This is a genomic window from Rhodoferax sp. LS1P39, assembly GCF_056521425.1.
Genome location: NZ_JBWMAV010000018.1, coordinates 1 through 56379, shown reverse-complemented (window position 1 = coordinate 56379; position 56379 = coordinate 1). Strand labels below are relative to the sequence as shown.

Annotated in this window: 54 protein-coding genes and 1 other RNA gene (1 of these 55 only partly in view); 21 read left to right on the top strand and 34 right to left on the bottom strand. The window is 64.2% G+C overall.

Annotated elements, in window-relative coordinates; translation table 11 throughout:
* The 4 genes from AC097O_RS21955 to AC097O_RS21940 all read right to left on the bottom strand — a co-directional run.
* Window positions 1–230, bottom strand: the 5' portion of a protein-coding gene (locus tag AC097O_RS21955; RefSeq protein ID WP_479595097.1) for an ABC transporter ATP-binding protein. The gene continues 841 nt to the left of window position 1, outside the view; 230 of the gene's 1071 nt are visible here — the first part of the coding sequence; its start codon is at window positions 228–230; the stop codon falls past the left edge of the window.
* 5 nt (window positions 231–235) lie between these two features.
* On the bottom strand, window positions 236–1090 hold the full coding sequence (locus AC097O_RS21950) for an ABC transporter permease subunit (protein WP_315183135.1): 855 nt from the start codon (window positions 1088–1090) through the stop codon (window positions 236–238).
* Window positions 1080–1961, bottom strand: coding sequence for an ABC transporter permease subunit (locus AC097O_RS21945; RefSeq protein WP_315183137.1), 882 nt, complete (start codon window positions 1959–1961; stop codon window positions 1080–1082). Before AC097O_RS21945 ends, AC097O_RS21950 begins: the two co-directional genes overlap by 11 nt.
* A gap of 131 nt (window positions 1962–2092) precedes the next feature.
* Window positions 2093–3343, bottom strand: coding sequence for an ABC transporter substrate-binding protein (locus tag AC097O_RS21940; RefSeq protein WP_479595096.1), 1251 nt, complete (start codon window positions 3341–3343; stop codon window positions 2093–2095).
* A 253-nt stretch (window positions 3344–3596) separates the two neighbouring features.
* Here AC097O_RS21940 and AC097O_RS21935 point away from each other — a divergent pair, with 253 nt between their 5' ends.
* From AC097O_RS21935 to ruvC, 6 genes are all read left to right on the top strand, one after another.
* Window positions 3597–4223, top strand: a complete 627-nt coding sequence (locus tag AC097O_RS21935; protein ID WP_479595095.1) for a lysophospholipid acyltransferase family protein — start codon at window positions 3597–3599, stop codon at window positions 4221–4223.
* Window positions 4220–5209 (top strand): phosphatidate cytidylyltransferase, encoded by a 990-nt coding sequence (locus tag AC097O_RS21930; protein WP_479595094.1) that lies wholly within the window; start codon window positions 4220–4222, stop codon window positions 5207–5209. Before AC097O_RS21935 ends, AC097O_RS21930 begins: the two co-directional genes overlap by 4 nt.
* A gap of 60 nt (window positions 5210–5269) precedes the next feature.
* Window positions 5270–5560, top strand: a complete 291-nt coding sequence (locus tag AC097O_RS21925) for an antitoxin (protein WP_479589204.1) — start codon at window positions 5270–5272, stop codon at window positions 5558–5560.
* On the top strand, window positions 5557–5964 hold the full coding sequence (locus tag AC097O_RS21920; protein ID WP_479589205.1) for a type II toxin-antitoxin system VapC family toxin: 408 nt from the start codon (window positions 5557–5559) through the stop codon (window positions 5962–5964). The genes AC097O_RS21925 and AC097O_RS21920 overlap by 4 nt, the downstream gene beginning before the upstream one ends.
* Before the next feature lie 91 nt (window positions 5965–6055).
* Window positions 6056–6916 (top strand): BRO-N domain-containing protein, encoded by an 861-nt coding sequence (locus AC097O_RS21915; RefSeq protein ID WP_479595093.1) that lies wholly within the window; start codon window positions 6056–6058, stop codon window positions 6914–6916.
* A gap of 72 nt (window positions 6917–6988) precedes the next feature.
* Window positions 6989–7537 carry a crossover junction endodeoxyribonuclease RuvC gene (gene ruvC / locus AC097O_RS21910; protein ID WP_479595092.1) on the top strand — a complete coding sequence of 183 codons (549 nt, stop codon included), beginning with the start codon at window positions 6989–6991 and terminating at the stop codon, window positions 7535–7537.
* Between the two features lie 6 nt (window positions 7538–7543).
* On the opposite strand, the gene AC097O_RS21905 is transcribed toward ruvC, so the two are convergent.
* The 28 genes from AC097O_RS21905 to rnpB form a co-directional block, all read right to left on the bottom strand.
* A complete protein-coding gene (locus tag AC097O_RS21905) occupies window positions 7544–7720 on the bottom strand; it encodes a hypothetical protein (RefSeq protein WP_315226674.1) in 177 nt (58 codons plus the stop codon).
* Window positions 7721–7724: 4 nt separating this feature from the next.
* Window positions 7725–8648, bottom strand: coding sequence for a UDP-3-O-acyl-N-acetylglucosamine deacetylase (gene lpxC, locus AC097O_RS21900; protein ID WP_479595091.1), 924 nt, complete (start codon window positions 8646–8648; stop codon window positions 7725–7727).
* A 114-nt stretch (window positions 8649–8762) separates the two neighbouring features.
* Window positions 8763–9974 carry a cell division protein FtsZ gene (gene ftsZ, locus AC097O_RS21895; RefSeq protein ID WP_315183156.1) on the bottom strand — a complete coding sequence of 404 codons (1212 nt, stop codon included), beginning with the start codon at window positions 9972–9974 and terminating at the stop codon, window positions 8763–8765.
* Between the two features lie 164 nt (window positions 9975–10138).
* Entirely contained in the window at window positions 10139–11368 is a 1230-nt protein-coding gene (gene ftsA, locus AC097O_RS21890; protein WP_315183158.1) for a cell division protein FtsA, read from the bottom strand.
* A gap of 15 nt (window positions 11369–11383) precedes the next feature.
* A complete protein-coding gene (locus AC097O_RS21885) occupies window positions 11384–12187 on the bottom strand; it encodes a cell division protein FtsQ/DivIB (protein ID WP_479595090.1) in 804 nt (267 codons plus the stop codon).
* A 2-nt stretch (window positions 12188–12189) separates the two neighbouring features.
* Window positions 12190–13158: a D-alanine--D-alanine ligase gene (locus tag AC097O_RS21880; RefSeq protein ID WP_479595089.1), complete on the bottom strand. Its 969-nt coding sequence runs from the start codon at window positions 13156–13158 to the stop codon at window positions 12190–12192.
* A 5-nt stretch (window positions 13159–13163) separates the two neighbouring features.
* On the bottom strand, window positions 13164–14588 hold the full coding sequence (gene murC / locus AC097O_RS21875) for a UDP-N-acetylmuramate--L-alanine ligase (protein WP_479595088.1): 1425 nt from the start codon (window positions 14586–14588) through the stop codon (window positions 13164–13166).
* Window positions 14585–15664, bottom strand: a complete 1080-nt coding sequence (gene murG, locus AC097O_RS21870) for an undecaprenyldiphospho-muramoylpentapeptide beta-N-acetylglucosaminyltransferase (RefSeq protein WP_479595087.1) — start codon at window positions 15662–15664, stop codon at window positions 14585–14587. The genes murC and murG overlap by 4 nt, the downstream gene beginning before the upstream one ends.
* On the bottom strand, window positions 15661–16917 hold the full coding sequence (gene ftsW, locus AC097O_RS21865; RefSeq protein ID WP_479595086.1) for a putative lipid II flippase FtsW: 1257 nt from the start codon (window positions 16915–16917) through the stop codon (window positions 15661–15663). The genes murG and ftsW overlap by 4 nt, the downstream gene beginning before the upstream one ends.
* Complete coding sequence (murD, locus tag AC097O_RS21860) at window positions 16914–18506, bottom strand: UDP-N-acetylmuramoyl-L-alanine--D-glutamate ligase (protein WP_479595085.1); 1593 nt, start codon at window positions 18504–18506, stop codon at window positions 16914–16916. Before murD ends, ftsW begins: the two co-directional genes overlap by 4 nt.
* A gap of 4 nt (window positions 18507–18510) precedes the next feature.
* A complete protein-coding gene (mraY, locus tag AC097O_RS21855) occupies window positions 18511–19689 on the bottom strand; it encodes a phospho-N-acetylmuramoyl-pentapeptide-transferase (RefSeq protein WP_315183171.1) in 1179 nt (392 codons plus the stop codon).
* Window positions 19679–21058, bottom strand: a complete 1380-nt coding sequence (locus tag AC097O_RS21850) for a UDP-N-acetylmuramoyl-tripeptide--D-alanyl-D-alanine ligase (protein ID WP_479595084.1) — start codon at window positions 21056–21058, stop codon at window positions 19679–19681. The genes mraY and AC097O_RS21850 overlap by 11 nt, the downstream gene beginning before the upstream one ends.
* The gene (locus AC097O_RS21845; protein WP_479595083.1) at window positions 21055–22542 is read right to left on the bottom strand and encodes a UDP-N-acetylmuramoyl-L-alanyl-D-glutamate--2,6-diaminopimelate ligase; all 1488 of its coding nucleotides are present in this window, start codon (window positions 22540–22542) and stop codon (window positions 21055–21057) included. Before AC097O_RS21845 ends, AC097O_RS21850 begins: the two co-directional genes overlap by 4 nt.
* On the bottom strand, window positions 22542–24272 hold the full coding sequence (locus AC097O_RS21840; RefSeq protein WP_479595082.1) for a peptidoglycan D,D-transpeptidase FtsI family protein: 1731 nt from the start codon (window positions 24270–24272) through the stop codon (window positions 22542–22544). The genes AC097O_RS21845 and AC097O_RS21840 overlap by 1 nt, the downstream gene beginning before the upstream one ends.
* Window positions 24269–24553, bottom strand: a complete 285-nt coding sequence (gene ftsL, locus AC097O_RS21835; protein WP_315183179.1) for a cell division protein FtsL — start codon at window positions 24551–24553, stop codon at window positions 24269–24271. The genes AC097O_RS21840 and ftsL overlap by 4 nt, the downstream gene beginning before the upstream one ends.
* Window positions 24550–25503 carry a 16S rRNA (cytosine(1402)-N(4))-methyltransferase RsmH gene (gene rsmH / locus AC097O_RS21830; protein ID WP_479595081.1) on the bottom strand — a complete coding sequence of 318 codons (954 nt, stop codon included), beginning with the start codon at window positions 25501–25503 and terminating at the stop codon, window positions 24550–24552. The genes ftsL and rsmH overlap by 4 nt, the downstream gene beginning before the upstream one ends.
* 9 nt (window positions 25504–25512) lie before the next feature.
* Window positions 25513–25941, bottom strand: a complete 429-nt coding sequence (mraZ, locus tag AC097O_RS21825) for a division/cell wall cluster transcriptional repressor MraZ (RefSeq protein ID WP_315208990.1) — start codon at window positions 25939–25941, stop codon at window positions 25513–25515.
* A 298-nt stretch (window positions 25942–26239) separates the two neighbouring features.
* Entirely contained in the window at window positions 26240–27574 is a 1335-nt protein-coding gene (gene hslU, locus AC097O_RS21820) for an ATP-dependent protease ATPase subunit HslU (protein WP_479595080.1), read from the bottom strand.
* Between the two features lie 3 nt (window positions 27575–27577).
* Window positions 27578–28126, bottom strand: a complete 549-nt coding sequence (hslV, locus tag AC097O_RS21815; RefSeq protein ID WP_479595079.1) for an ATP-dependent protease subunit HslV — start codon at window positions 28124–28126, stop codon at window positions 27578–27580.
* A 64-nt stretch (window positions 28127–28190) separates the two neighbouring features.
* On the bottom strand, window positions 28191–30005 hold the full coding sequence (locus AC097O_RS21810; protein WP_479595078.1) for a hypothetical protein: 1815 nt from the start codon (window positions 30003–30005) through the stop codon (window positions 28191–28193).
* A gap of 22 nt (window positions 30006–30027) precedes the next feature.
* Complete coding sequence (dksA, locus tag AC097O_RS21805) at window positions 30028–30660, bottom strand: RNA polymerase-binding protein DksA (RefSeq protein ID WP_315183214.1); 633 nt, start codon at window positions 30658–30660, stop codon at window positions 30028–30030.
* A 199-nt stretch (window positions 30661–30859) separates the two neighbouring features.
* The gene (locus AC097O_RS21800) at window positions 30860–31915 is read right to left on the bottom strand and encodes a CobW family GTP-binding protein (RefSeq protein ID WP_479595077.1); all 1056 of its coding nucleotides are present in this window, start codon (window positions 31913–31915) and stop codon (window positions 30860–30862) included.
* A 109-nt stretch (window positions 31916–32024) separates the two neighbouring features.
* Complete coding sequence (locus AC097O_RS21795) at window positions 32025–33221, bottom strand: class I SAM-dependent rRNA methyltransferase (protein WP_479595076.1); 1197 nt, start codon at window positions 33219–33221, stop codon at window positions 32025–32027.
* A 17-nt stretch (window positions 33222–33238) separates the two neighbouring features.
* A complete protein-coding gene (locus AC097O_RS21790) occupies window positions 33239–34168 on the bottom strand; it encodes a tyrosine-type recombinase/integrase (protein ID WP_479595075.1) in 930 nt (309 codons plus the stop codon).
* A complete protein-coding gene (locus AC097O_RS21785; RefSeq protein ID WP_479595074.1) occupies window positions 34169–34858 on the bottom strand; it encodes a DUF484 family protein in 690 nt (229 codons plus the stop codon). It lies immediately after the preceding gene.
* Between the two features lie 7 nt (window positions 34859–34865).
* The gene (dapF, locus tag AC097O_RS21780) at window positions 34866–35735 is read right to left on the bottom strand and encodes a diaminopimelate epimerase (protein ID WP_479595073.1); all 870 of its coding nucleotides are present in this window, start codon (window positions 35733–35735) and stop codon (window positions 34866–34868) included.
* Between the two features lie 32 nt (window positions 35736–35767).
* The gene (locus AC097O_RS21775) at window positions 35768–36898 is read right to left on the bottom strand and encodes an ATP-binding protein (protein WP_479595072.1); all 1131 of its coding nucleotides are present in this window, start codon (window positions 36896–36898) and stop codon (window positions 35768–35770) included.
* A gap of 84 nt (window positions 36899–36982) precedes the next feature.
* Window positions 36983–37417, bottom strand: an RNA gene (gene rnpB, locus AC097O_RS21770) — RNase P RNA component class A.
* Window positions 37418–37501: 84 nt separating this feature from the next.
* Between rnpB and AC097O_RS21765 the strand changes: the two genes are divergently transcribed.
* Genes AC097O_RS21765 through cysK form a run of 4 tightly spaced genes read left to right on the top strand, consistent with a single transcriptional unit; the run spans window position 37502 to window position 41172 of the window.
* Window positions 37502–37903 carry a GntR family transcriptional regulator gene (locus tag AC097O_RS21765; protein WP_479595071.1) on the top strand — a complete coding sequence of 134 codons (402 nt, stop codon included), beginning with the start codon at window positions 37502–37504 and terminating at the stop codon, window positions 37901–37903.
* Window positions 37900–38781 carry an ABC transporter ATP-binding protein gene (locus AC097O_RS21760; protein ID WP_479595070.1) on the top strand — a complete coding sequence of 294 codons (882 nt, stop codon included), beginning with the start codon at window positions 37900–37902 and terminating at the stop codon, window positions 38779–38781. Before AC097O_RS21765 ends, AC097O_RS21760 begins: the two co-directional genes overlap by 4 nt.
* A complete protein-coding gene (locus tag AC097O_RS21755; protein ID WP_479595069.1) occupies window positions 38778–40229 on the top strand; it encodes a hypothetical protein in 1452 nt (483 codons plus the stop codon). The genes AC097O_RS21760 and AC097O_RS21755 overlap by 4 nt, the downstream gene beginning before the upstream one ends.
* A gap of 25 nt (window positions 40230–40254) precedes the next feature.
* Entirely contained in the window at window positions 40255–41172 is a 918-nt protein-coding gene (gene cysK, locus AC097O_RS21750) for a cysteine synthase A (protein ID WP_479595068.1), read from the top strand.
* On the opposite strand, the gene AC097O_RS21745 is transcribed toward cysK, so the two are convergent.
* Window positions 41169–42233 (bottom strand): chorismate transformation FkbO/Hyg5 family protein, encoded by a 1065-nt coding sequence (locus AC097O_RS21745; RefSeq protein WP_479595067.1) that lies wholly within the window; start codon window positions 42231–42233, stop codon window positions 41169–41171. The two genes, cysK and AC097O_RS21745, sit on opposite strands and share 4 nt — an antisense overlap.
* 54 nt (window positions 42234–42287) lie before the next feature.
* Window positions 42288–43625: a S41 family peptidase gene (locus AC097O_RS21740; RefSeq protein ID WP_479595066.1), complete on the bottom strand. Its 1338-nt coding sequence runs from the start codon at window positions 43623–43625 to the stop codon at window positions 42288–42290.
* Window positions 43626–43963: 338 nt separating this feature from the next.
* On the opposite strand from AC097O_RS21740, the gene AC097O_RS21735 reads away from it, so the two are divergent.
* The 11 genes from AC097O_RS21735 (at window position 43964) to hutI (ending at window position 56007) form a co-directional block, all read left to right on the top strand.
* Complete coding sequence (locus AC097O_RS21735) at window positions 43964–45592, top strand: NAD(P)/FAD-dependent oxidoreductase (protein ID WP_479595065.1); 1629 nt, start codon at window positions 43964–43966, stop codon at window positions 45590–45592.
* A gap of 40 nt (window positions 45593–45632) precedes the next feature.
* Entirely contained in the window at window positions 45633–46592 is a 960-nt protein-coding gene (locus AC097O_RS21730) for a DNA cytosine methyltransferase (protein WP_479595064.1), read from the top strand.
* A gap of 2 nt (window positions 46593–46594) precedes the next feature.
* Window positions 46595–47185 (top strand): HNH endonuclease, encoded by a 591-nt coding sequence (locus AC097O_RS21725; RefSeq protein ID WP_479595063.1) that lies wholly within the window; start codon window positions 46595–46597, stop codon window positions 47183–47185.
* A gap of 185 nt (window positions 47186–47370) precedes the next feature.
* Window positions 47371–48327 carry an ABC transporter substrate-binding protein gene (locus AC097O_RS21720; RefSeq protein ID WP_479595062.1) on the top strand — a complete coding sequence of 319 codons (957 nt, stop codon included), beginning with the start codon at window positions 47371–47373 and terminating at the stop codon, window positions 48325–48327.
* The gene (locus tag AC097O_RS21715; RefSeq protein ID WP_479595061.1) at window positions 48308–49111 is read left to right on the top strand and encodes an ABC transporter permease; all 804 of its coding nucleotides are present in this window, start codon (window positions 48308–48310) and stop codon (window positions 49109–49111) included. The genes AC097O_RS21720 and AC097O_RS21715 overlap by 20 nt, the downstream gene beginning before the upstream one ends.
* On the top strand, window positions 49108–49893 hold the full coding sequence (locus tag AC097O_RS21710) for an ABC transporter ATP-binding protein (RefSeq protein ID WP_479595060.1): 786 nt from the start codon (window positions 49108–49110) through the stop codon (window positions 49891–49893). The genes AC097O_RS21715 and AC097O_RS21710 overlap by 4 nt, the downstream gene beginning before the upstream one ends.
* 30 nt (window positions 49894–49923) lie before the next feature.
* Window positions 49924–50691, top strand: a complete 768-nt coding sequence (gene hutC, locus AC097O_RS21705) for a histidine utilization repressor (RefSeq protein WP_479595059.1) — start codon at window positions 49924–49926, stop codon at window positions 50689–50691.
* Window positions 50692–50801: 110 nt separating this feature from the next.
* Window positions 50802–52502 carry a urocanate hydratase gene (hutU, locus tag AC097O_RS21700; RefSeq protein ID WP_479595058.1) on the top strand — a complete coding sequence of 567 codons (1701 nt, stop codon included), beginning with the start codon at window positions 50802–50804 and terminating at the stop codon, window positions 52500–52502.
* Between the two features lie 195 nt (window positions 52503–52697).
* Window positions 52698–54176, top strand: a complete 1479-nt coding sequence (gene hutH / locus AC097O_RS21695) for a histidine ammonia-lyase (RefSeq protein WP_479595126.1) — start codon at window positions 52698–52700, stop codon at window positions 54174–54176.
* Entirely contained in the window at window positions 54173–54733 is a 561-nt protein-coding gene (locus AC097O_RS21690; protein WP_479595057.1) for a HutD/Ves family protein, read from the top strand. The genes hutH and AC097O_RS21690 overlap by 4 nt, the downstream gene beginning before the upstream one ends.
* 47 nt (window positions 54734–54780) lie before the next feature.
* The gene (gene hutI / locus AC097O_RS21685) at window positions 54781–56007 is read left to right on the top strand and encodes an imidazolonepropionase (RefSeq protein ID WP_479595056.1); all 1227 of its coding nucleotides are present in this window, start codon (window positions 54781–54783) and stop codon (window positions 56005–56007) included.
* The last annotated feature ends 372 nt before the right edge of the window (window positions 56008–56379 follow it).

Below are 56379 nucleotides of genomic sequence, written 5' to 3'. Positions count from 1 at the left end.
GGGGCCACGCCGACCACGTTGCGGTCGCCGATGCGGATCGCGCCCTCGGTGGGCTCTTCGAGCCCGGCAATGATGTTGAGCAGCGTGGATTTGCCGCAGCCGGACGGGCCGACCAGGATCAAAAATTCGCCCGGGGCCACGTCGATGTCGATGCGCTTGAGCACCTCGACCATTTTGTCGCCGCTGCCAAAGGTTTTGCGGATGCCTTGAATGTGGAGTGCGGATGCCATAGTGTTTATCCCTTGACGGCGCCAGCCGTCAGACCTTTAACGAAGAATTTGCCTGCCAGCACGTAGATGAGGATGGTGGGCAGGCCCGCGATCACGGCAGCGGCCATGTCGACGTTGTAGTTTTTCACGCTGCTGGTGGTGTTGACCATGTTGTTCAGGCCCACGGTGATGGGCTTGCTGTCGGCGCCGCTGAAGGCCACGCCGAACAAAAAGTCGTTCCAGATGTTGGTGAACTGCCAGATCAGCGTAACCATCACGATGGGCGTGGACAGCGGCACGATGATGCGGATGAAGATGCGCCAGAAGCCCGCGCCGTCGATGCGCGCGGCATTCACCAGCTCTTTGGGAATGGCGGCATAGTAGTTGCGGAAGAACAGCGTGGTGCCCGCCAGACCGGCCAGGCAGTGCACAAAGATCAGGCCGTACACCGAGCTGGAAATGCCCAGCCAGCCCAGGATCTGGCTCATGGGCAGCAGCACCACCTGGAACGGCATGAACACGCCAAACAGCATGAAGCCAAACAGCACTTCGCTGCCCTTGAACTTCCACAGGCTGAGCACGTAGCCGTTGATCGCGCCCCACAGCGTGGAGATGATCACCGCCGGAAACACGATCAACACCGAGTTCCAGAAGAAGGGCTGCAGGCCCCGGCAGTCGGTGCCGGTGCAAGCGCTGGACCAGGCCAGCGTCCAGGCTTCGAAGTTCAGGCTGCCGGGCAGACTCAGCAAGTTGCCGCTGCGGATTTCTTCCGCGTCCTTGAACGAGGTGGCCAGCATCACATACATGGGTGCCAGGAAAAACAGCGCCGCCAGCAGCAGCACGCCATAGATCAGCACACGGGACAGGTTCTTACCGATCATGGGGTTTGCTCCGCAGTTCACTGTACAAATAGGGCACCACGATGGCCGCCACGGTCGCCAGCATCATGGTGGCACTGGCGGCACCCAGGCCGATCTGGCCGCGGGTAAAGCTCATCACGTACATGAAGGTGGCGGGCACGTCGGTGGCGTAGCCGGGGCCGCCGCCGGTCAGGGCCATCACCAGGTCAAAGCTCTTGATGGACAGGTGCGACAAGACCATGATGGTGGAGAACACCACCGGCCGCAGGATCGGCAAAATGATGCGCCAGTAGATGCGCGGCAGGCTGGCACCGTCGATCTGCGCGGCCTTGATGATGCTGTCGTCGATGCCGCGCAGGCCCGCCAGAAACAGCGCCATGGCAAACCCGGCGGACTGCCAGATGCCCGCAATCACCACGCAGTAAATGGCGGTGTCGCTTTGCACCAGCCAGTCGAAACTGAAGCTGGCCCAGCCCATGTCGTGCATCAGCTTTTCCAGCCCCAGGCTGGGGTTGAGCATCCACTTCCAGGCCGTGCCGGTGACGATGAACGACAGCGCCATGGGGTACAGGTAGATGGTGCGCAGCAGGCCTTCGGCGCGGACCTTCTGGTCCAGCACGATGGCCAGGGCCATGCCGATCAGCATCGCGCCGCCCACGTACAGCACGCTGAAGATGCCGAGGTTTTTCAGGGCCAGCCACCAGCGGTCCATCTCCCAGAGCTTGGCGTATTGTTCCAAGCCCACAAATTCGTCGTAGTTGGGCAGCATGCGCGACGCGGTCATGGACAGCACGCCGTTCCAGATCATCAGCCCGTAGATAAAAGCAAAACCCAGCACAAAGCCGGGCGCGATGACCAGCTTGGGCAGGGACTGCTCAAAGTTCAGTTTCATAAAAATCTTTCAAACACCCCCAGGCTTCGCTTCGCTACGCCACCCCCCTTGCAGGGGGCGATACCAGAGGCCCGGCAAAGCCGGTTCCTCGGTATCCCTGGAGGGCGCAGCGTTGCGCTGCGCAATGTGGCTTACTTGGTTTTTGCTGCGGAAGCGATGTTCTTCATCGCGTCAGCAACGCTGATCTTGTCGTCGTTCCAGAACTGGCTCACAGCGTCCTTGATCGCGCCTTCAGCCGCAGGGCTGACAGCCATGCCGTGGGCGATGGAGGGCACCAGGCTGCTGGTCTTGGCGGTGGCCACGAAGTCCTTGGCGGAGAGCTTGGCGCAGTCGTCAAACTTGTCCAGGTTCATGTTCAGGCGCACGGGGATGGAGCCCTTGTTCAGGTTGAAGATTTCCTGGAACTCGGTGCCCATGATGGCGGCAGCCAGGTCGCCCTGGGCTTTTTGCGCATCGGCGGCCTTGAGCTTGAACATGGCGAACGAGTCGATGTTGTAGGTGTAAGCCGCTGCGGTGCCGGGGGCGGCAGCGCACAGGAAGTCTTTGCCCGGAACCTTGCCAGCGGCCAAAAACTCGCCCTTGGCCCAGTCACCCATGAACTGGAAGCCCGCCTTGCCCTGCATCACCATGGCGGTGGTCAGGTTCCAGTCGCGGCCTGCAGAGGCTGCGTCGGTGTATCCCTTGATCTTGCGGAAGGTTTCCAGCGACTTGGTCATGGTGGGGCTGGTCAGCGCCTTCTGGTCCAGCTTGACCAGTGCGTCGCTGTAGAACTTGGCACCGCCCACGCCCAGCACCACCGATTCAAAGGTGGTGAAGTCTTGCCAGTTCTGGCCACCGTGCGCCACGGCGATCAGGCCAGCGGCCTTGATCTTGTCGGCAGCGGCAAAGAATTCGTCGTAGGTCTTGGGCATGCCAGCCACACCGGCTTTTTTCAGCACTTCGGGATTCGCCCACACCCAGTTCACACGGTGCACGTTGACCGGTGCGGCCACGTAGTTGCCCTTGTACTTCATGCCATCGGCCACGGCCTTGGGCAGCAGGCTGTCCCACTTCTCGGCCTGGGCGGTGGCGTTCAGGTTGGCCAGCACGCCTTCGGCAGCCCATTCCTGGATGGCCGGGCCCTTGATCTGGGCGGCGGCGGGGGGGTTGCCCGACACCACACGGCTCTTCAGCACGGTGGCTGCGTTGTCGCCACCGCCACCGGCTACTGCGAAGTCTTTCCAGACGTGGCCCTTGGCCTGCATGATCTTCTTGAGTTCGGCCACCGACTTGGCCTCGCCGCCCGAGGTCCAGTAGTGCAGCACTTCGACTTCACCGGCGTGGAGTGCGCCAGCAGATACCACAACAGCCATGGCCAAAGCCACTTTGGAAAGTTTCATCATCAATCTGTCTCCTGGGTTTGCCGCCTCGCCGGAGGGGAGGTCTGGGCAAAGGGTGGATTCAACGCGGCACCATGCCCCGTTGAGAGCATTAATTTTTGATTAATTAACGAATTATGAATACTAGGGCTTTCCCTTGTTTGGCCACAAAATACTACATATTTCGTAGCTGCTTGTGCTTATGGATAGGGCGGTAGGGGCAGTTTTTATGCTGAATCTGGCCGGTGCGCCGCCCTGCCCGCTTATGATCCCCGCCATGCTTGCCAAGATCACCAGCTTTCTTTTGCTCGGCATCGTGCGGCTGCTGACCGGGGCGCAAGCCCGCTGGCACGGCTGCCCACCCAAGGCCGAACAGCGCATTTATTTCGCCAACCACCAGAGCCACGTGGACCTGATCCTGATGTGGGCCGCCCTGCCCACCGAGCTGCGCAGCATCACCCGCCCCATTGCCGCCAAAGACTACTGGGCCAACTCGCGCTTCAAGAAGTGGCTGACCAGCGCGGTGTTCAATGCCATCTATGTAGACCGGGCCCGCACCAAAGATGCAGCAGGCGTGGAGCAAGACCCGCTGGAGCCGCTGATTGAGGCGCTGCAAAGCGGCGACTCCATCATCCTGTTCCCCGAGGGCACACGCGGCCACTTGCCCGAGCCCCAGCCGTTCAAGGCCGGGCTATTCAACCTGGCGGTGCAGTTCCCCCACGTGGTACTGGTGCCCACCTGGATCCACAACGTGCAGCGCGTCATGCCCAAGGGCGAGGTGATCCCGGTGCCGGTGCTGTGCTCGGTGACCTTTGGCACGCCGATGCAGGTGGAGCCAGGCGAAGAGCGCCGCGCGTTCCTGGACCGCGCGCGCCTGAACGTGATGGCGCTTAGAGACATATGAACGCATTTCTTCGCGCCTTGAGCGGCAGCCAACAGGTGGCCGCGCTGTTTTTGCTGGTGTTTGGGGTGCTATCGCTGGCCAGCGCCGCGCTGTTGCTGGTGTCGCTGCGCGAGCGCGACGACGGGGCCTTCAAGGCGGCGTTTGGCTCGGATCTCACCGACCTGCGCCGCCTGCTGCGCCATAGCTGGTTCATGGCGGTCACTTTCTGGCTGGGTTGGGTGCTGGGCGGCTGGTTTGCCATCACCTTGTTTGGCCTGGTGTCGTTTTTGGCGCTGCGCGAGTTCATCACCCTGTCGCCCACCCACCGGGGCGACCACCGCAGCCTGATCCTGGCGTTTTTTGTGGTGCTGCCGGTGCAGTTCTGGATGGCGGGCGGGCGGCATTTCGACCTGTTTACCGTGTTCATCCCGGTGTACGTGTTTCTGGCCCTGCCGCTGGTGGGCGCGCTGGCCGACGACCCGCACCGTTTCCTGGAGCGCAACGCCAAGATGCAGTGGGGCATCATGGTCTGCGTTTACGGCACCAGCCACATCCCGGCCCTGGTGCGGCTGGAGATTCCCGGCTACGCCGACAAAAGCGCGTTTCTGGTGTTCTTTCTGGTGCTGGTGGTGCAGAGCTGCATGCTGGTGCAGCACCTGGCCGCCCGCAAGCAGCAACGCCCGCCGCGCGCGCCGCACATCAGCCAAAGCTTCAACTGGAGCAGCTGGGGCCTGGGCATGGCCGCCGGGGGCCTGATGGGCGTACTGTTGGCAGGCATCACCCCGTTCAAACCCGGCCAGGCCCTGGCCATGGCGCTGATTGCCTGCGCCGCAGGCACCGCGGGCCACCTGGTGATGAAAGCCCTGAAACGCGACCGCGGCATCACCAACTGGGGCACCCAGGGCCAGTCCATCACCGGCGCCAGCGGCCTGCTCGACCGGGTAGACGCGCTGTGTTTCGCCGCGCCGATCTTCTTCCACTCGGTGCGCTGGTTTTTCCGGCTGTAAGGGACATTGGCCTCAAAAATAGATACACTTTCGTATATATTTTTTGCACAGGAGGCCGCCATGCAAGCCACCGCCAAAGTGTTTTCTACCGGCAACAGCCAGGCCATCCGCCTGCCCAAGGCCTTCCGCGTCGATGTGGCGGAAATGTGGATCGCCAAGAACGAGGTGACGGGAGAGATCACGCTCAAACCCAAGAACGACGACCAGCGCCAACGCGAACTGGCCGAATTGCTTCAGATGATTCACGACAACCCGTTCACTGAGGACTTCATTCCCGAGCGCTCCGCCGCCGTGCGCCCTGACCCGTTTGAAGACTGGGCCGAACCACCGGACGAAGGGGGTGCGCAGTGATCCTGTACCTGCTGGACACCAACATCCTCAGCTACTTCCTCAAAGGCATCCAACCCCGGCTGACGCAGCGCGTGGCGCAGACACTGCAGACGCAAGATGGCGCCATCTCCGCCATCACCCGGGCTGAAATGCGCTACGGCCAGGCGCTGATGGCCACTGACGACAAACGCCGCCGGGGGATCGATCTGCTACTGGGCCAGCTTCCCACCCTGGCCTGGACGGCTGCGGCTGCCGACCGGTATGGCGACATCCAGTCGCAATTCAGAAAACGAGGCACGCCCATCGGCGAACTGGACACCCAGATCGCCGCCCACGCGCTGGCCGAAAACCTGGTGCTGGTCACCCACAACACCCGGCACTTTGAGCGGGTTCCGGGGTTGACAATGGAAGACTGGATGTTGTGAAGCGCAGTTTTCAGCATCTTTTAGGCCCCCAGCGCTTATTCCATAAGTGCAACCAGCTCTTATTTTTGCAGTGAATCGTCAGAAAGTCGCCATGGCAAAGAAAGCAAGCCCCGCCGATCCACCAAACCACATCGCCGTTTTTCAGGAAACCAGCATCCGCCGGGTCTGGCACGACGGGGCGTGGTGGTTTGCCATCGTCGATGTGGTGGCGGTACTCACGGACTCCGTGCAGCCAGAAGGCTACGTGAAAGACTTGCGCCGCCGCGACCCAGAGCTGGCCAAAGGGTGGGGGCAAATTGCCACCCCCCTTCGGGTTGAAACAGCGGGTGGCGCGCAAAGGGTGAACTGCGCCAACACCGAAGGCCTGTTCCGCATCATCCAGTCCATCCCCTCCCCCAAAGCCGAGCCGTTCAAGCGCTGGCTGGCGCAGGTGGGCTACGAGCGGGTGCAAGAGATCGACAACCCCGAACTCGCCAGCGCCCGCGCCCGCGCGCTGTACGAGGCCAAAGGCTATCCGCCCGCTTGGATCGAAAAACGCTTGCGCTCCATCGCCGTACGCGGCGAACTCACCGAAGAATGGAAGGAGCGCGGTGTGCAGGAAGGCAAGGAATACTCCATCCTCACTGCTGAAATTGCCCGCGCCACCTTTGGTGTCACCCCCGCAGACCACAGTCGCATCAAAGGGCTGGACGCGGTCAAAACGGGCAACAACCTGCGCGACCACATGACCGACCTGGAGCTGATCTTCACCATGCTCGGCGAGGCCAGCACCACCGAAATCGCCCGCCGCAGCGATGCCCTGGGTTTTGACGAAAACCGTACCTCGGCCCGACAAGGCGGGGCCATTGCAGGCAACGCCCGCAAAGAGCTGGAGGCCAAAACCGGCATGCCGGTGGTGAGCAAAGACAACTATCTGGCGGCACCACCTGCACCCAAGCGGGTCAAAAAATGAGCTTTTCGATTTTTAGTCTTTTAGACCTCCAGCGCTTATTCCATAAGCACAACCAGCTCTCAAATAAGTAGCATGCGACTTCTCGGCATTGACCCCGGCTTGCAAACCACCGGCTTCGGCATCATCGACGTGGACGGCTCCAACCTCAGCTATGTGGCCAGCGGCACCATCAAGACCACGCACCTGGACCTGGGGCAGTTGCCTGCGCGCATCAAGATTCTGTTTGACGGGATTTGCGAGGTCTGCACCCGCTACGAGCCGGATGCCGCTTCGGTGGAAATCATCTTTGTGAACGTGAACCCGCAGTCCACCCTGCTGCTGGGCCAGGCGCGCGGGGCCAGCCTGGCGGCGCTGGGACACAGCAATTTGCAGGTGCACGAGTACACCGCGCTGCAAATGAAAAAAGCCGTGGTCGGCCATGGCCGGGCCGACAAGACCCAGGTGCAGGAAATGGTGAAACGGTTGTTGAAGTTGCCCGTGCTGCCCGGCAAAGATGCTGCCGACGCCCTGGGCATGGCCATCACCCACGCCCACGTGGGGCACGCCATGGCCCGGTTGGCGCAGGCGACACCGTTGACCCGAAAGACCAGCGGCATGTACCGCGATGGCCGGATCAATTAACAGAGCTCAGGCCAGGCGTTCCAGAATCAGCACCGTGAAGAAACCAAACGCCGCCAGCAGCGTCCACTTCAAAATCACCCAGCCCCAGCGCAGGTAGCGGCGGTCGCGCGTGCCCACGTAGAACACGAAGGACACGCCAGCGCCCAGCAGCAGGAACAGGATGGCCCAGCGGAACAGCAGCATGGGGCTACCAGGCGCGGGCGAGTTGGGCGAAGCCAGCGGGCGCGTCGGACGCGTTGTCAAACGTCACCAGTTCCCAGGCCTCGGTGTTCAACATGAGTGCGCGGATCAGCTTATTGTTCAGCGCGTGGCCGGACTTCATGGCGCTGTAGCTGGCCAGCAAGGGCTTGCCCAGCATGTACATGTCGCCCATCGCGTCCAGCACCTTGTGCTTGACGAATTCATCGTCGTAGCGCAGGCCACCCGCGTTGAGCACCTTGTAGTCGTCCATCAGGATGGCGTTGTCCATGCCGCCGCCCAGGCCCAGGCCGTTGGCGCGCAGCATCTCGGCATCGCGGGTAAAGCCGAAGGTGCGGGCGCGGGCGATGTCGCGGGTGTAGGAATCGCTGCCCAGGTCGAATTCGACGTGCTGGCCGGTGGAGTCCACCGCCGGGTGGTCAAAGATGATGTCAAAGCTCAGCTTGTAGCCGTGGTACGGCTCCAGTCGCGCCCACTTTTCTGCCGTGCCCGTGCCTTCGCGCACTTCCACCGGCTGCGTCACGCGGATGAAGCGGCGCGGGGCTTTTTGCAGCTCGATGCCTGCCGTTTGCAGCAAGTACACAAAAGCCGCCGCCGAGCCATCCAAGATAGGCACTTCTTCGGCGGTGATTTCCACAATCAGGTTGTCGATGCCCAGCCCTGCACAGGCCGACATCAGGTGCTCCACGGTCGACACCTTGGCCGAGCCGCTGGACACGGTGGTGGCCATGCGCGTATCGGTCACCGAGGTGGCCGTCATGGCGATATCCACCGGTGTGGGCAGATCGGTACGGCGAAACACGATGCCGGTGTCCGGCGGTGCCGGGCGCAACGTCAATTCGACCCGCTGGCCGCTGTGCACGCCCACACCGACGGCTTTGGTGAGGGACTTGAGGGTTCGTTGCTGGAGCATGGTGCGATTTTAATTGGCAGGCCTATCGCCCACGATCAGCAATGTTGATGGCGGAGATCGAGAAAAGGCATCCCCCGATCCCGCCACAAGTGCGAGATCGGCGGGTGCAGACCCTCAATCGGCTTGCTTACGCAAAAAGGCCGGGATCTCGTAGTCGTCCATGCCACCCGACGACAGCGCGTCCACCCGGGCGCTGGCCTGGGTGCGGTTGGGCGTGCGCCATACCGCTGGGCCGCGCAGCGACTCGTAGTCGGGCTGGCCATTGCCCACACCCATGCCGTTGGCGCTGCCTTGCATTGGCAGGGTGAAGCCCACGTTGTCGGTGCCGGTGCGTTGCACCACCACTTGCAGCGGGGCCGCCACACGGCGTTTGCTCAGGCCGGTGGCCACCACGGTGACGCGGATCTTGTCGCCCAGTCCGTCGTCGTAGGCGGTGCCGTAGATGACATGCGCGTCGGGCGATGCGTAGGCGCGGATGGTGTTCATGGCCAGCTTGGATTCGTTCAGCTTGAGCGAGCCCTTGGCCGCGGTGATCAGCACCAGCACGCCCTTGGCACCCGACAGGTCGATACCTTCCAGCAGCGGGCAAGCGACAGCCTGCTCGGCGGCGATGCGGGCGCGGTCGGGGCCGTCGGCCACGGCGGTACCCATCATGGCTTTGCCGGGCTCGCCCATCACGGTGCGCACGTCTTCAAAGTCGACGTTCACATGGCCAGGCACGTTGATGATTTCGGCAATCCCGCCCACAGCGTTTTTCAGCACGTCGTTGGCGTGGGCGAAGGCTTCGTCCTGCGTCACGTCGTCGCCCAGCACTTCGAGCAGCTTCTCGTTCAGCACCACGATCAGCGAATCCACATTGGCTTCCAGCTCGGCCAGGCCGTTGTCGGCATTGGACATGCGCTTGGGGCCTTCGAAGTCGAACGGCTTGGTGATCACGCCCACGGTCAGAATGCCCATTTCCTTGGCCACACGGGCAATCACCGGTGCCGCGCCGGTGCCGGTACCACCGCCCATGCCGGCGGTGATGAACAGCATGTGCGCACCGGCGATAGCCGCGCGGATGTCGTCCACCGCCAGCTCGGCGGCTTCGCGGCCCTTGTCGGGCTTGCTGCCGGCGCCCAGGCCGCTCAGGCCCAGCTGGATGGTCTTGTGCGCCACGCTGCGGCCCAGGGCCTGCGCGTCCGTGTTGGCGCTGATGAACTCCACGCCCTGGACGTTGCAGCCAATCATGTGCTCCACGGCATTGCCGCCGCCGCCGCCGACACCGATCACTTTGATCTGGGTGCCCAGGTTAAATTCTTCGACTTCAATCATTTCGATAGGCATGTGGTTCTCCTTCATGGTGTCAATGGGGTGCTGTTGGTTCAAACTAAAAAATCAAAACGGGGTATGCGGGGACCAGGGCGGATGGCAAGTCCGCCATCGCCAAAGTGCCATGGGTGCCGGGCTGCCACGCGGAAAGGAGTGGGGGGTCTGGGTGCTGTGCATGGTCAGAAGTTCCCCACAAACCAGTCTTTGACGCGGCCCACCGCGGTCTTCATGGAGCCGTTTTTCTGCGCCACCTTGAAGCCGCGGGCGCGGCCGATGCGGGCCTCTTCCAGCAGGCCCATGACAGTGGCGGCGCGGGGCTGCGAGACCATGTCGGACAGCGCGCCGCGGTACTTGGGTACGCCCCGGCGCACGGGTTTCAAAAAGATGTCTTCGCCCAGCTCGACCATGCCGGGCATGACCACGCTGCCACCGGTGAGCACGATGCCGCTGGACAGCACTTCTTCAAAGCCCGACTCGCGGATCACCTGGGCCACCAGCGAATAAATCTCTTCCACGCGGGGCTCGATGACACCAGCCAGCGCCTGGCGGCTCAGCATGCGCGGGCCCCGGTCGCCCAGGCCAGGCACTTCCACCTGGGCATCCGGGTCAGCCAGCAACTGCTTGGCATAGCCGCTTTCAACCTTGATGTCTTCCGCGTCCTTGGTGGGCGTGCGCAGGGCCATGGCGATGTCGCTGGTGATCAGGTCACCCGCAATCGGGATCACGGCGGTGTGGCGGATCGCACCGTTGGTGAAGATGGCTACGTCGGTGGTGCCTGCGCCAATGTCCACCAGGGCCACGCCCAGTTCGCGCTCGTCTTCGGTCAACACCGACAGGCTGCTGGCCAGCGGGTTCAGCATCAGCTGGTCCACGTCCAGGCCGCAGCGGCGGATGCATTTGATGATGTTCTCGGCGGCACTTTGCGCCCCAGTGACGATGTGCACCTTGGCTTCCAGGCGGATGCCGCTCATGCCGATGGGCTCTTTCACGTCCTGCCCGTCGATGATGAACTCTTGCGGCTCCACCAGCAGCAGCCGCTGGTCGGTAGAGATGTGGATGGCCTTGGCGGTTTCCACCACGCGGGCCACGTCGGCCGCAGTGACTTCACGGTCTTTCACCGCCACCATGCCGCTGGAATTGATGCCCCGGATATGGCTGCCGGTGATGCCGGTGTAGACATGCGAGATCTTGCAGTCGGCCATCAGCTCGGCTTCTTTCAGCGCCAGCTGGATGCTCTGCACCGTGGCATCGATGTTCACCACCACGCCGCGTTTCAGGCCGTTGCTGGGAGCCGAGCCAAACCCGGCCAGCTTCAGCTCGCCACCGGCCAGCACCTCGGCCACCACCACCATCACCTTGGCGGTGCCGATATCCACCCCGACGACTAAATCTTTGTACTCTTTTGCCATAGTGCGTCCTGTAATTCAATGTCCTGATATTTTTGGCTTGGGCACCGGTGGAGGTGCGGCCAAGGTGGTCACGCCGCGCAAGCGCAGGGCGTAACCTTCTGTGTAGCGCAGGTCGGCCTGCTCCACGGCATCTACCGTGCGGCCATAGACCTGGGTGACCTGGCCTACGGTGCCGATGAAGCGCTGTAGGCGTTGGGTAATTTCTTCCGCCGTACCCCGGCCCAGCTCGACCTCGCCACCGGCATCGGTCTGCATGCGCCAGCCACCGCGCTTGGTCAGCGTCAGCTGGTCCAGCGTCATGTCCAGCGGGGCCAGCACGGGGGCCAGCGTCTGGTACATGCCCAGGATCTGGCCAGCTTGCTCTGCCGGGCCATTCAGGCGGGGCATGTCGTCGTGGTCCACCTCGCCCACATTGGCCTCGAACACTTCGCCAAAGGTATTGAGCAAGCGAGGTTCGCTGTCGTCGCCCCAGTAGGCCGCCGCCTGCTGCTCTTGCAGCACCACCCGCAGACGGTTGGGAAACTCGCGCCGCACTACCGCCTTGCGCACCCAGGGCACGGCCTCGAAGGCGGCCTTGGTGGCGTTGAGGTCGACGGTGAAAAACGTGCCCTTGATCTTGCCGCCCAGGTTGGCGCGCAGCGTGACATCGTTGTTGTGCACCACGTCGCCCACCACCGTTATCCCACGGATGGCAAACACCGGCTGGCGCGCCGCCCACTGCACCAGCGCCACCAGCCCGAGGACGAGCGCGCCCAGGAACAGCACCGTGGCGGTGGCGTTCATGAGTTTCACGTCCATGGGGGCGGCGACTTTTTGCATGGTCAGGCCGTCGGTCTGGCGTTGTCTAGCGCTGCGGTTTGCAGCAAGCCTACGCACAGGGCTTCGTAGCTGATGCCTGCAGCGCGGGCCGACATGGGCACCAGCGAATGGCTGGTCATGCCAGGGGAGGTATTGATCTCCAGCAAATAGGGCTTGCGACTGGTCGCATCGATCATCACATCGATGCGACCCCAGCCTCGGCAACCGAGAACCCGATAGGCTTTGAGCACCAACTCCTGTATGGCCTCTTCCTCACCAGCGGGCAGGCCGCATGGCACCAGATACTTCGTATCGTCGGTGAAGTACTTGTTCTGGTAGTCGTAATTGCCCTCCGGGGCAACGATGCGGATCACCGGCAAGGCGCGCGCATCGGCACCAGTACCCAACACGGGGCAGGTTACTTCGTCGCCGTCAATGAACTGTTCGCACAACACGTCCGAATCCAGTTGCGCGGCAGCGGTCACCGCCTCCAGCATGCCGGAGTAGCCCTCGACCTTGGTCACACCGATGGATGAGCCCTCTCGCACCGGCTTGACGATGACGGGCAAACCCAGATCGTCAGGAACACAGATGATCTTGCGCCGTTCCCTATCGCCCGGGCCAAGCAGTTGGTAGCGCGGCGTCGCCAGCCCCTCGGCAATCCAGACCCGTTTGGTCATGACCTTGTCCATGGCAATGCTGGAGGCCATCACACCCGAGCCGGTGTACGGAATGCCCAACAACTCCAGCGCGCCTTGCACCGTACCGTCCTCGCCAAAGCGGCCATGCAGGGCGATGAAGCAGCGGTCGAAACCCTCGCGCTTCAGGTCGCCCAGGTCGCGTTCGGATGGGTCGAATGCATGCGCATCCACGCCCTGGCTGCGAAGCGCGGCCAGCACGCCGGTGCCCGACATTTTGGATACCTCGCGCTCGGCGGACGCACCGCCCATCAGCACGGCCACTTTTCCTAAATTTAAGTCTTTTTGGCTCATAGCGCTTATTCCATGGGCGAGAGAAGCTCTCGTATTGATAGCAAATCAACCACCTTGCCGGGCACAGAACCGATGGAGCCAGCACCCATGCACAGCACCACATCGCCGTTCTGGGCAATGTCGGCAATCGCCTGCGGCATGGTGGCGATGTCGTCGATGAAGACCGGCTCCACCCGGCCTGCCACGCGCAGGGCACGGGACAGCGCCCGGCCATCCGCCGCCACGATGGGGGCCTCGCCCGCGGCGTAAATCTCGCTCAGCAGCACCACATCGGCCTCGCCAATCACCCGCACAAAATCTTCAAAGCAGTCGCGGGTGCGGCTGTAGCGGTGCGGCTGGAAGGCCAGCACCAGACGGCGGCCTGGAAAGGCCCCACGCGCGGCCGACAAGGTAGCCGCCATCTCCACCGGGTGGTGGCCGTAGTCGTCCACCAGGGTGAACGTGCCACCGTCTTTGGTGGGCTGTTCACCGTAGGGTTGGAAACGGCGGCCTACGCCCTCGAACGTGGCCAGCGCACGCTGCACGGCGGCATCGGGCAGGTCCAGCTCAGCGGCAATGGCGATGGCCGACAGCGCGTTCAGCACGTTGTGGCGGCCCGGCAGGTTCAGCACCACGTCCAGGTCGGGCAGCACCACGCCGTTGCGGCGCTGCACGGTGAAATGCATCTGGCCGCCCACGGCGCGCACGTCCACGGCCCGCACCTGGGCGCCTTCTTCAAAGCCGTAGCTGGTGACGGGGTTGGTCACCTCATCGACGATAGCGCGCACGCCGGGGTCGTCGGTGCACAAAATGGCCGTGCCGTAGAAGGGCATGCGGTGCAGAAAATCGACAAAGGCCTTCTTCAGATTATTGAAGTCGTGGCCATAGGTTTCCATGTGGTCGGCATCGATATTGGTGACCACCGCCATCACCGGCAGCAAGTGCAAAAACGACGCATCCGACTCATCGGCCTCGACCACGATGTAGTCGCCGGTGCCCAGACGGGCATTGGCCCCGGCGCTGTTCAGGCGGCCACCGATCACAAAGGTCGGGTCCAGCCCGGCCTCGACCAGCACACTGGCCACCAGGCTGGTGGTGGTGGTTTTGCCGTGGGTGCCGGCAATCGCAATGCCCTGCTTCAGGCGCATCAGCTCGGCCAGCATCAAGGCGCGCGGCACGATGGGCACGTGCTGGGCGCGGGCGGCAATCACCTCGGGGTTGTCGGCCTTGACGGCGGTGGAGGTGACGATGGCATCGGCCCCCGCCACGTTCTCCGGCGTATGGCCAATGAAGGTGGTAATGCCCAAGCCCCCCAGGCGGCGCAGCGTGGCGCTGTCGCTCTGGTCCGAGCCCGAGACCACATAACCCAGCTTGTGCAGCACCTCGGCAATGGCCGACATGCCGGAGCCGCCGATACCAACGAAGTGCAAATGGCGTACGGCGTGTTTCATGGGCGTACCAGTCTTTCTAGTTCATCGGCCACGCGCGCCGCCGCATGGGGCTTGGCCAGCGCGCGGGCCTGGGTGGCCATCGCAAGCAGTTGCTCACGGTTCAGGTTTGTCAAAAGGTCCGCCAGGTGCTGCGGTGTCAGCTCGGCCTGCGGCAGGTGGATGCCTGCGTGCTTGTCGGCCATCCAGCGGGCGTTGTCGCGCTGGTGGGAGGTGGTGCTGACCACCAAAGGCACCAGCACGGCGGCGACACCGGCGGCGCACAGCTCGCTCACGGTGACGGCCCCGGCGCGGCACACGATCAGGTCGCAGGCCGCGAGCTCGGTAGCCATGTCGTCGATAAACGGCAGCACCTGGGCGGCGATGCCCTGCTCGGCATAGGCAGCCTGCACGGCGGCCTGCTGGGCCACACCGGTCTGGTGCACCACCTGGGGCCGCTGGTCGGCGGGCAGCCGGGCCAGTGCCAGTGGCAAGCAGTCGTTGATCGCTTTGGCACCCAGGCTGCCGCCCACCACCAGCACCCGCAGCGGCCCTTGGCGGCCCGCAAAGCGCGCGGCGGGTGCGGCGATGGATTCGATCTCGGCACGCACCGGGTTGCCGGTGACCACCGCGCGGCGGATGCCTTGGGTGGCCGGGCCATCGAAGCCGAAGGCCACGCGGTCGGCTACCGGCAGCAAGGCCTTGTTGCTCATCAGCAGCGCGGCATCGGCGTTCACCAGCATCAGCGGCTTGCCCAGCAACGAGGCCATGAGCCCGCCGGGAAAGCAGACGTAGCCGCCCATGCCCAGCACGGCATGGGCGTGGCGCTGGCGCAGGATCTGCAGGCAGCTCCAGAACGCCGCCAGCATGCGCACGCCGCCGGTCAGCGTGTGCAGCAGCCCCTTGCCGCGCAGGCCGCTGAAGGCAATGCGGTCCATGGCAATGCCCGAGGGCGGCACCAGCTTGTTTTCCATGCCGTGCAGCGTGCCCAGCCAGCTGACGGTCCAGCCACGCTGCTGCATCTCGCGCGCTACGGCCAGACCAGGGATGACGTGCCCGCCCGTACCTGCCGCCATGACGACCAAATGGCGCGCGCTCATACCCGCGCTCCATGCATGAGTTGCCTGTTTTCGTAATCGACTCGCAACACCACCGCCAATGCCACCAGGTTCCACAAAATCGCCGACCCGCCAAAACTCATCAGCGGCAGTGTCAGCCCCTTGGTGGGCAATGCGCCCAGGTTCACACCCATATTGATGAAAGCCTGAAAGCCCATCCACAGGCCCACGCCCTGGGCAACCAGACCGGCAAACAGGCGGTCGAGTGCGATGGATTGGCGGCCAATGTGCATGATGCGGCGGATCAGCCAGAAGAACAGGCAGATCAAGGTGACCACGCCCACCAGGCCAAACTCTTCGCCAATCACGGCCAGCAGGAAGTCGGTATGCGCCTCGGGCAGCCAGCTGAGTTTTTCGATGCTGCCGCCCAGGCCCACGCCAAAGATCTCGCCCCGGCCAATGGCGATCAGCGAGTGGGTGAGCTGGTAGCCCTTGCCCAGGGCGTTGGTGTCGCTCCAGGGGTCGAGGTAGGCGAAGATGCGCGCCCGGCGGTAGTCGTTGAAGGCAATCATCAGGCTGAACGCGCCCAGCAGGATGGTCGAGATCAGGAAGAACATCCGGGCATTCACCCCACCCAGAAACAAAATGCCCATGGCGATCACGGCAATCACCATGAACGCACCCATGTCGGGCTCGGCCAGCAGCAGGATGCCGATGACCCCCATCGCCAATCCCATGGGCCAGACAGCGCGCAAGAAGTTCTCTTTCACGTCCATCTTGCGCACCATGTAGTCGGCGGCGTAGACCACGGTGGCGAACTTGGCCATCTCGGACGGCTGGAAGTTCATCACCCCCAAGGGCAGCCAGCGCCGCGCGCCGTACACCACCTTGCCCACGCCCGGAACCAGCACCAGCACCAGCAGCAGCAGCGAGAACAAAAACAACCACGGCGCCCAGCGCTCCCAGGTACGGATCGGCACCTGGAAGGTAATCAACGCCGCCACAAAGGCCACGCACAGAAACATGGCGTGCCGGATCAGGAAGAAGTTGTGGTCGTACTTGGCGAAGCGGGGGTTGTCGGGCATGGCAATCGACGCCGAATACACCATCACCAGGCCCCAGGCGAGCAGCGCCACCGTGACCCACAGCAGCGGCTGGTCAAAACCATGCACCCGCTGCGGCTGGCTGGGCGTGCGCGAGAAGCCAGCGGACCCCAGCTTGACCGGCAAGGCATCGGCTGCGGCCTTGGGCAGGCCCTTGAACCAATCGCTGAAACGCAGGGACATAGCGCTCATGCTTCGCTCCCCCCGGCATCGGCCAAGGCCATGACGGCCTCGATGAACACCTGGGCGCGGTGCTCGTAGTTGTTGAACATGTCGAAGCTGGCGCAGGCGGGCGACATCAGCACAGCGTCGCCGGGGTGGGCGCGCTGGCTGGCCAACTGCACCGCCTGGGCCATGCTGTCGGCATCGACCAGGGCCACACCTGCATCGGCCAATGCAGCGCGGATCTGCGGCGCGTCGCGGCCGATCAGCACCACCGCGCGGGCGTAGCGCGCCACCGGCGCAGCCAGCGGGGTGAAGTCCTGGCCCTTGCCCTCACCACCCAGAATGACGACGATGCGGCGCTCGGCACCCAGGCCGTTCAGTGCGGCCACAGTGGCACCCACATTGGTGCCTTTGCTGTCGTCAAAGTATTCGATCTCGCGCACGGTATCGACCGACTCGACCCGGTGCGGCTCGCCCCGGTATTCGCGCAGGCCGTAGAGCATGGGAGCCAGCGCGCAGCCTGCCGCCGTGGCCAGCGCCAGCGCGGCCAGGGCGTTGACGGCGTTGTGGCGGCCCCGGATGCGCAACGCATCGGCGGGCATCAGGCGCTGGATGTACAGGTCGTCTGCGGCCTCGCTGCGCTTGCGCTTGGTCTCGTCCGCTTCGAGGGCGCGCACCAGCCAGGCCATGCCGTTGACCACTTCGAGGCCGAAGTCGCCAGGGCGCTGGGGCATGTCGCCGCCAAAGGTGGTGTGGCGCCGCAACTGGGGCTTTTGCAAGCGCACCCGGATCGGCTCGGGCAGCATGGCCATCACGCCAGGGTCTTCGCGGTTCAGCAGCATCAGGCCGTGCTGGCCGAAGATGCGGGCCTTGGCCGCGCCATAGGCCTGCATGCTGCCGTGCCAGTCCAGGTGGTCCTGGCTGAGGTTGAGCACGGCGGCGGCGGTAGGCTCAAAGCCCTGGGCTGCGTCAAGCTGGAAGCTGGACAGCTCCAGCACCCAGACTTCGGGCAAGCTGTCTGCCGCCATGTGGGCCGCCAGCGTGTCCAGCAGTGTGGGGCCGATATTGCCCGCCACGGCCACGGTTTTACCGGCGCGTTCCACCAATTGGCCGGTGAGCGAGGTGACCGTGGTCTTGCCATTGGTGCCGGTGATGGCCAGCACGGCGGGCTGGTAACCCAGCGGTGCCGCGGGCGCGGCGATGGCCACGGGGGCTTCGTCGTCTTCGGATGGCGCGGCGGTGTCCTCTTCGGATTCTGGCTCCGACACCGCAGGGGCTTGACCCAGATCGGCCAGCGCACGGGCAAACAGGGTGAGCTCGCCACCTACAGGCAAACCTGCACGCTGCGCCTCGGCCAGCACCGGGGCCAGCACCTCGGGCGACAGGCCGGGCGAACGGTACACGGCGCGCACGCCCTGCGCCAGTGCCGCGTTGAACGGACCGGCGATGAACCGGGCGGCGGGCACTTCGGCCAGCAGCGTGGCCAGTTGGGGCGGGGCCTCGCGCGTGTCGGCCACGGTGACCTGCGCGCCGTGCTGGGCGCACCAGCGCGCCATGGCCAGGCCAGACGCACCGAGGCCCAGGATCAACACAGGGAGGTCTTGCAAGTGCCGCATAGTCTTAACGCAGCTTCAGCGTGGACAGGCCCACCAGGCACAGCAGCATGGTGATGATCCAGAAACGCACGACGACCTGGGTTTCCTTCCAGCCGCTTTTCTCGAAGTGGTGGTGCAGCGGGGCCATCTTCAGGATGCGCCGCCCGGTGCCGGTTTTCTTCTTGGTGTACTTGAACCAGCTGACCTGCAGCATCACCGACAAGGCCTCGACCACGAAGATGCCGCCCATGATGGACAGCACCACTTCCTGGCGCACGATCACCGCCACGGTGCCCAAAGCGCCGCCCAGCGCCAGCGCGCCTACATCGCCCATGAACACCTGCGCCGGATGCGTGTTGAACCACAAAAACGCCAGCCCGGCACCGGCCATGGCCGCGCAGAACACCAGCAGCTCGCCCGCGCCGGGGATGTGCTGCAAGAACAGGTATTTGGAGTAGACCGAGCTGCCCGTCACATAGGCAAACACGCCCAGCGCCGAGCCCACCAGCACCACCGGCATGATGGCCAGGCCGTCGAGGCCGTCGGTCAGGTTCACCGCATTGCTGGAGCCCACGATGACCAGGTAGGTGAGGATCACAAAGCCCAGCACACCCAGCGGGTAGCTGACTTCCTTGAAGAACGGCAGTTGCAGCCCGGCCTTGGGCGGTAGGCTCAGGTCAAAGCCCGACTGCACCCAGCTGAAAAACAGCTCCAGCACCCGCATATTGGAGTTTTCGGAAATGCTGAACACCAGGTACAACGCGGCCACCAGGCCGATCAGCGACTGCCACATGTACTTCTCGCGCGAGCGCATGCCCTCGGGGTCTTTGTTGACCACCTTGCGCCAGTCGTCCACCCAGCCAATGGCCCCAAAGCCCAGGGTGACCAGCAGCACGATCCACACAAACCGGTTGCTCAAGTCCACCCACAGCACGGTCGAGATGGCGATGCACAGCAAGATCAGCACGCCGCCCATGGTTGGCGTGCCCTGCTTGGCGAGGTGGCTTTCCATGCCGTAGCCACGGATGGGTTGGCCAATCTTGAGTGCCGCCAAGCGGCGGATCACCGCCGGGCCTGCGGCCACGCCGATCAGCAACGCCGTCATGGCGGCCATCACCGCACGGAACGTGAGGTACTGGAACACGCGGAAAAACCCGAACTCGGGTGACAGGGTTTGCAACCACTGGGCAAGGCTAGGCAGCACGGGGGGAATCCTCGGAATGTTGTTGTTTTTGTATGAAAGCCACGACCCGCTCCATCTGCATGAAGCGCGAGCCCTTGACCAGCACGCTGGCCACCTGGGGCAACTGGGCCTGCACGGCGGCCAGGAGCGCGTCGATGCTGTCAAAGTGCTGGCCCCCAAACGGGGTCAGGTGCTGGGTGAGCGGGCCCAAAGTCAAAATCTGCTCGATGCCGCAGCGCTGTGCCTGGGCACCGGCTTCGGCATGGAATTGCGGGCCCTGGTCGCCCACCTCGCCCATGTCGCCCAGCACCAGCAGGCGCGGGCCGGGCAAAGCAGCGAGTACGGCGATGGCGGCCTGCACCGAATCGGGGTTGGCGTTGTAGCTGTCGTCCACCACCGTCAGGCTGCCGCCACCGATCTGCACGGCCAGCGCCTTGGAGCGGCCCTTGACCGGCTCGAACGCTGCCAACCCCTGGGCGATGGCGGCCAGCGGCACACCGGCGGCCAGGGCGCATGCGGTGGCGGCCAAAGAGTTCGCCACGTTGTGCAGGCCCGCAATGTGCAAGGCGTAGTCCAACGGCCCGGCAGGGGTACGGGCATGGACCTGCCATGCGCCATCGGCCCACAAAGGGGCATTGGCCGTCACGTCCGCCCCTTCCAGGGCGAATTGCAGGCAGTTGCGTGGCGCGCTGAGAGCCTGCCACAAGGGGGTGAACTCGTCGCCCGCCGGGAATACGGCCACTCCGTCGGTGGGCAAGGCCGCCAGCACGCTGCCGTTTTCCTGGGCCACCGCTTCCACGGTTTGCATGAATTCCAGGTGCTCGCGCTGGGCGTTGTTGACCAGCGCCACGGTGGGCCGGGCCATGGCGGCCAGCTCGGCGATTTCGCCGGGGTGGTTCATGCCCAGCTCCACCACGGCCAGCCGGTGATGCGCACGCAGGCGCAACAGCGTCAGCGGTACGCCGATGGCGTTGTTGTAGTTGCCCTGGGTAGCCAAAAAGGCATCAGGCTGGGCCGCGCGCAGGATGCTGGCCACCATTTGGGTGACTGTGGTTTTGCCGTTGCTGCCGGTCACGGCAATCAGCGGCAGATGGAACTGGGCGCGCCAGCCGGTGGCCAGGGTGCCGAGTGCCGCCAGGGTGTCTGCTACTTCGATACAGGGCAGGCCAGACAGCGCGTAGCCGGGGTGGCACAGGGCGGCTACCGCGCCACTGGCTTGCGCCTGGGCCAGCAGGGTGTTGGCATCGAAAGTGTCGCCCTTGAGGGCCACAAACAGGTCGCCGGGCTGCAGGCTGCGGGTGTCGCTGTGCACGCGGGTGATGGCTACCGAGGCATCGCCCACCAGCCGCGCACCGGGCAGCAGGGCCAGGGCTTGTTGCAGCGTCATCATGCGGCAGCTCCTTGGCTACGCAAGGCCAGGGCGGATTCGGCATGGGCTTTGTCCGAGAAAGCGTGCTTCACGCCCGCCACCTCTTGCGTCGTCTCGTGGCCCTTGCCCGCCAGCAGCAGCACGTCTGCGGGCGCGGCCTGGGCGATGGCTTCGGCGATGGCCAGCGCGCGGTCGGCCTGCACATGCACGCAGGCGTTGTGGCTCAGGCCCAGCAGGATCTGGCTGATGATGTGCTCGGGCTTTTCGCTGCGTGGGTTGTCGCTGGTGACCAGCACCAGGTCGGCGTTCTTTTCGGCCACAGCGGCCATCAGCGGGCGCTTGGAGGCATCGCGGTCGCCACCGCAGCCAAACACGCACCAGAGCTTGCCGCCACGGGCTTGCGCCAGCGGCTGCAGGGCCAGCAAGGCCTTGTCCAGCGCGTCGGGGGTGTGGGCGTAGTCAATGGCCACTAGCGGCTGGCCGGGCGGGTTGATGCAGTCCATACGGCCCGGCACCGGCAGCAGACCGTGGCAGGCCTGCACAGCCTCGGCCAACGGTACGCCCACGGCGCGCATGGCACCGATGACACCCAGCAGGTTGGCCACGTTGTATTGGCCGATGACGGCGGTGTGCAGGCTGTGGCGCGCACCGCCCTCCACCACCTCAAAGCACAGGCCACCGGCTTCGTAACGGATGTTTTCGGCCTGCAGACGCGCAGCGTGGGTGCAGGACAGCGTCCACACATCCAGGCCGGTCAAGGAGGCGGCCAATTCGGCACCCTGCGGGTCGTCCACATTGACCACCGCCGCTTGCAGACCGGGCCAGCGGAACAGCTCGGCCTTGGCCTGCCAGTAGGCTTCGGTGCTGCCGTGGTAGTCCAGGTGGTCCTGGGTGAAATTGGTGAACACGGCCACGCGGATGCGGGTGCCGTCCAGGCGGCGCTCAACGATGCCGATGCTGGAGGCCTCGATGGCGCACGCGCCCAGGCCCAGGTCCACAAAGCCCCGGAACGCCTGCTGCAGGCGCACCGGGTCGGGGGTGGTCAGGCCGGTGCTCAGCACATCGGGCGGAATTCCAATGCCCAAAGTGCCCACTACCGCACAAGGATTAAGCGTGAGCAGCTCTGTTTTTGATAGCGCCTGGGCCAGCCACCAGGCGGTGGAGGTTTTGCCGTTGGTGCCGGTAATGGCCAACACATCCAGGCTTTCGCTGGGCTGCTGGCAGTAGGCGGCAGCGATGGGGCCGGTGGCGGCTTTCAGGCCGCTGTAGCTGGCAACGGCATCGCTGTCGAAGCCGAATGCCTCGGAGCCGACCTGCTCGACCAGGCAGGCAGCAGCCCCCTGGGCCAAGGCGGCCCGCACAAACTGGCGGCCATCGGCGGCGGCACCCGGCCAGGCGATAAAGCCGTCACCGGGCTGGATGGCGCGGCTGTCTACCTGCAGGCTGCCGTGCACCCGGCTCTGCAACCAGGCCACTGCTTCGGAGGGGGTATGGAGTTGCAACATCAAAACGACTCTTCCACGGACTGGGCGACCACCTGGGGCAGCACATCCAGATCGGGCTGCACGCCCATCATGCGCAGGGTTTGCTGCACCACTTCACTGAATACGGGTGCCGCCACCTGGCCACCGAAATACTGGCCCGCGCTGGGCTCGTCGACCATCACCGCCACGATGATGCGCGGCTTGCCGATGGGGGCCATACCGGTGAACCAGGAGCGGTATTTGTTGCTGGCGTAGCCCTTGCCCACCTGCTTGTGCGCCGTGCCCGACTTGCCGCCCACCGAATAGCCCACGGTCTGCGCCTTGGGGCCTGTGCCGCCGGGGCCTGCAGCCATTTGCAGCATCTTGCGGATGGCGGCCGCGTTCTGGGCCGAGAACACCTTTACGCCCACGGCCGGTTCATCGCTTTTAAGGATGGTGGCCGGAATGATTTCTCCGTCGTGCGCAAAGGCGGTGTAGGAGTGCGCCATCTGGAACAGCGATGCCGACAGCCCGTAGCCGTACGACATAGTGGCCTGCTCAATGGGCCGCCAGGTTTTCCAGGGCCGCAAGCGCCCAGACACCGCGCCCGGGAAGTTGATTTGCGGCTTCTGGCCAAAACCCACCGCCGTGAACGTGTCCCACATTTCGTGCGCGGACATGCGCTGGGCGATCTTGGTGGCACCCACGTTGCTGGACTTCTGGATCACGCCCTCGACCGTCAACAACCCGTAGTTGTGCGTGTCGGTGATGGTGGAGCCGGTGATGGTGAGGCGGCCCGGGCCGGTGTCGATCAGGGTTTCAGGCTTGATGCGGCCGGCTTCCAGCGCCATTGCCACGGTGAGCGGCTTCATGGTGGAGCCGGGCTCGAACGTGTCGGTCAGGGCGCGGTTGCGCAATTGTTCACCGGTGAGGTTCTTGCGCTTGTTGGGCACGTAGCTGGGGTAGTTGGCCAATGCCAGAATTTCGCCGGTCACGGCATCCAGCACCACCACGCTGCCAGCCTTGGCCTTGTTGGCCACCACGGCATCGCGCAGCTTCTGGTAGGCAAAGAACTGCACCTTGCTGTCGATGCTGAGCTGGATTTCGCGGCCATCCACGGGCGGCACCTGGTCGCCGATATCTTCCACCACCCGGCCAATGCGGTCCTTGATGACGCGGCGCGAACCCGCCTTGCCACCCAGTTCTTTGTTGAAGGCCAGCTCGATGCCGTCCTGGCCGTTGTCTTCGACATTGGTGAAGCCCACCACGTGGGCAATCGCCTCGCCTTCGGGGTATTGGCGCTTGTATTCCTTGCGCTGGTACACGCCCTTGATGTTCAGGGCCGCGATTTGCCGGGCAATGGGTTCATCCACCTGGCGCTGCACCCACACAAAGGTTTTGTCTTCGTTCAGCTTCTTGGTCAGGTCGGCCAGCGGCATATCCAGCAGCTTGGCCATCTGCTTGAGCTTGGCGGGGTCGTGGTCCACGTCTTCCGGAATGGCCCAGATGCTGGGCGCAATCACGCTGGAGGCCAGGATCAGGCCGTTGCGGTCCAGAATCCGGCCCCGGTTGGCGGGCAGCTCCAGCGTACGGGCAAAACGCACCTCGCCCTGGCGCTGGAAGAAGTCGTTGCCAATCACCTGGATATAAGCCGCGCGGGCAGCCAGCCCCACAAAGCCGAGCGCAATCGCCGCCACCACCAGCTTGCTGCGCCACACCGGCGTTTTGCTGGCCAGCAAAGGGCTGGAGGTATAACGAACACTGCGGCTCATGGTGCCTTGGCCCCACTGGCTTCGACCGTCACGTACTGGGTGATGGCCGGGGTGCTGGTGCGCATTTGCAGTTGTTCCTTGGCCAGCTTCTCCACCCGCAGCGGCGTGGCCTGGGCGCGCTTTTCAACCTGCAGGCGCTCGTTTTCAATCTCCAGCTTGTGCGACAAGGCGATCGCCCGGTCTACCGCCACAAACAGGCTGCGCGAGTCGTACTGCACCCGCACCAGGTACAGCGCACTGGCCACCACGGCCAGCATCAAAACAAGGTTCAACCGGGTCATGGCGCTGCCGTCCTGCGCGCCACGCGCATCACCGCGCTGCGTGCGCGCTTGTTGCCTGCCACTTCGGCGGCGCTGGGTTTGACCCGGCCCAAAGCCTCCAGCTTCATCAGCGTGGTGCCGCCCAGCATCCAGCTGGGAGCCCGGCGGTCCACCACCTCACGCGCATGCTTGGCGATGAACTGCTTGACGATGCGATCTTCCAGCGAATGAAAGCTGATCACCACCAGCCGCCCACCCGGCTGCAGCACCCGCAGACTGGCATCTAGCGCGTGTTGCAGTTCTTCCAGCTCGGCATTGATGAAAATCCGAAAAGCCTGAAATGTCCGCGTAGCAGGGTTTTGGCCCGCCTCGCGGGTTTTGACCGTGCTAGCCACGAGTTCGGCCAGTTCAGTGGTGGTTGATAAAGGGCCGCGTTCTTGTCGGCGAGCAACAATCGCCTTTGCAATGGGCCCAGCAAACCGTTCTTCGCCGTAGTCACGTACCACCTCTGCGATCTGTTGAACCTCGGCTGTTGCCAGCCACTCGGCCACACTCTCGCCGCGCGTGGGGTCCATGCGCATATCAAGTGGGCCGTCGAACCGAAAACTGAAACCGCGCACCGGATTGTCGATTTGCGGCGAGCTGATACCCAGGTCCATCAACACCCCGGCCACACTGGCATCGGGCAAGGTGTCCAGGTGGCGGAAGCCCTGGTGGCGGATGGAAAACCGTGGGTCGGCAATGGTGGCAGCCTCGGCAATCGCTTCCGGGTCGTGGTCGAAGGCGATCAGGCGATCTTGGGGGCCCAGCTTGGACAGCAACAGGCGCGAATGTCCGCCGCGACCGAAAGTAGCATCGACGTAAGTAGCCACAGCGCCATCGGCGCTGTGGTTTGAGGAGTCCGGCTTGTCGAGAAGAGCATCAACTGCTTCATCCAACAAGACGGTGGTATGTTTCCACAACGTATCCACCGTAGGGCCTTAGAAAGAAAAATCCTTGAACACTTCGGGCATCTCGCCCTGCATGGCTTTGGCTTCTTGTGCGTCGTAAGTGGCTTTGTCCCACAGCTCAAAATGCCGCCCCATGCCCAGCAACACGGTTTCGCGCTGGATACCCGCACCTTCGCGCAACTCAGGCGACACCAGCACCCGACCGGTGCTATCCAGCTCTACATCCATGGCATTGCCGAGAAAGATGCGCTTCCACCACTGAGCAGACATCGGCAACTCGGCAATCCGCTCACGGAACTTCTCCCACTCGGGGCGCGGAAACAGCATCAGGCAGCCATGGGGGTGTTTGGTGATGGTCAGTTGGCCGCCAGCCGTCGCGCTCAGCACGTCACGGTGCCGGGTCGGCACCGAGAGCCGACCCTTCGCATCCAGACTGAGAGACGAAGCCCCTTGAAACACAACAACTGCCCACCCTTGCTATTGAGTGACAACCAAATGGGCGATGCGAAGGCACTTTTCACCACTTAATTGCACTTTTTTGCACTGTATCAGGAAAAAAAGACTGCGCCCACCGGCAGCGCAGTATTTTTTCAATCAAATCAATGACTTAGCCTCAGTGTTGCATGTTGATTGACGCAAAAAACGTTAAAAATTAAGCACTTAGCGAGGTTTGTGAATGTGCCAAATGAGACCGCCGCATCAGGTGTAACAAAGATGATGGACACCCCGTGCATACGCGCAAGTGCGCAGCCTTGGGCTACAAGATATAGCGCGACAGGTCTTCGTTCTTGCTCAGTTCCTTGAGGCGGGAGTCCACGTAGGCCGCGTCGACCACCACCGTTTGCCCGTCCAGCCGGGCAGCATCGAAGCTGATGTCGTCCAGCAGCCGCTCCATCACGGTAGACAAACGCCGTGCACCGATGTTTTCGGTGCGCTCGTTCACGTCAAACGCGATGTGCGCCAGCCGGGTGATGCCCTCGGGCAAAAACTCCAGCGTCACGTTTTCGGTGGCCAGCAGCGCCTGGTACTGCTTGACCAGCGAGGCGTGGGTTTGCACCAGAATCGCCTCAAAGTCTTGTACCGACAGCGACTGCAGCTCTACCCGGATCGGAAACCGGCCTTGCAGCTCCGGAATCAGGTCACTGGGCTTGCTCAAATGGAACGCGCCCGAAGCGATGAACAAAATGTGGTCGGTCTTGACCGTGCCGTACTTGGTGGACACCGTAGTGCCCTCCACCAGCGGCAGCAGGTCGCGCTGCACGCCCTGGCGCGACACCTCGGCCCCGCTGCCTTCGCTGCGCGAGGTGACCTTGTCGATTTCGTCGATGAAGACGATGCCGTTTTGCTCGGCATTGAAGATGGCCTGGGTCTTGATTTCTTCCTCATTCACCAGCTTGGCGGCTTCTTCTTCGACCAGCAGCTTCAGGGCTTCGCCAATCCGCAGCTTGCGGGTTTTGCGCTTGGTCTGGCCCATCTGGCTGAACATGCCGCGCAGTTGCTCGGTCATCTCCTCCATGCCGGGCGGTCCCATGATTTCCATTTGCGCCTTGGTATCGGCCAGGTCGAGCTCGATTTCCTTGTCGTCCAACTGGTGTTCGCGCAGCTTTTTGCGGAAGCTCTGGCGGGCGGCACTCTCCGGCGTATCCGAGGTGTGAACCTGCCCTTCCAGGCTGCGCGCGGTGGGGATCAGGATGTCCAGAATGCGGTCTTCGGCGGCATCCTCGGCCCGGGTACGCACTTTGCGCATCTCGGCTTCGCGGGTTTGCTTGACGGCAATGTCGGCCAGGTCGCGGATGATGGCATCCACGTCTTTACCCACATAGCCCACTTCGGTGAACTTGGTAGCCTCGACCTTGATGAAAGGCGCATCGGCCAGACGCGCCAGGCGGCGGGCAATCTCGGTCTTGCCTACGCCGGTGGGGCCGATCATCAAAATATTCTTGGGCGTGATCTCATAGCGCAGCGGCTCTGCCACCTGCTGCCTGCGCCAGCGGTTGCGCAGGGCAATGGCCACGGCCCGCTTGGCCTGGTGCTGGCCGACGATGTGCTTGTCCAGCTCGACAACAATTTCTTGGGGGGTCATGGAGGACATGGTTCAGTCCAGGGTTTCGATGATGTGGTTCATATTGGTGTAGATGCACAGCTCGCCCGCGATCTCCAACGACTTTTTGACGATCTGGGATGCCGACAACTCGGTGTTGTCCAGCAGCGCCTTGGCCGCCGAATGCGCGTAGGCACCGCCCGACCCGATGGCAACAATGCCGTGCTCGGGCTCCAGCACGTCGCCGTTGCCGGTGATGATCAAGGACGCGGTGCTGTCGGCCACCGCCAGCATGGCTTCCAGGCGGCGCAGCACGCGGTCGGTGCGCCAGTCTTTGGTGAGCTCGATGGCGGCCCGCACCAGGTGGCCCTGGTGCTTTTCCAGCTTGCCCTCAAAGCGCTCGAACAGGGTGAAGGCATCGGCGGTCGCGCCCGCAAAACCGGCCAAGACGCGGTCGTGGTGCAGCTTGCGAACCTTACGGGCCGTGCCTTTGATGATGATGTTGCCCAGCGTGACCTGGCCATCACCGCCAATGGCGACTTGCACGCCGTTGGGGGTTTGGCGGCGCACGCTGATGATGGTAGTGCCGTGAAATTGTTCCATGGGGTCTAGGTAAGGGTGTGGGCGATGAATACAAGCGCATCCAGTGCGCTACCGCGACGGCAGATCAGTTTCGGCGCGGCAGCACCGTCGCGTTTTCGTTGATGCCAATCACGTTGAAGAAGATGGCTGCCAGGCGGTGCAGCCCGGTAAATTGCACCTGGCGGCCTGCCGCATGCTGGTCCGCCGTCCAGTTCAGCACCGAGCCGGCCGCCGAAAAGTCGATGCGCACCAGGGTGTCGCAGGCCACCACCACCACCGCGCTACCGCCCGACTGCGCATCCACCACCGCCAAGGCCTGCGATGCATCGCCCAGCACCATACCCGACAAGGCGCCCCGGGACACCGGTGCGGTCGACAAGCCCGGCGGCAGGGTACGTACGCCGTTATCGGAATCCTTGAAATCGGAGGGCCCGAAGCTTGACGCACCCAGCGCCTCCACCGGCACCACCATGTCCTGGGCGTCCAGCACGGCAAAACTGCAGTGCGCGGCCTGCCATGCCGGCGGCGACACTTCGTAGGTGATGCAGTATTCCAGCGCCACCATGTCAAAGGCATCCTGGCTTTGCAGAATGCGCAGCAGCGCCAGCCGCACGCGCCACCACTGCGGGTGGGCCGTGGCATCGCCCGACACGGTGTGGCTCTTCAACACGTCCTGCAAATGCTCTACATCGGCAAACGTCAATTGCACCGCCTGGTCGGCCCAGGTCTCGAAAATATCGACCAGACCTGGCACGGCGCTGCTGTCAATTACGCCCAGACTGGCCCAGCCGATTTGTACCGAAGCAGGAGCCCGCAATCGCAGGGCAGCTTGCAAGCTGGCAACAGATGCGGCGCTCAGAACGGACGGGCAGGCCCAGGTAAAGCTGCCGCCCTGCCCCGCCACCGCGTCGGACGGCCTTGTGCTGGCCAGTGGCAACCCGGCCTGGTCGGGAATCGAGAACCAGGCGGGCGCGGTACGCCCAAAGCGGCCGGCGAAATCGATGGCTTCGGTGTCAAAGCGGTCTTGCTGGTTGGTGGCACGGTACAGGTCAAACAGCGCCATCCAGACTTCAGCGCGGGCCGGTGGCACCGGGTTCTGCCGCAGCAGGGCCAGCAGAGCCTCCTCGGCCCCCGGCACGTCACCATTCGCAAAACGGATGGCGGCTTCTTCGAGCTCGGGGTTGTGCTCGTAGACACCCGTATCCAGTTCAGGCAAATCCAGGTCCAGGGGCGCAGGTTCGACCGCTTTGGGAGCAGGTTCCATCGCCCCGAAATCAAAATCCAGGTTCAGGTTGTGGTCCAGCGCTGCCAACATGTCCACCATCGGCTCGCCGCTCGGCTCCGACCGGTCCCACGACCGTTCATCACGCAGCGGCGATATGTCGGTGGGGGCGTAAGCGTTAGAGAGCTGATGCGCCGCCTGGGTCGGCAGCGGAGCAGGTTCGGTGGCCGCGTAGGCGCGGGTCTGGCCCGGTGGATGGGCGGGCTCGGCAGATGGCAGACCGGCATGGCCCGACAGCCGTACCGGCTGGCTGGCCCCGGTGTCTTTGGCTTTCCACCACTGGCGGGACATTTGCGCTTCGATGTCGTCGATCTTTTTGATCGTGACGGCGCGGTCGTCCAGCTTGGACTGCATGCTGCTCTGGAAGAAAGAAGGTCGCTCTACCGCATCGGAAGAAGGCTGCGACTCGCGCTGGCGCAGTTTGCGCAGCTGGTCGAACTCGCGGCGGCGCACAAAATCGTTGCGTTTTTTGCGCTCAATCATCTCCTTGAGCATCTGCTTGCTGTACTGGCTCTCCTTGTCGAGCTCGGGCTGGTCGAGGTCGGACCAGTTCGTCGTGGGATTGCGAACGAACTTGACGACCTTGGACAGCAGACCCGAGGGTTCGTTAGGTGGCATGGCGTTATCTACAGGCTACCGCTCAATCGCCGAACATTTTTTGCTTCAGCTCACGGCGCTGCTGGGCTTCCAGCGACAGCGTGGCCGTGGGGCGGGCCAGCAAACGGCCTACGCCGATCGGCTCGCCGGTCTCGTCGCAATAGCCGTAGTCGCCCGCGTCGATGCGGTTGATGGACTGCTCGATCTTCTTGAGCAGCTTGCGTTCGCGGTCGCGGGTACGCAGCTCCAGGGCATGCTCTTCTTCGATGGTGGCGCGGTCGGCCGGGTCGGGCACCACCACGGTGTCTTCGCGCAGGTGCTCGGTGGTTTCACCGGCGTTGTTCAGCATGTCCTGCTTGAGCACCGTGAGCTTGAGGCGGAAGAAAGCCGTCTGCTTTTCGTTCATGTACTCGGAGTCGGGCATGGCCAGCACTTCGGCATCGGTCAGCTTGTCGGCCGGGGTGGTCTTCCAGTTGTTGGCCAGCTTCGGGTCTTTTTTGGCCGCCACGTGGGGTGGCGGCGCAATCATGGGCTCGGGCGCGTTCTGCATGTAGCTGGACTTGGCCGCGGTGGACGCAACAGCCGGTGCCATGGACGGCACGGTGAGCTGCGCCAGACGCGACGAAGGACGCACGCTCTTGGCCGGGATCGACGTGTAGCGGGGGCTGGTCTGCACCGCCGGGGTGGCTTCGGTGGCAGCCGCCACGGGGGCGGGGGTGGGCTTGGGCGCTGTAGTCACTGTGTAGTACTCATGGTTGGCGCGGGGTTTTAGCGTCCCGCAATCGTCATTATTTCTTAGGACTTACGCAGCGCCCCCTGTGTCGCCCGCAGGGTGCACAGGGGGACTTGCGTAAGTCCTGTTTCTATTCCTGGCTTCACACCAAACACTGTTCCATGCCTTGCAAAAAGATGTCCTTGGGCAGTTCGATCCCGATAAACACCATTTTGCTGCCGCGCTTTTCGCCTGCAGCCCATTCCGGGCCCAGGTCGCTGCCCATCAACTGGTGCACTCCCTGGAAAATGACTTTACGCTCCGTGCCCTGCATATTCAAGACACCTTTGTAGCGCAGCATGCGCGGGCCGTAAATATTGACGATGGCGCTCAGGAAGTCTTCCAGCTTGGCCGGGTCAAAAGGCCGGTCGGATTTGAAGACAAAGCTCTGCACGTCGTCGTCATGGTGGTGGTGGTGCGCACCTTCGTGCCCATGGTCATGCTTGTGCGAAGGATGGTCGCAATGCTCGCCCTCGGCGTGGTCATGGTGGTCGTGGTCATCTTCCTTGAGGAAGTCGGGGTCGATGTCCAGCTTGGCGTTCAGGTTAAAGCCGCGCAGGTCAAACACCTCGCTCAGGGCCACTTCGCCGAAATGCACGGCTTTTTGCGGTGCGCGCGGGTTCATGTGCTTCAAGCGGTGGATCAACGCATCGACTTCGGCGGGCTCGACCAGATCGGTCTTGCTGATGAAGATCTGGTCGGCAAAACCCACCTGGCGGCGGGCTTCCTGGCGCTCGTTGAGCTGGGTGGCGGCGTGCTTGGCATCCACCAGGGTCAAAATCGAGTCCAGCAGGTAGCTTTCGGCGATCTCGTCGTCCATAAAGAAGGTCTGCGCCACCGGGCCGGGGTCGGCCAAACCCGTGGTTTCAATCACCACGCGGTCAAAGTCCAGCAGACCCTTGCGCTTTTTGGCGGCCAGCAGGCTCAGGGTGGCGCGCAGGTCTTCGCGGATGGAGCAGCAAATGCAGCCATTGTTGAGCTGGATGATTTGCTCGCCCGGCTCGGACACCAGAATCTCGTTGTCGATGTTCTCTTCGCCAAATTCATTCTCGATGACGGCGATTTTCTGGCCGTGGGCCTCGGTCAGCACGCGCTTGAGCAGCGTGGTTTTGCCGGAGCCGAGAAAGCCGGTCAGGATGGTGGCGGGAATCAGTGCCATAGGTTCTTTCATTGCTAACTTTTCACCGGGAGCCGTGCGGCCCGCCCGATTTCGTGGAAATTAACAGGTGGGGAGTGTAGCGGCCAATTCAATCGGCATCCGCCCGGGCTCATTTACGCAAAATCACCAGTCCTTTGAGGTACTCGCCCTCGGGGAAATTGACCGTCATCGGGTGGTCGGGCGCGCCGCCCAGGCGCTCGCTGATATAGCCGTCCACCCCCGCGTCGATACCGGCCGAAGCCACAATCTTGTGGAACAGGTCGGCGTTGATGCCGCCCGAGCACGAATAGGTAAACAGCACGCCGCCCGGCTCCAGGATCTTGAAGGCCAAGCGGTTGATGTCTTTATAGGCCCGGGCTGCGCGGTCGGCGTGGGCCGCCGTGGGAGCGAACTTGGGCGGGTCGAGCACGATACAGTCGAAAGTCTGGCCCTGCGCGGCAAACTGGCGCAGCGAGGCGTTCACGTCGGCATCCATGAAGGTCACGCACTCGGGCGCAAAGCCGTTCAGCGCCACATTGGCCGCCGCCCGCTCCAGTGCCGGGCCGGACGAGTCGATGGAGGTGACGTGGCCCATGCTGCCCCCGGCACGCATCCCTGCCAGCGCGGCCACGGTAAAACCGCCGGTGTAGCTGAAGCAGTTCAGCACGCGCTGGAACTGCAGGCGCTGGGCGTAGCGGGCCATTTTCTGGCGGCTGTCGCGCTGGTCCAGGTAGAAGCCGGTTTTGTGGCCTTCGGCAATGTCCAGCGTGAGCTGCCAGTCGTGCTCCTGGATGGTCAATTCCGTCGGGCCGTCGCCGCGCAGCCAGCCGGTGGCGGGCTCCATGGCTTCGAGGGCGCGGCTGCTGGCGTCGGACCGCTCGTACAACTTGGTCAGACCGGTGGCAGCCAGGATGGCCTCGATGAGCACGTCTTTCCAACGCTCGACCCCGGCAAACAGAAACTGCGCCACCAGGGTGTCGCCGTAACGGTCCACGATCAAACCAGGCAGGCCATCGGATTCGCCGTGGACCAGGCGCATGCCGTCACTATTGATATCAAATCGGGCCCTGGCGCTTATGGCTTGGGCGACAGCAGCTATAAAAAACGCAGCATCGATACGCTGGGCCTCGTCGAAGCTCCAGGCGCGGGCACGGATTTTGGAGCTGGGGCTGAACGCCGCCCAGGCCAGGAACTTACCCTCGCTGGACTCGACACGCACGGTTTCACCCGCGTCGGCACCGCCCCGGGCGATGGCCGATTCAAAGATCCAGGGGTGGCGGCGCTGCAAAGAGCGCTCTTTGCCTTCACGGAGACGGATGGTTTTCATCCGCTGGATTGTCGGGCCTATTTGCCTGCGGGAAGTTTGGCGCGCGGATGGGCCGCGTCATAGGTGGCCGCCAGGTGCTGGAAGTCCAGCCGGGTGTAGACCTGGGTGGTGGTGATGTTGGCGTGGCCCAGCAGCTCCTGTACCGCCCGCAGGTCGCCGCTGCTTTGCAGCACATGGCTGGCAAACGAGTGGCGCAGCATGTGCGGGTGCACCGGGGTGGCAGTGCCCGCCAGGCGGCTGCGGCGGCGCAGGCGCTGCCATACCGAGGCGGCGGTCAGGCGGGTGCCGTAGCGGCCCAGGAACATCGCCGAAGACATGTCTGTGCCCTGCCCTTCGGCGCGCAGGGCCAGCCATTGTTCCAGCGCGGCCACGGCAGTTTTACCGATCGGCACGATGCGTTGCTTGCGGCCCTTGCCCAGCACATGGGCCTCGCCTGCGGCCAGATCGACCCAGCCCTTGGCAGACGGGCCGGGGGCCGCGTCCAGCCCGGTCAGCTCGCCCACGCGCAGGCCGCCGCCGTACAGCAGCTCGACCATGGCCGCATCGCGGGCTTCCAGCCACGGGTCGTCGCCTTCGTTGTCAAAATCGGCAAAAGCCACCGCTTCGTCCAGCCCCAGGGCCTTGGGCAGGGGTTTGGCGGCTTTGGGGGCGCGCACGTCCTGCACCGGGTTGTTCGCCACCAGGCCCTGGCGGCCCAGCCAGACGTAAAACCCGCGCCAGCCCGACAAGATCAGCGCAATGCCGCGCCCGCTACGGCCCTGGCTGTGCATTTGCACTACCCAGCGGCGGATGTGGTGGTGGGCCACGTCGGTCAGCGCCACCCCGGCGGTGTCGGCCTGCGCGCTCAGTTTGGCCAGGTCCAGCGCGTACAACGCCAGCGTGCGCTCGGCCAGGCGCTTCTCAAAACGCACGTAGTCAAGGTATTGGGCGACCAGTGCAGGGACCATTTACACCCGCAGACGCGAGAGGGCGGCCCCGGCCAGCTCGGCGATGCGTTCCAGAAAATCCGTACCCATGGCCGACTCGAAACGCTGGCCGTCGGGCGAGGCCAGCACCAGCATGCCAAAGGCCGGGCTGGGGCTGTTGAGCACGCCGGTGCGCAGTGGCATCAGGGCGATGGACATGGCGGCGGCCGGGTTGGCCAGCCAGCTGACGGCCTCGAAGCCGGAATTCACACCGCAGAACGGTGCGGTGAGCGACGAGGCGAAGATCTTCGCGTCTTCGCTCACGCCCTGGGCCCAGACGGCCTGGGCGTATTCGTCGGCCACGCCCCAGACCTTGATGGCCACCTGCGGCACCGAGAACTGCACCTCGATCTCGTGGGCGATGCGCTCGGGCAGGTCGCCGGGCGCGCGCGTCAGCAGCAGGCTGCGGGCCCAGCGCTGCAGCTTGTCGGCAATGATCACGTTCTCGTTACCGTTGCGCACCATGTCCATGATGCGGTGCTCCAGGCCCTTGATCTTTTCGCGCAGCATCTCGGCCTGGCGCTCCTGCAGGCTGACCGCCCGGTTGCCGTGCGGGCTGGTGAGCTGCACCGAGGCCAGCACCTGCGAATGGCGCTCGAAAAACTCGGGCGTATTGCTCAGGAAGTTGGCGATGTCGTCTTCGGTGATGGGGTTGTTGGTGTTCATGTTCATAAAAGTTTTAATCCGGAATGGTGATGCTGCCGTCGAACACGGTGGTCGCCGGGCCGGTCATCCGCACGGGCTGGCCCATGCCCTCCCATTCGATGGTCAGGGGGCCGCCACGGGTGTCTACATCGACCCGCGCGTCCAGCAGGCCCAGGCGGATGCCCGCCACCACCGCCGCACACGCGCCGGTGCCACAGGCCAGGGTCTCACCCGCGCCACGTTCAAACACCCGCAGGCGGATGTGGCCACGGTTCAGCACCTGCATGAAGCCGACGTTGACCCCGTTGGGAAAGCACGGCTGGGCCTGCACCAGCGGGCCGGTGGTCGGCACCGGGGCCGCGTCCACGTCGTCCACCAGCAGCACGGCATGCGGGTTGCCCATGGACACAACCGCTACGCTTTCAATAGCTTCTTGCGCTGATGGAATAAGCGCCAGAGGCCATTTTTGCCATGTATTGACCGCCACGGGCTGCAGGCCTTGCGGATCGAAAGGGATCTGCGCCAGGTCGAACACCGGCAGGCCCATGTCCACCGTCACGCGGCCATCGGCCTGCATATTCAGTTGCAGCACGCGCTCCATGGTTTGCACCCGCACGCTGCGCTGCGTGGTCAGCCCCCGGCTATGGACAAAACGCATGAAACAGCGCGCCCCGTTGCCGCAGTGCTCCACCTCGCCGCCGTCGGCGTTGTGGATGGCGTATTCAAAGTCGATGCCGGGGGCGCTGGCGGCGCGTACCGACAAAATCTGGTCCGCGCCCACGCCAAAGTGGCGGTCGGCCAGAAAGCGGTATTGCTCCCGGCTCAGGCCCAGGCGGCCCTGGGTCTCGTCGAGCACCACAAAGTCGTTGCCCGCGCCCTGCATTTTGGTGAATGGAATGTGCATGGGGGAATTATCGGCGCTTGGGCGACACCTTCTCACACATCCAAAGCATTCAACCACCCCGCTGCGGCCCGCACTTCAATCCGCCCGATGTCATGCCCATTGCGCAAGTCGCGCAGCAGCTGGGTGGCGCGGGCCTGGGGCCACTCTTCGGCGAAGCGGACCAGGGCGCGGTGCGGTTTGGCATCGGTCAGCTTGCATTCAACCAGATCGGTCAGGGTGTCGCCCTCGCTCAGGCAAAAGTCCACCTCGGCCCCATCTTTGGTGCGGATGTAGTGCAGGTCCACGGATTTGCCCTGCGCGTCCTGCTGCCATTCCACCTGCTTCAGCAAGGCGCAGGCCACCATGTTCTCGAAACGCAGGCCCGCATCGCCCAGCACCAGCCCGGTATCGAAAAAATACACCTTGGGTGCCTGCAGCGTGGCACGGGCGATATTGCGGTGCCAGGGGCGCACCACAAAAACAATGAACAAGGCCTGCAAAATGTCCAGGTACTTGGCCAGGGTGACGGGTGACAGGTGCAGATCGCGGGCGATGGAAGCCAGCGACAGCGGCGAGCCCACCCGGCTGCGCAGCATCTCGGCAAACAGGCGCATGCTGCCCACCTCTTGCAGGCGCGAAAACTCCAGCACGTCGTGGCGCACCAGCCCGTCAAAGTAGGGCCTGCGCCAGCGCTCGGCATCCTCGTTGGCATCGGCCAGGCAGGGCTCGGGGAAACCGCCACGCTCCAGCAGATGGGTCAGGGCCTGCTCAGACGTGGCTCCGCTGTGGGTGGTCCATTCGCGTACCGAAATCGGGTGCAGCCGCAGGGCAAAAAACCGCCCTGCCAACGAATCGCCGGTCTGCCGAAAGGTGTCGAGCCGGGCGCTGCCGGTCACCAGCAGTTGCTGGGCTGCAGGTTTGCCGTCCACCACGCCCTTGAGCCAACTCTTCCACTGCGGCATTTTGTGGATCTCGTCCAGCACCAGCAGCGGGCTGCGCTGGTCCCACAACTGCGCTTCGATCAAGCGCCGGTCTTCGGCCACGTCGTAGTTCAGGTACTGCCCGCCCATCTCTGCCAGCAAAAGCTGGCTGAAGGTGGTTTTGCCCACCTGCCGGGGCCCCACCAAAAAGACCATCTTCTTGCGCAGGTCTCGGCGGATGCGGTCATCGAGATAGCGGTTCATGCGACTATCTTACCGAGGAATGAACAAAAGCCGCGACTTTTTGATATTTCAGTTTAAGAAAGTCGCAAAACCGCCGCCATAAAAGTGTGAAGCCCACCGATAAGCCGGATTCTGTGCGCACAGGTTGCCCTGTGTGTGACCGCCATTAATCTGGGCCGGGGATCGCTCGCCCGGCTCGGTGCTACCTACCCGCCAACTCAGGGGGCCCCGTCAACGTTGGCCTATTTGGTATTGCTGCGCGTAGAGATTGCCCGTTTCACCCGAATCGGGCTCTGCCCGATTCGGGTGCTGTGCTTTTCCGGCTTACGCCGGAAGTGTCTGGCTTGCGCCATCCACGTACCCGCTTGCGCGGGCACCGCACAGACCACCCTCGGGGGTTGTCCAATTCGACTCGTCTCTGTTGCTCTAATCCTCACCTCACGGTGGACAGCCATTAGCTGCTACGCTGCCCTATGCAGTCCGGACGTTCCTCCAGTGCCTGGTTTCCCAGATTGCACCAGCGGCGGTCTGGCGGGCTTCACACTCCCATTATCGCCCAGGCAGTGAACGGTACTTGCAGCCTGGGTCTATGTGTACTACTATAGTGGTACACATAGACAGCCAATGAACGATCCTGCCAGCTTTATCCGTATCAACACCGGCTCTACCGAGCCGATATACCGCCAGCTCATCGAACAGGTGCGCAGGCGTATAGCCAGCGGCCAACTCAGTGCAGGGCAAGAAATCCCGTCGGTACGAGAGCTGGCACTGGCGCTGACCGTACACCCCATGACCGTCTCCAAAGCCTATAGCCTGATGGAGGCTGAAGGCTTGCTGGAGCGCCGCCGGGGTTTATCGATGGTGGTGGCGGCAGTACACGAGGCCGCACAGCCAACCGCATCACGGGTAGAGCTGCTGCGCCCCACACTTGAAAAGGCCGCTGCCGAGGCCCGCCAACTGAAGTTGCCCCACGCCCAGACACTGCAACTGTTCCAGCACATCCTCCACGAAAGTGACACCCCATGAGCGCCACTGCACACACCACCATCGCCCAATTACAGGGTATCCATTTGGCTTATGGCGCAAACGCCGTGCTGCAAGGCCTGGACTGGCAACTGCTGCCAGGCCAGGTAGTGGGTCTGCTGGGACGCAACGGTGCGGGCAAGAGCAGCCTGCTGGAGACATTGCTGGGTTTGCGCACGCCGCAAGCGGGCCAAGCGCACATTTTTGGACAGCCGGTTGCTGCGCTAGGCGATGCAGAGCGGGCACGCATCGGCTACGTGCCGCAGCAGTCGGAGCTATTTGAATGGCTGACACCGGCTCAGATGCTGGCCTACTTTCGCAGCTTTTACCCTCGCTGGAACGCAGCCAAGGTAGATGGCCTGCTGTCGCGCTGGGCGATCGACTGCGACAAACCCATTGCCCAACTCTCGGGCGGACAAAAGCAGCGTCTGTCGATCATCCGGGCGCTCGCCCACGAGCCCGACCTGCTGGTGCTGGACGAACCGGTGGCAAGCCTGGACCCCGTAGGCCGCCGCGACTTTTTGCAAGAGCTGGTGGACCAGGTGCTGGACCGGGGCACCACAGTGGTGTTTTCCACCCACATCCTGTCGGACCTGGAACGCGTGGCCTTTGGCGTGGCATTCCTCCACCGTGGGCAGATCACGCTGCAAGCGCCCCTGGACGACCTGCTGGAGAGTTGCCGCAGCCTGACCGGCCCCAGTGCTGCAGTGCAGGCGTGCATCCGACAAGCCCAGCTCAGCGTGCTGCACCGCCAACCCTTGCGGAATGGAGCCGAACGCTGCCTGGTACGGCTATTGACTCCGCAACGGCCAGACCCGCACCCGGCACTGGACTGGCAGCCGGTCAACCTGGAAGAGTTGTTTGTGGAGCTGACCCAATGAACACCTACGTCCACATTGTGCTGAGCCCCTGGCGAAAACGGAACAGCACACATGCGCGCTGGGTGATGGGGCTGATCGCCCTGCTGTGGCTGCTGGTCGGCCTGGGCGAAGCATGGTGGGCCGGAACGCGTGCCGCATGGACGGTCGCCCGCATCGGTGCAGATATGCTCGTACTGGCCATCTGGGCTGAGCAGTTCGGTGGCCTGATGGCGCAAAACACGCCCCTCGCAGCCCGTCTGGTGCCAGGGCAATTACGGGCCTTGCGCACCACCGCTGTAGTGTTGTGGCTCTGCGCCACGGGGATGCTTGGACTGGTGTTACAGCAAGGGCCTGCCTGGACAGGGGGCGCAGCGCTGGCGTTGCTGCTCATCGCTTGCACGTTTCGCTGGCCCCTCGCTATGTTCTGGCTCACCTTCACTGCCTCCATAGTATGGCTCTGGGACTCCGAGGGCCCGTGGTGGTGGTGGCTCAACCTGCGCTTGCGCACCCAGCCTGAAGCCACGCACATCGCAGCCATGATGGGTGCCGGACTATTGGCGGCGGGCCTGCTGTGCAGCCTGCTCCAAAACGGCGGTAACCGCCATGTGCAGCACCACATCCAACGGGCACGCTGGCGCGATGATTGGCGCTTTGGCAGCATGGGCATCGCCAATCCCAGCCCGAGCCCATGGGGGCGGTGGTCCAGCCACTGGCTGGACGCTCCTTACCACGCCTGGCTGCGGTACCTCACCGCAACCGCTGCGCCCACCGAGCGCAGCGTGTTGGCGCGGCTCGAAATGGCCATTGCACCGGGTTCGCACTGGACCTCCATTTTCAAAAACCTGGGCATCAGCCTGTGCCTCTTCGCGGCTTTATATGCCGCAATGCACTATGTATCAGGAATAGACATCGCCACCATCCGCACCCGGTATGGCACCTCCCTCGCCCTCGGCCTCTTGGGCATCGCTATTTCCACTATCACGCTGGTGCCCAGCCACTACTACCGCAGCCAGCGCGAACAAGCCCTGTTGGCCTTACTGCCCGGTGTGCCGCAGGGCAGCCGTTTTAACCATGCCCTGGCACGCCGGAAAATACTGAGCTTTGCGGCACTCTGGCTGCTGCTGAGTGGCTTGACGTGGGCCGCTGTTACCGGTGGCGATCCAGACAGCGCGCTTTTCCGACCTCTCTTCGGTTTTTGCATCGGCAGCCTGCCTGCGTGCCTACTGGTGCTGCGCGACTGGTCACGGCTTTCACAGCCAAACACGTGGGCCTATGTGTTACCCGCCCTTGTGTCGCCATTGCTGGGTTTCGTCTTGTTCGGCACCATCGATCGCCTGCACTGGTTGCCGTGGCTTTTGCTGGCCGCCATGCTGGGCCTATGCGGGGGTTTCACCGCGTGGCGCTGGCAACGCCTGGGGCAATATCCCCACGCCTTGCCCATGGGCCGCATGCCGCACAATGCCCCATAACTATTTCCCATCCCAAAGGAGACCCATGAAAACCGAAAACATCCTGCAAACCATCGGCAACACCCCGCACGTGCGCATCAACCGGCTGTTTGGGCCGGGGGCCAATGTGTGGATCAAGTCCGAGCGCAGCAACCCGGGCGGCTCCATCAAGGACCGGATTGCGTTGGCCATGATCGAGGACGCAGAAAAATCCGGCGTGCTGCAGCCCGGCGGCACCATCATCGAGCCCACCTCGGGCAATACCGGCGTGGGCCTGGCGGTGGTGGCGGCGGTCAAGGGCTACAAGCTGGTGCTGGTGATGCCCGACAGCATGTCCATCGAGCGCCGCCGCCTGATGCTGGCCTATGGTGCGACCTTCGACCTGACCCCGCGCGAAAAGGGCATGAAGGGCGCCATCGCCCGCGCGCAGGAGCTGGTGGCGGCCACGCCCGGTAGCTGGATGCCGCAGCAGTTCGAAAACCCGGCCAATATCGCGGTGCACGCCCGCACCACGGCGCAGGAAATTCTGGCCGACTTCCCCGACGGGCTGGACGCACTGATCACTGGCGTGGGCACCGGCGGCCACATCACCGGCTGCGCCCAGGTGCTGAAGGCGGCCTGGCCCAACTTGAAGGTGTTTGCGGTGGAACCCGCGGCCTCGCCAGTGATTTCGGGCGGCGCCCCGGCTCCGCACCCGATCCAGGGCATTGGCGCGGGCTTTATCCCCAAGAACCTGGACGTATCGCTGCTGGACGGCGTGATCCAGGTAGATGCCGAACCAGCCCGCGAAATGGCCCGCCGCAGCGCCCGCGAAGAAGGCATGCTGGTAGGCATCTCCAGCGGTGCCACGCTGGTGGCGATTGCGCAGAAGCTGCCCGAGCTGCCCGCAGGCGCGCGGGTGCTGGGCTTCAACTACGACACCGGTGAGCGCTATCTGTCGGTGGACGGGTTTTTGCCCGCTTAATTCGCCCGTTCACTCGGCAGGCAGCCGGTCGCGTCGATCTCCATCAGCAGCTCGGCGCGGCACACGTCGGCTTGCAGGTAGATGCGCACGGCAGCCGGTGGCAACTGCGCGTCCACCACCGCCTGCACGGCGGCCAGATCGGCGACATGGCGCACATACACCTTGTAGTGCAGATCGGCCAGGGTCCAGGCCTGCCTGCCTTCGGCCCCATTGGCCTGGTCGATCAGGGCCTGGATGTTGCGCAGCGTTTCATGGCTTTGCGCCGCCACATCGCCCACATGCAGGCTTTGGTGGCCCACGATGCTGGCCGTGCCGCTGATGAACAGCCAGCGCTGGCCCGGCAACCGGGCCAGCGCTGCGCGTGAAAACGAAGGCGTGCGTGGCCCATACTGGCCGGGGTAGTAGTAGGCGCTCACCTGGCGCGGGTTTTCGATGGCCAGCGGTGCGACTTTGGCGGCCAAAAAATACACCTGCAGCCCGCCGCTGTGCGTACCCAACGCACAGGCTGCCGGGGCATTGGCCAGAAAGGGCTGGCCCTTGGCCCGGAACGCGTCTTGCCGACCAATGTTGAACTGCAGGTAACGCTCCATGCCGCCGGTCTCGGCGTTGATATCAGACAGGTAGTTCCACACCCGCAGCAGGTGCGGGTAGCCCAGCGATTCCAGCGCCGCAAACACCGCCAGGTACACCTGCTCGGACACCTGTTGCAACAGAGGCGGGGTTTGCGGGGCCTGGCCATCGTCGGTCTGCGGGACGCAGATCGCGCCAAACAGCACGCCATCGGTCAGCGCGTAATGCAGCAGGCCCTGGGTGCCGGTGCGCACCGGCTGGTCGGTGTGCCACAGCTCCAGGACATCGCCGCTGCTGCCGCTGTCGCCCAGCGGCGGGGCGGCCATCTGCAACGCGGGGGTGTGGGCCACCGCCGGGGCTGGTTTGCCACTGCCAAACACCATGGCGGCCAGGTTGGCCCCGGGCGGGGCCGCAGCGCGGGGCACAAACTGCATGCGCAGCGGGCCCGATCCGGCAGTCAGCGCCATCGTGGGCGGATGTGTCTTCGTCATGGTGAAAGTAAAACGGCAATGCGAAAAGCCGTATTTTCACGCAAGCCTGCCCCGTCAATCCACGCGCATCTGCGGCGGGCTGATATCGCCAAAGCCCCGCGAGGGCGTGCCCGCCAGGCTCTTGGCAACGCTGGCCCGCGGCGGGCAACTGCCGCTCTGGATAAAGCCCAGGGCGGCAGCGGTACGCGACTCGGCCGGGTCGCCCAGTGGGTGGTCCAGGTCGTCGGCCACAGCGCAGGTGGGCGCGAACCCGGCGCTGAAGTCCGAGAAATTGTTGGCGTTGGCCACCACGATATTCACCGCGTTGTAGGTGGTGCCGCAGGCATCTTCGGGCAGGAACGCGTAGGGTTTGCCGTAGGTGGTGTCGCCGATGGTGACCACCGTTTTATAGGGCCGCAGGGCGTTGATCACCAGTTCGCTGGCCGACGCGGTGTTGGGCGAGGTGATGACGATCACCCGCGCCAGGTTGTCCAGCGGCGCAGTCGGCAGGCCCGCGCTGGTGCCCACAAAGTTCTGGCTGAAGTTGCTGGCGGTGTTTTTGGCGTTGAACTGGAACTGGGCAAACACCTTGCCGATCTGTGCCGACCCTGCGATCAGGCCCGCCAGGTAGCGCGCCTGCTGGGTGCTGCCACCGCCGTTGTAGCGCAGGTCGAGCACCAGCTCGGTGATGCCTGCGGCCCGGAAGCGGTCAAACGCCGCGCCCATGGCGGTGGCCCCGGAAGCAATGAACTCCTGGTACATCAAATACCCGGTTGGGGCACCGTTGGGGGCGGTGAGTACCGCCACGGTGTTGACGGGGGTGAGCGCATAGGTGGCCGACTGCACGGTGAAGCTGCGCTGGGTGCCCGCGGCGTTGCGCACCACGAATGTGCGTGCCACGCCAGTAGTGTCTACGGCGGTCAGCCCGCCGTTGGCGATGTCGGCCGAGCTTTGTCCGTTGATGCTAACGATGCGGTCGCCGCGCTGCAAACCCGCCTGGCCCACCGGGCTCAGCGGCTCCACCAGCCGGACCGCCAAGGTGGTGCGGGCGGCATCCAGCCAGTCCAGCGCATAGCCATAGCCGGTGCGGGTGCCGTCCACGTAAAACTGGTTGGCGCTGGCCGTGGTCTGGCTGTAGCTGTAGCGGTCGGTGGGCTGGTACAGCAGCGAATCGAAGTACGCGTCCATGCTGGTGGCCGCCGCGTTGGGCACGCCCTGCTTGTCGTACCAGAAATACGCGTCGGTCATGTAGTCGCGCAGCCAGGCCCGCTGGCCCGCCACCTCGCAACTGGCCGGGTTGCCGGGGTAGCCCGACGCGACCGGGGCCACACTGGTGCCGCCACCGCCTCCGCCGCCTCCACAACCCGCCAACACCACCAGACCCACCACGCCCGCACAAGCCAAACTACGCATAGACCCTGCCTTAAAAATAAATGGAAACCGCAGTGTCGTATACATCCACCTCTAAAAATTCAGTGTGTCGATGATGTAACGCAAACACAGAATGACCGGGTTTCCATACAATTTTGTATTTTTAGGCTATTTTTCAGATCCTGAAAATGGCCTCTGTGCTGATAGATAGAGCACAGGCAGCTATCAATTTTTTACCCAAATACCATAGCAATTCGGATCCAAGTGAGTGACAAGGCCCGACCGCATTCATCCCCCATTTGGAGGATATTTGCCGACCCAGCGCCGCATCCTAAAATCCTCTCCCCTGCTTGATAACTACAAGCCACCCGGCTACCCCCATGATCCGCATCTCCGAACTCAAACTCCCGCTCGGCCACGCCGAAGAGGCGCTGCCCGCCCTGGTCGCCCATACCCTGGGCCTGGCCCCCGCGCAGATTGCGCACTTCAGCATCTTCAAACGCAGCTTCGATGCCCGCAAGGCGGAGCTGCTGACGGTCTACATCGTGGATGTGGCACTGCACAGTGCCGCCCAAGAGGCCGAGCTGCTGCGCCAACACCCCGACAACCCGCACCTGCGCCCCAGCCCCGATATGGCTTACGTCCCCGTGGGCACAGCCCCCGCTGGTCTCGCCATCCGCCCGGTGGTGGTGGGCTTCGGCCCCTGCGGCATCTTCGCGGCGCTGGTGCTGGCGCAAATGGGCTTCAAACCCATCGTGCTGGAGCGCGGCACCACGGTGCGCCAGCGCACGCAAGACACCTGGGGCCTGTGGCGCAAAAACGTGCTCAAGCCCGAGAGCAATGTGCAGTTTGGCGAAGGCGGCGCAGGCACCTTCTCCGACGGCAAGCTGTACAGCCAGATCAAGGATCCGCGTTTTCTGGGCCGCAAGGTGATGCACGAGTTTGTGAAAGCCGGTGCGCCCGAAGAAATCCTGGTGGCTGCGCACCCGCACATCGGCACCTTCAAGCTGGTCAAGGTGGTGGAGCATCTGCGCGAGCAAATCATCGCGCTGGGCGGCGAAGTGCGGTTTGAGCAGCGCGTGACCGACGTGGACATTGTGGACGGCAAGATGCGCGGCCTGACCGTGCTGAACCAGGCCACCGGCGAAACCACTGAGCTGCGCGCCGACCACGTGGTGCTGGCCCTGGGCCACAGCTCCCGCGATACCTTCGCCATGCTGCATGCGCGCGGCGTGTACGTGGAGGCCAAGCCGTTTTCCATCGGTTTCCGCATCGAACACCCGCAAAGCCTGATCGACCGCGCCCGCTGGGGCCGCCACGCAGGCCACCCGCTGCTGGGCGCAGCGGACTACAAGCTGGTGCACCACGCCAGCAATGGCCGCGCCGTCTACAGCTTTTGCATGTGCCCCGGCGGCACCGTGGTGGCCGCCACCAGCGAGCCGGGCCGCGTGGTCACCAACGGCATGAGCCAGTACTCGCGCAACGAGCGCAACGCCAACGCGGGCATTGTGGTGGGCATCACCCCCGAAGACTTCCCCGGCACCCACGCGCTGGCCGGCATTGACCTGCAGCGCAAGCTCGAATCGCACGCCTACGTGCTGGGCGGCAGCAGCTTTGAGGCCCCCGGCCAGTTGGTGGGCGACTTCATCGCCGGGCGCGCCTCCACCCAGCTCGGCAGCGTGGAGCCGTCGTACAAACCCGGCGTAAAACTGGGCGACCTGCACGGCGCCCTGCCCGGCTACGCCATCGAGGCCATCCGCGAGGCCCTGCCCGCCTTTGGCCGCAAGATCAAAGGTTTTGACCTGCACGATGCCGTACTCACCGGCGTGGAAACCCGCACCTCCTCGCCCATCAAGATGACCCGCGGCGAAGACTTCCAAAGCCTGACGGTGCGCGGCCTGTACCCGGCGGGCGAAGGTGCCAGCTACGCGGGCGGCATTTTGTCGGCGGGGGTCGATGGCATCAAGGTGGCCGAGGCGGTGGCGCGGAGTTTGTTGGGAACAGCATAAAACTGTACACTTAAACAGTGGTTTTAAACAAGGAAACGCGGTGTCGCTCAATTCAATCGAAATCTGTGCCGGTGCAGGCGGCCAAGCACTAGGGCTGGAGCAAGCCGGCTTCGACCACGTCAGCCTGGTGGAGATGGAGCCCCCGGCCTGCCAAACCCTGCGCTTCAACCGTCCGCAATGGAATGTGGTCGAAGGCGATGTGCACCACTACAGCGCGGACGCCTGGCGCGGCGTTGCGCTGCTGGCTGGTGGGGTGCCATGCCCACCGTTTTCCAAGGCCGGCAAGCAGCTGGGCGTAGACGACGAGCGCGATCTGTTCCCGCAAGCCATCCGGCTGGTGTCCGAGTGTCGGCCCGAGGCCGTCATGCTGGAAAACGTGCGCGGCCTGCTCGACCCGGTGTTTGCCACCTACCGCGAAAAAATCATCCAGGATTTGCACAAGCTGGGCTACTGCGCCGAATGGCGACTGCTCAACGCCAGTGATTTTGGTGTGCCGCAACTGCGCCCCCGGGTGGTTCTGGTGGGGCTCAAAAAAGAAGCGTCTGCCCATTTCCAGTGGCCCGAGGCGCTGCCTGAGCGCCCCCCTACCGTGGGCGAAGCCCTGCGCGACCTGATGCAGGCCGACGGCTGGCTGGGCGCCGAGCAATGGCAAGCCCAAGCCAACGGCATCGGCCCCACCCTGGTGGGTGGCAGCAAAAAACACGGCGGCCCCGACCTGGGCCCCACACGCTCCAAAAAAGCCTGGGGCCTGCTGGGTGTGGACGGTATGGGCATCGCCAACGCACCGCCCGCCCCCGACTTTGTGGGCATGCCCCGCTTGACGGTACGCATGGCAGCACGCATCCAGGGGTTTCCCGACCACTGGGAATTCAGCGGCAAAAAAACCGCCGCCTACCGGCAAATCGGCAATGCCTTTCCACCCCCAGTGGCCTGCGCCGTAGGCGAGCAGATCCGGCTGGCCCTGAATGCCGCCGCCAAACCCAAACTCAAACGCGCTTGAACATGGCCACCCAAAACATTCCCCGGGGCGGTGCCCGTGGCAAATTGCGCGCCCACTTCTTAAACAACCTGGGCCGCGTCATGGACAGCGACGAGCTGCGGACGGTGGCCGACAACCAATCGGAATGGGCCCGCCGGGTGCGCGAGCTGCGCACCGAAGAGGGTTATTTGATCCTCACACACAACGACCGCAGCAACCTGAAACCCGGCCAGTATCTGCTGGAATCGGCCAAGCCCCAGCCTGCCTTCGCCCGCGCCATCTCCAAGGAAACCCGCGCCTTTGTGCTGGATCGCAATGGGTTCACCTGCCAGATGTGCGGTGCCGTGGCGGGCGAAACCCACCCCTACGACACCACCCGCAAGACGCGCCTGCACCTGGGCCACACTATCGATAAAAGCATGGGTGGCACCGACGACCCGTCCAACCTGCGCGCCATCTGCTCGGTGTGCAACGAGGGCGCGTCCAACGCCACACTGACACGGCCCGATTTGCAAAAGCTGCTGGTCCAAGTCCGGCGCGCCACGGCATCCGACCAACGCGAAGTGCTGAAGTGGTTGATGGCCAAATTTCCTCCGTCCGCAAGTACCGTCTGAAATCACAAAGAGATCAGCCCCTACCGCCCATTCCATGGACATAAGCAGCTCCTAAAAATAGAGCAAACACCATCTACCGCCTGGCCCCGATGTTGCTAGTGGTAAACCTGTCTACACAGGCTGCGCGGGCCGACCAAGAATCGGGCCTCGCAGGGAGTGTTTCTTCTACCCCACAGGAGCTTTGCATGTTGATTTTTGCCAAAAAATGGATGTTGGTGTGTGCCCTGGGCGCGGGCCTGGCTACCGCTGCGCAGGCGCAAGACACCAAGCTGGTGCTGGGCATGTCGGGCTGGACCGGGTTTGCACCGCTGTCGCTGGCCGACAAGGCAGGCATTTTCAAGAAGCGCGGGCTGGATGTGGAGATCAAGTTCATCCCGCAAAAAGACCGGCACCTGGCGCTGGCCTCCGGGGCCATCCAGTGCGCGGCCACCACGGTGGAAACCCATGTGGCCTGGAACGCCAACGGCGTGCCCATCGTGCAGATCTTCCAGCTCGACAAGTCGTATGGGGCCGACGGCATCGCGGTACGCAACGACATCAAAAGCTTTGCCGACCTCAAGGGCAAGACCATCAGCGTGGACGCACCCGGCACCGCGCCCTACTTTGGCCTGGCCTGGATGCTGGCCAAGAACGGCATGACGTTGAAAGACGTGAAAACCACCACCATGTCGCCGCAGGCCGCCGCCCAGGCCTTTGTGGCTGGGCAGAACGATGCGGCCATGAGCTACGAGCCGTATTTGTCTTCGGTGCGCGACAACCCGGCGGCAGGCAAGATTTTGGCCACCACGCTGGACTACCCGATGGTGATGGACACCATGGGCTGCGCACCCACCTGGCTCAAGGCCAACCCGGCCGCGGCCCAGGCCCTGACCGATGCCTACTTTGACGCGCTGGCCATGATCAAGGCCGACCCGGCCAAATCCAACGAGCTGATGGGCTCGGCGGTGAAGCAAACCGGCGAGCAGTTCGCCAAATCGGCCGCGTTTTTGCGCTGGCAAGACAAGGCCGCGAACCAGAAGTTTTTTGCCGGGGAAATCACCGCCTTCATGCAAGAGGCCGAAAAAATCCTGCTCGCCTCCGGCGTAATCCGCAAAGCCCCCGACAACCTGGCTGCCACGTTCGATGCCAGCTTCATCAAGTAAAAACAGGAGGATGGCCCCGCTGGAACCCGTCAGCGCCCGCGCGCGCTGGCAACTGGGGCTGGCGTTTTTTGTGCTGTTTGCGGCCACCTGGGCGGGCTTTACGCTGGGCGGCTATGTGTCGCCCACGTTTTTGGCCAGCCCGGTAACCATGGTGCGCGAGGGCTGGCTGCTGTTTACCGAGTACAACTTTGCCTTCGACATCGGCATGACGGTGTGGCGGGTGCTGGGCGGCTTTGCGCTGGCCGCCGTGCTGGCCGTGCCGCTGGGCATTGCCATGGGCACGTACAAGGGTGTGGAGGCGTTTTTTGAACCTTTTGTGTCGTTCTGCCGCTACCTGCCCGCATCGGCCTTCATCCCGCTGCTGATCCTGTGGGCGGGCATTGGCGAGGCGCAAAAGCTGCTGGTGATCTTCATCGGCTCCTTCTTCCAGCTGGTGCTGATGGTGGCCGTGACCGTGGGCGGGGCCCGGCGCGACCTGGTGGAAGCCGCCTACACCCTGGGCGCGGGCCACCGCGGCATCATCACCCGCGTCTTGATACCGGGTGCCGCCCCCGGCATTGCCGAGACGCTGCGGCTGGTGCTGGGCTGGGCCTGGACCTATGTGATCGTGGCCGAGCTGATCGGATCCAGCAGCGGCATCGGCCACATGATCACCGACAGCCAGGCGCTGCTCAACACCGGGCAAATCATCTTCGGCATCATCGTGATCGGGCTGATTGGCCTGGTGTCGGACTTCGCATTCAAGTCGCTGAACCGCCGCCTGTTTGCCTGGAGCGTGCTTTGAACCAGCTTTCCATCCAGGGCGTGTCCCGCGTGTTCGAGTCCCCGAACGGCCAGCGCACCCAGGCCTTGCAGCCCATTGACTTTGCGGTGCAAACCAACGATTTCGTCACCATCCTCGGCCCCTCGGGCTGCGGCAAGTCCACCCTGCTGCGTATCGTGGCGGGGCTGGAGCGGCCTAGCACCGGCCAGGTGCTGCTGGACGGCGCGCCGGTGGTCGGCCCCGGGGCCGACCGGGGCATGGTGTTCCAGAGCTACACCCTCTTCCCCTGGCTCACGGTGGCGCAAAACATCCGCTTTGGCCTGCGCGAACGCGGCCTGCCCGAGGCGCAGCAAAAGGAACGTAGCGATTTTTTCATCGCCAAGGTGGGCCTGCGCGGGTTTGAAAACCACTTTCCCAAACAGCTCTCGGGCGGCATGCAGCAGCGCACCGCGATTGCCCGCGCCCTGGCTAACGACCCGAAGATCCTGCTGCTCGACGAGCCCTTTGGCGCACTCGACAACCAGACCCGGGTGCTGATGCAGGAGCTGCTGTTGGGCATTTGGGAAGGCATGGAAGGGGAGCGCAAGACCGTGCTGTTCGTCACCCACGACATCGATGAAGCCATTTTCATGGCCAACCGGGTAGCGGTGTTCAGCGCCCGGCCAGGCCGCATCAAATCCGACATCGCGGTGGACCTGCCACACCCGCGCCACTACACGCTGAAAACCACGCCTGCGTTCATGCAGCTCAAGGCCCGGCTCACCGAAGAGATCCGCGCCGAATCCATGGCAGCGGACCACTGAAGCAACGCCCTGCCCTGTTATCGTAGTCCCATGCCCGCAAAACGCACCGCTTCTTCCCCCTCCGCCGCTTCCACGCCGCCCATGGTGCGCTACCAGCACATCAAAGACTTTGTGGCGGGCAAGATCCAGGACGGCACCTGGTCCCCCGGCGACCGCCTGCCGTCCGAAAACGACCTGGTGCTGCAGTTCGGCATGTCGCGCATGACCGTGAACCGCGCGCTGCGCGAGCTGCAGGAGCAGGGCCGCATCCGCCGCGTGGCCGGGGTGGGCAGCTTTGTGGCCGACGACAAACCCCAGGCCAACCTGCTGCAGATCGCCCGCCTGGCCGACGACATCCGCCGCCGCGGCCACGACTACCAGTGCCTCATGGTCACCATCGAGCGCATCTCGGCCACCCTGGAGGTAGCCTCTGCACTGGGCCTGCACACCGGTGAATCGGTGTTCCACACGGTGTGCGTGCACCTGGAAGACGGCGTGGCCATGCAGCTCGAAGACCGCTTCGTCAACCCGCGCATGGCCCCCGAGTTTGGCAACCAGGACTTCAGCCAGGAGCAACCGTCGGACTACCTGGTGCGCACCGTGTTGTTCGACCAGATGGAGCACGTGGTGGACGCCGTGCTGCCCAGCGCCGACCAGGCCGCCCTGCTGCAAATGGATGCCCACCAGCCCTGCCTGCTGCTGACCCGCCGCACCTGGATGCGCGATGTCCCCATCACCCTGGTGCGCTGCCTGCACCCCGGCGCACGCTACCGCCTGGGCAGCCGTTTCCGCACCGATGGGAATGCCGTGACCAGCTGAAAAGGAGATTTCTCCTTTTTTTGCGCAAGCTGTATATACAGGATTAGACAAGTTATTTAAAATTGCCGCACCACCGCCCTAGTGCCCCTTTTTAATTAGGAATTGCCGCCATGACCACCTCCCTGCAAGACCCCCGCTTCGATGCCAGCCGCGTCATCCGCGCCCCCCGTGGCAGCACGCTGACCTGCAAAAACTGGATTGCCGAGGCGGCCTACCGCATGCTGCAAAACAACCTTGATGCCGAGGTGGCCGAGGACCCGAAAAACCTGGTGGTCTACGGCGGCATTGGCCGCGCCGCCCGCAACTGGGCCTGCTTTGACCAGATCCTGGCCTCGCTCAAAGAGCTGAACGAAGATGAGACCCTGCTGATCCAGTCCGGCAAACCGGTCGGCGTGTTCAAAACCCAAGCCAACGCCCCGCGCGTGCTGATCGCCAACTCCAACCTGGTGCCCCAGTGGGCCAACTGGGAGCATTTCCACGAACTGGACCGCAAAGGCCTGTTCATGTATGGCCAGATGACGGCAGGCAGCTGGATCTACATCGGCAGCCAGGGCATCGTGCAAGGCACCTTCGAGACCTTTGTCGAAGCCGGTAAACAGCACTACAACAACGACTGGGCCGGTAAGTGGATCTTGACCGCAGGCCTAGGCGGCATGGGCGGCGCGCAACCGCTGGCCGCCACGCTGGCCGGAGCCGTGTCGCTGAACATCGAGTGCCAGCAAAGCAGCATCGACTTCCGCCTGCGCACCCGCTACGTGGACAAGCAGGTCCGCGACATCGACCATGCACTGGAGCTCATCGCGCAGCACTGCGCCGCCAAGGAAGCCGTGTCCATCGCCTTGCTGGGCAACGCCGCCGAGGTGCTGCCGGAGCTGGTGCGCCGCGCCAAGGCAGGCAGCATCCGCCCCGATTTGGTGACCGACCAAACCTCGGCCCACGACCTGGTCAACGGCTACCTGCCCGCAGGCTGGAGCGTGGCCGACTGGAAGGCCGCGCAAAAAGACCCGGCCCAGCACGCCGCGCTGACCGCCGCCGCCGCCCAAGGCTGCGCCGTGCACGTGCAGGCCATGCTGGACTTCCAGGCCATGGGCATCCCCACGGTGGACTACGGCAACAACATCCGCCAGGTGGCCTTTGACACGGGTGTCAAAAACGCCTTCGACTTCCCCGGCTTTGTGCCCGCCTACATCCGCCCCATGTTCTGCGAGGGCAAGGGACCGTTCCGCTGGGTGGCCTTGTCGGGCGACCCGGAAGACATCTTCAAGACCGATGCCAAGATCAAGGAACTCTTCCCCGACAACCACCACACCCACCGCTGGCTGGACATGGCCCGCGAACGCATCGCCTTCCAGGGCCTGCCCGCGCGCATCTGCTGGCTGGGCCTGGGTGAGCGCCACATCGCAGGGCTGGCCTTCAACGAAATGGTGAGAAACGGCGAACTTAAAGCCCCCATCGTGATTGGCCGCGACCACCTGGACACCGGCTCGGTAGCCAGCCCGAACCGCGAAACCGAATCGATGATGGACGGCACCGATGCCGTCAGCGACTGGCCGCTGCTCAATGCCCTGCTCAACACTGCAGGCGGTGCCAGCTGGGTCAGCCTGCACCACGGCGGCGGGGTGGGCATGGGCTACTCGCAGCACTCGGGCATGGTCATCGTGGCCGACGGCACGGATGCCGCCGCCGAGCGCCTGGCCCGCGTGCTGGTCAACGACAGCGGCAGCGGCGTGATGCGCCACGCCGACGCGGGCTACGAGATTGCGATTGCCACGGCCAAGAAGCAGGGTTTGAACCTGCCGATGGTGAAATAAGCGTTTGCTATTCTTTAGGTAGCTGCTCTCGCCCATTCCATAAGCGCTGGCGGCACTTTTTATTTAAATTCAATGCCACATACCTGCCCCCACCCCAACCCTCCCCCGGAAGGGGAGGGAGCAAAACCGGGCACCGCATCACCCCCTCCCCCCACGGGGGAGGGCCGGGGTGGGGGCGGGCAGCCACCCGCCACCATAGTTCTAGGCGAAGCCCCCCTCACCCACCGCGACCTGGTCGCCGTGGCCCGCGATGGCGTGCGGCTGGAGATTTCCAAAGCCGCCTGGGCCCGCATCGCCAACGCCCAGGCCATCGTGCGGCGCATCGTGGCCAGCGGCGAGCGGGCCTACGGCATCAGCACCGGGCTGGGGGCCTTGAGCCAGGTGCTGTTGCACGGCGAGCAACTGGCCCAGCTATCCCGCAACACGCTGCTCAGCCACGCCTGCGGGGTCGGCCCGCTGTTGAGCGAAGCGCAAACCCGCGCCATCCTGGTGGCGGCGCTGGCCAACTTCTGCCAGGGCTATTCGGGCCTGCAGCCCAAGGTGGTGGAAGGCTTGCAGGCGCTATTGAATCTACACATCACCCCCTGCGTACCCTCGCAGGGTTCGGTGGGCTACCTCACCCACATGGCCCACATCAGCGTGGCGCTGCTGGGCGTGGGCGATGTGCGCTGGCAGGGCCGCACCCTGCCCGCATCGGAAGCATTGGCCGCCAACGGCCTGCAGCCCCTGGTGCTGGGCGCGAAGGACGGCCTGTGCCTGGTCAACGGCACGCCCTGCATGACCGGCCTGGCCGCACTGGCCTTGGCCGACATGGAGCGCCTGGCCGACTGGGCCGACGTGACCGGGGCGATGAGTTTTGAAGCCCTGAAGGGGCAAATTGCCGCATTCGATGCCGACATCCTGGCGCTCAAACCCCACCCCGGCATGCAGCAGGTAGGCCAGCGTTTGCGCAGCCTGCTGGCGGGCAGCGAGGTGATCGCCAACAGCCTCTGTATCCGCACGCAAGACGCTTTGAGCCTGCGCTCCATGCCGCAGATCCACGGGGCCTGCCGCGACCAGATCGCCCACGCCGCGCGGCAGATCGAAACCGAGTTGAACTCCGCCACCGACAACCCGCTGCTGCTGGGCACGCCCGAGGCTTACCGCGTGATGTCGCAAGCCAACCCCCACGGCGAGTCGGTGGCCATGGCCTGCGACCTGCTGCGCATCGCCGCGGCCGAACTGGGCGGCGTGGCCGAGCGGCGGCTGGACCGGCTGGTGAACCCTGTTCTCAGTGGCCTGCCCGCGTTTCTGGTGGCCGAGCCGGGCGTGAACTCGGGCCTGATGATTGCGCAGTACACCGCCGCCTCGCTGGTCGGTGAAAACCGCCGCCTCGCCCAGCCGGTGGTGGTGGACAACTTCGTCACCTCCGGCGGGCAGGAAGACCACCTCAGCCTGGGCACCACCGCCGCGCTGGACCTGCAAAAGTCGCTAGAGAACCTCACGCAGATTCTGGCCATCGAGTACCTGCTGGCCGCCCAGGCGCTGGAGTTTTTGAAAGACCAACGTTTCGGAGAAGGTACGGGCCGCGCCTGGCAACTGCTACGCCAGCACGTGCCGTCTTTCGATGCCGACCGTTTCTTGGCCCCCGATATTGCGCAAGCCGCCCACCTGCTGCGCACCCCTTTCGCATGATCCACCGCTTCGACACCGCCGCCCTGCCTGCCACGCCGTGGAAGAACGGCGGCGGCACCACGCGCGAGATCGTCTGCCAGCCGCCCGGCGCGGGCATGGATAGCTTCGACTGGCGCGTGAGCATCGCCACCATCGCCGCCGCCGGTCCGTTCTCGGCCTTTCCCGGAGTGGACCGCGTGATCATGCTGCTGGACGGCGCGGGTGTGCGGTTGTTCGGCGGCGGCATAGACCACCGGCTGGACACGCCCGGCGTGCCGTTCGTTTTCCCGGGCGACGTGGCGCTAGGCTGCGAACTGCTGGGCGGCGCATCGACCGACTTCAATGTGATGGTGCGGCGCGGGCGGGTGCGGGCCGAGGTGCGGGTGCTGACTGCGATGGAAGACATTTCCGCCGACTGCGGCCTGCTGCTGGCGGTGCGCGGTGCGTGGTTGCTGGATGATTTCCAATGCGCGTCCGGCCATGGCCTGTGGTGGGATGCACCTGCGCGGTTGAAGGCCACACCGCAGACAGACGGTGCCATGCTGGTTGCGGTAAATTTAAGTCCAATAGGCCGCTAGCGCTTATTCCACTAGCACAAGCAGCTCATTATTTGATAGCACACACCATGCAACACCTCCCTTCTGCCGACGGCATCTGGCACAACCTGCGGCTGGCCGACGGCGGCACGGCCAACGCGCTGGCGGTGCAGCACGGCCAGATCGTGTGGATGGGCGACATCGCGGCCCTGCCCACCAGCCTGCAAGCCCTGCCCCGCATGGATGCCCGCAACGCGCTGGCCACGCCGGGCCTGGTCGATTGCCACACCCACCTGGTCTACGGCGGCCAGCGGGCGAATGAATTTGCCATGCGGCTGGCGGGCGCAAGTTATGAAGAAGTGGCGAAAGCCGGTGGCGGCATCGTCTCCAGCGTATTGGCGACCCGCGCCGCCAGCGAAGACGACTTGTACGCCCAGTCGGCCCCCCGCCTGCAGCAGTTGCTGAATGAGGGCGTGTGCGCCATCGAGATCAAATCCGGCTACGGTCTGGCGCTGGAACACGAGCGCAAACAGTTGCGCGTGGCCCGCCGCCTGGGCGAGGACTTTGGCGTGGCGGTGCGCACCACCTTCCTCGGCGCGCACGCCTTGCCGCCCGAGTACGCGGGGCGCAGCCAGGACTACATCCACCTCGTTTGCAACGAGATGCTGCCCGCGCTGGCCGCCGAGAGGCTGGTGGACGCGGTGGACGTGTTCTGCGAGCGCATCGGCTTCTCGCTGGCCGAGACCGAGCAGGTGTTCCTGGCCGCGCAGCGCTTGGGCCTGCCGGTGAAGCTGCATGCAGAGCAGCTTTCGGACATGGGCGGTTCGGCCCTGGCGGCACGGTACGGCGCTTTATCCAACGACCACATCGAGCACCTGTCTGCCGCCGGTATCGAGGCCATGCGCGTATCCGGCACGGTGGCGGTGCTGCTGCCCGGCGCGTACTACACGCTGCGCGACACGCACCTGCCCCCCATTGCCGCCCTGCGCGCCGCCGGGGTCCCCATGGCCGTGTCCACCGACCACAACCCCGGCACCTCCCCCACCCTGAGCCTGCTGCTGATGGCCAACATGGCCTGCACCCTGTTCCGCCTGACCGTGCCCGAGGCGTTTGCCGGCATCACCACCCACGCGGCCCGTGCGCTGGGCCTGCAAGACACGCACGGCGTGCTGGCGGTGGGGCGGCCTGCCAACATCGTCCTGTGGAATCTGCACGACCCCGCCGAGCTGGTCTACTGGCTGGCCCACCAAACGCCCCGCACCGTGATCCGGCAAGGGCGTGTGGCGGTGGACACCCTGGGGCTGCTGCAGCCATGACAGAAATAATAGGGGTCAGAACCCTATTAGCGGCGTTAGCCAATAAGGGTCAGATCCCAATTGCGCGCCGGGGTTTTGCGGGTCGGGAGCAGTGCTTCACGCATTTGGGCTCTGACCCTTATTGGCGGGTTGGCGTTAACGGAGATCCCTGGCCGGGATGTGCCCCCGGCAGGGCAGTAACTTTCTTTTGCGTGGCCAAAAGAAAGTCACCAAAGAAAAGGCCCCCCCCACTACCTGCGCCCTCCGCTTGCGCTACGGGAACCTGCGGTGCTCGCTTTGGGCGGGGTCTGGCTAAACTCGCTGCGCTCAAACAGACGCCAGCCCTGATCCGCCCAAAGCTGCGCTCCTCGGCGCTGGCAGAGGGGGACCCCG

Excerpts from the sequence above, each read along its gene's own strand:
- AC097O_RS21950 (WP_315183135.1), bottom strand. The coding sequence starts at position 1,090 with ATGATCGGTAAGAACCTGTCCCGTGTGCTGATCTATGGCGTGCTGCTG.
- AC097O_RS21945 (WP_315183137.1), bottom strand. The coding sequence starts at position 1,961 with ATGAAACTGAACTTTGAGCAGTCCCTGCCCAAGCTGGTCATCGCGCCC.
- AC097O_RS21940 (WP_479595096.1), bottom strand. The coding sequence starts at position 3,343 with ATGATGAAACTTTCCAAAGTGGCTTTGGCCATGGCTGTTGTGGTATCT.
- AC097O_RS21935 (WP_479595095.1), top strand. The coding sequence starts at position 3,597 with ATGCTTGCCAAGATCACCAGCTTTCTTTTGCTCGGCATCGTGCGGCTG.
- AC097O_RS21930 (WP_479595094.1), top strand. The coding sequence starts at position 4,220 with ATGAACGCATTTCTTCGCGCCTTGAGCGGCAGCCAACAGGTGGCCGCG.
- AC097O_RS21925 (WP_479589204.1), top strand. The coding sequence starts at position 5,270 with ATGCAAGCCACCGCCAAAGTGTTTTCTACCGGCAACAGCCAGGCCATC.
- AC097O_RS21915 (WP_479595093.1), top strand. The coding sequence starts at position 6,056 with ATGGCAAAGAAAGCAAGCCCCGCCGATCCACCAAACCACATCGCCGTT.
- ruvC (WP_479595092.1), top strand. The coding sequence starts at position 6,989 with ATGCGACTTCTCGGCATTGACCCCGGCTTGCAAACCACCGGCTTCGGC.
- AC097O_RS21905 (WP_315226674.1), bottom strand. The coding sequence starts at position 7,720 with ATGCTGCTGTTCCGCTGGGCCATCCTGTTCCTGCTGCTGGGCGCTGGC.
- lpxC (WP_479595091.1), bottom strand. The coding sequence starts at position 8,648 with ATGCTCCAGCAACGAACCCTCAAGTCCCTCACCAAAGCCGTCGGTGTG.
- ftsZ (WP_315183156.1), bottom strand. The coding sequence starts at position 9,974 with ATGCCTATCGAAATGATTGAAGTCGAAGAATTTAACCTGGGCACCCAG.
- ftsA (WP_315183158.1), bottom strand. The coding sequence starts at position 11,368 with ATGGCAAAAGAGTACAAAGATTTAGTCGTCGGGGTGGATATCGGCACC.
- AC097O_RS21885 (WP_479595090.1), bottom strand. The coding sequence starts at position 12,187 with ATGCAAAAAGTCGCCGCCCCCATGGACGTGAAACTCATGAACGCCACC.
- AC097O_RS21880 (WP_479595089.1), bottom strand. The coding sequence starts at position 13,158 with ATGAGCCAAAAAGACTTAAATTTAGGAAAAGTGGCCGTGCTGATGGGC.
- murC (WP_479595088.1), bottom strand. The coding sequence starts at position 14,588 with ATGAAACACGCCGTACGCCATTTGCACTTCGTTGGTATCGGCGGCTCC.
- murG (WP_479595087.1), bottom strand. The coding sequence starts at position 15,664 with ATGAGCGCGCGCCATTTGGTCGTCATGGCGGCAGGTACGGGCGGGCAC.
- ftsW (WP_479595086.1), bottom strand. The coding sequence starts at position 16,917 with ATGAGCGCTATGTCCCTGCGTTTCAGCGATTGGTTCAAGGGCCTGCCC.
- murD (WP_479595085.1), bottom strand. The coding sequence starts at position 18,506 with ATGCGGCACTTGCAAGACCTCCCTGTGTTGATCCTGGGCCTCGGTGCG.
- AC097O_RS21850 (WP_479595084.1), bottom strand. The coding sequence starts at position 21,058 with ATGATGACGCTGCAACAAGCCCTGGCCCTGCTGCCCGGTGCGCGGCTG.
- AC097O_RS21845 (WP_479595083.1), bottom strand. The coding sequence starts at position 22,542 with ATGTTGCAACTCCATACCCCCTCCGAAGCAGTGGCCTGGTTGCAGAGC.
- AC097O_RS21840 (WP_479595082.1), bottom strand. The coding sequence starts at position 24,272 with ATGAGCCGCAGTGTTCGTTATACCTCCAGCCCTTTGCTGGCCAGCAAA.
- ftsL (WP_315183179.1), bottom strand. The coding sequence starts at position 24,553 with ATGACCCGGTTGAACCTTGTTTTGATGCTGGCCGTGGTGGCCAGTGCG.
- hslU (WP_479595080.1), bottom strand. The coding sequence starts at position 27,574 with ATGTCCTCCATGACCCCCCAAGAAATTGTTGTCGAGCTGGACAAGCAC.
- hslV (WP_479595079.1), bottom strand. The coding sequence starts at position 28,126 with ATGGAACAATTTCACGGCACTACCATCATCAGCGTGCGCCGCCAAACC.
- AC097O_RS21810 (WP_479595078.1), bottom strand. The coding sequence starts at position 30,005 with ATGCCACCTAACGAACCCTCGGGTCTGCTGTCCAAGGTCGTCAAGTTC.
- AC097O_RS21800 (WP_479595077.1), bottom strand. The coding sequence starts at position 31,915 with ATGGCACTGATTCCCGCCACCATCCTGACCGGCTTTCTCGGCTCCGGC.
- AC097O_RS21795 (WP_479595076.1), bottom strand. The coding sequence starts at position 33,221 with ATGAAAACCATCCGTCTCCGTGAAGGCAAAGAGCGCTCTTTGCAGCGC.
- AC097O_RS21790 (WP_479595075.1), bottom strand. The coding sequence starts at position 34,168 with ATGGTCCCTGCACTGGTCGCCCAATACCTTGACTACGTGCGTTTTGAG.
- AC097O_RS21785 (WP_479595074.1), bottom strand. The coding sequence starts at position 34,858 with ATGAACATGAACACCAACAACCCCATCACCGAAGACGACATCGCCAAC.
- dapF (WP_479595073.1), bottom strand. The coding sequence starts at position 35,735 with ATGCACATTCCATTCACCAAAATGCAGGGCGCGGGCAACGACTTTGTG.
- AC097O_RS21775 (WP_479595072.1), bottom strand. The coding sequence starts at position 36,898 with ATGAACCGCTATCTCGATGACCGCATCCGCCGAGACCTGCGCAAGAAG.
- AC097O_RS21765 (WP_479595071.1), top strand. The coding sequence starts at position 37,502 with ATGAACGATCCTGCCAGCTTTATCCGTATCAACACCGGCTCTACCGAG.
- AC097O_RS21760 (WP_479595070.1), top strand. The coding sequence starts at position 37,900 with ATGAGCGCCACTGCACACACCACCATCGCCCAATTACAGGGTATCCAT.
- AC097O_RS21755 (WP_479595069.1), top strand. The coding sequence starts at position 38,778 with ATGAACACCTACGTCCACATTGTGCTGAGCCCCTGGCGAAAACGGAAC.
- cysK (WP_479595068.1), top strand. The coding sequence starts at position 40,255 with ATGAAAACCGAAAACATCCTGCAAACCATCGGCAACACCCCGCACGTG.
- AC097O_RS21745 (WP_479595067.1), bottom strand. The coding sequence starts at position 42,233 with ATGACGAAGACACATCCGCCCACGATGGCGCTGACTGCCGGATCGGGC.
- AC097O_RS21740 (WP_479595066.1), bottom strand. The coding sequence starts at position 43,625 with ATGCGTAGTTTGGCTTGTGCGGGCGTGGTGGGTCTGGTGGTGTTGGCG.
- AC097O_RS21735 (WP_479595065.1), top strand. The coding sequence starts at position 43,964 with ATGATCCGCATCTCCGAACTCAAACTCCCGCTCGGCCACGCCGAAGAG.
- AC097O_RS21725 (WP_479595063.1), top strand. The coding sequence starts at position 46,595 with ATGGCCACCCAAAACATTCCCCGGGGCGGTGCCCGTGGCAAATTGCGC.
- AC097O_RS21720 (WP_479595062.1), top strand. The coding sequence starts at position 47,371 with ATGTTGATTTTTGCCAAAAAATGGATGTTGGTGTGTGCCCTGGGCGCG.
- AC097O_RS21715 (WP_479595061.1), top strand. The coding sequence starts at position 48,308 with ATGCCAGCTTCATCAAGTAAAAACAGGAGGATGGCCCCGCTGGAACCC.
- hutC (WP_479595059.1), top strand. The coding sequence starts at position 49,924 with ATGCCCGCAAAACGCACCGCTTCTTCCCCCTCCGCCGCTTCCACGCCG.
- hutU (WP_479595058.1), top strand. The coding sequence starts at position 50,802 with ATGACCACCTCCCTGCAAGACCCCCGCTTCGATGCCAGCCGCGTCATC.
- AC097O_RS21690 (WP_479595057.1), top strand. The coding sequence starts at position 54,173 with ATGATCCACCGCTTCGACACCGCCGCCCTGCCTGCCACGCCGTGGAAG.
- hutI (WP_479595056.1), top strand. The coding sequence starts at position 54,781 with ATGCAACACCTCCCTTCTGCCGACGGCATCTGGCACAACCTGCGGCTG.